A 55600-nucleotide genomic window follows, 5' to 3' on the forward strand; every position below is an offset into this window, starting at 1 on the left:
AGTTGAAAAAATGGCAGAAGGTCGTTCAGACGACTTCCAGAAACACTTCTTAGGCACACACTTTTTTAACCCACCACGATATTTAAAACTTCTAGAGGTAATACCGACGAAAGAAACAGATCCACAAGTATTAAGCTTCATGAAACTATTTGGCGAAGACGTTCTTGGAAAAGGCGTTGTTATCGCAAAAGATACACCAAACTTTATTGGAAACCGCATCGGTACGTACGGTTTACTTGTTACTCTTCAAGAGATGGTAAAACGTGGCTATAGCATTGGGGAAGTTGATTCTGTAACAGGCCCACTTATTGGTCGTCCGAAGAGCGCAACGTTCCGCACATTAGATGTTGTCGGTTTAGATACATTCGTACACGTTGCAAATAACGTATATGAAAATGTGCAAGAAGAAGAGCGTGATGTATTTAAAGTACCAGCTTTCATGCATGACATGCTGGAGAAAAAATGGCTTGGAAGTAAAACGGGTCAAGGCTTCTTCTTAAAACAAGGAAAAGAAATTTTAGAATTAAATCCTGAAACGATGGAATACGAAGCGCGTAAAAAATTAAAAGCTGCATCCGTAGAGTTAAGTAAACAAGAAAAAGGATTAGCGAATAAATTGAAAGCGCTTGTATACGCAAAAGACCGTGCAGGAGAGTTATTATGGAACATCATTACACCAACTCTTTTATACTCTGCAAAACTTCATAAAGAAATTGCTGACGATATCGTTGCAATTGACCAAGCGATGAAGTGGGGCTTTGGATGGGAGCAAGGGCCATTTGAAGTGTGGGATGCAATCGGCGTTGAAAAATCTGTTCAAAAGATGGAAGAAAACGGCGTAGTTGTTCCTACTTGGGTGAAAGAAATGTTAGAGAAAGGTTTCACTACTTTCTATAAACATGATAACGGCGATAGCTACTATTACGATAATGGCGAATATAAGCTAATCGAGCGTAATAAAAAAGCAATTTCTCTTAAGCAATTAAAAGCGAAAAATGGTGTATTAAAGAAAAATAGCGGAGCGAGCTTAATTGATTTAGGCGACGGCATCCTTTGCTTAGAGTTCCATTCGAAGAGCAATGCAATCGGTATGGATATTACGCAAATGATTAACTACGCTGTTGATGAAGTAGAAAAGAATTATAAAGGTCTTGTTATCGGTAACCAATCGAAGAACTTCTGCGTTGGTGCGAACCTAGCAATGATCTTAATGGAAGCACAAGACGACAACTACTTTGAAATTGAGTTAGTTGTGAAAAACTTCCAAGATGCAATGACGAAAATTAAGTACTCTTCTAAGCCAGTTGTAGCAGCACCATATGGTATGACGCTTGGCGGAGGTACAGAAGTTTGCTTACCAGCAGCGAGCATTCAAGCTTCTAGTGAAACGTATATGGGCTTAGTAGAAGTTGGTGTTGGCTTAATCCCTGGCGGAGGCGGTAATAAAGAGCTATACATTAAACACTTAAACAAAATGGCAAACGGTGTAGAGTTTGATCTGCAAAAAGTTGCAAATAAAGTGTTCGAAACAGTCGCAATGGCGAAAGTTTCAACTTCAGGACAAGAAGCAGTTTCTCATAACTTCTTAGGTGATAAAGATGGTATTAGTGTGAATGGTGATCACTTACTATACGATGCGAAACAGAAAGCACTTGCTTTATATGAAGCTGGTTACAAAGCGCCAATCCGCAAAAAGATACCAGTTGTTGGGGAAACAGGATATGCAACTCTTGCACTTGGTGCAGAAGCAATGTATTTATCTGGTTACATTTCAGAGTATGACCTTCACATTGCGAAGAAACTTGCATATGTCATTGCGGGCGGAAAAGTACCGTACGGAACAGAAGTTGATGAGCAATATTTATTAGATGTAGAACGTGAAGCATTTATTAGCTTAGTAAGTGAGATGAAATCACAAGCAAGAATGCAGCACATGCTTGTAAAAGGAAAGCCATTACGTAACTAATAACGAGGGGAGATATCGTTCATGAGAGAAGCTGTCATTGTTGCGGGAGCAAGAACACCAATTGGAAAGGCAAAGAGGGGTTCATTAAAAACAGTTCGTCCTGACGATCTAGGGGCGTTAGTAGTAAAGGAAACGTTAAAGCGTGCGAATTATGAAGGACCAATCGATGATTTAATTTTCGGTTGTGCGATGCCAGAAGCAGAGCAAGGTTTAAATATGGCTCGTAATATCGGCGGATTAGCAGGACTTTCTTACGATGTTCCAGCTATTACGATTAACCGTTACTGTTCTTCAGGTTTACAAAGTATCGCTTACGGAGCAGAGCGTATTATGCTTGGTCACTCTGAAGCTGTATTATCAGGCGGAGCAGAATCAATGAGTTTAGTTCCAATGATGGGACACGTTGTTCGTCCGAATAGTCGCCTTGTAGAAGCGGCTCCAGAATATTATATGGGTATGGGACATACAGCAGAGCAAGTTGCTGTGAAATATGGAATTTCTCGTGAAGAGCAAGATGCATTTGCAGTAAGAAGTCATCAACGTGCTGCGAAAGCATTAGCTGTAGGAAACTTTGCTGATGAAACAGTACCTGTAGATGTGACGTTACGCTCGGTTGGATCAAACAATAAACTGCAAGAAGAAACAATCACTTTCGCACAAGACGAAGGTGTAAGAGCAGAGACGACGCTAGACATTTTAGGGAAATTACGTCCAGCATTTAACGTTCGCGGTTCTGTAACAGCTGGTAACTCTTCACAAATGAGTGACGGTGCAGCATCTGTACTATTAATGGATCGCGAAAAAGCAGTGAGCGATGGCATGAAGCCACTTGCGAAATTCCGTTCATTTGCAGTAGCTGGCGTACCACCAGAAGTAATGGGAATCGGCCCAATCGCTGCAATTCCAAAAGCGCTAAAAATAGCTGGCTTAGAGCTATCTGATATTGGCTTATTTGAACTAAATGAAGCATTCGCTTCTCAATCAATTCAAGTTATTCGTGAACTTGGTTTAGATGAAGAAAAAGTAAACGTAAACGGTGGTGCAATCGCACTTGGACATCCACTTGGCTGTACAGGGGCAAAACTAACACTATCTCTTATTCACGAAATGAAACGCCGCAACGAACAATTCGGTATCGTAACAATGTGTATCGGCGGCGGAATGGGAGCAGCGGGAGTATTTGAATTACTATAAAAAAAGTGGAAGCGGCTCGTTCAGAATGTGAGGGGGATGGAGCTTCAGACGTAGAGGCGTTCTCTGCCTCGCAGGAAGAAGCGAAGCCACCGAACATTCTAGCCGCTGGAACTGGATTATAAAAAAGTGCAGGTGGCTCGTTTAGAACAGGAGGGCGTTGGAAGCCCTGACGAAGAGGCGCTTTTTGCCTCAAAGGAAGGGGGGAAACGACCGACTGTTTTAGCCACTGGAACTGGACTATAAAAAAAGTGGAAGCGGCTCGCTCAGAACGAGACGACGCTAAAGCAAAGAATGGAAGCAACAAAGGTTTATAAAAAAAGGGAGAGCCAGCTTCTTTCAAAAAGAGAGAAGCGGCTCATGAAAATATGAAGGAGGAAATTTTCATGGAAAAAACAGTAGGAAATGCGGTTAAAGGCGGTAGCTTTTTAGTAGATGAGATTACGATTGATCAAGTGTTTACGCCAGAAGATTTTTCATCTGAGCATAAAATGATTGCAAAAACGACAGAGGACTTTATCGTAAATGAAGTTCTTCCAGAGCTTGAATATTTAGAGCAACATGAATTTGATCGTTCAGTTCGTCTTTTAAAAGAAGCTGGGGAACTTGGTTTATTAGGCGCTGACGTACCAGAAGAGTACGGCGGAATTGGTCTTGATAAAGTAAGCTCAGCGTTAATCGCAGAGAAATTCTCTCGCGCTGGTGGCTTTGCAATTACTCACGGTGCTCACGTAGGTATCGGATCTTTACCAATCGTATTATTCGGTAACGAAGAGCAAAAGAAAAAGTATTTACCATTACTTGCAACTGGTGAAAAATTAGCTGCATACGCATTAACAGAGCCAGGTTCAGGATCTGACGCATTAGGTGCAAAAACAACTGCACGTTTAAATGCAGAAGGTACACATTACGTATTAAATGGTGAAAAACAGTGGATTACAAACTCTGCATTCGCTGACGTATTCGTTGTATATGCAAAAATCGATGGAGAGCACTTCTCAGCATTTATCGTAGAGAAAGACTACGCTGGCGTATCTACAAGCCCAGAAGAAAAGAAAATGGGTATTAAATGTTCTTCAACTCGTACGTTAATTTTAGAAGATGCGTTAGTACCGAAAGAAAACTTACTTGGTGAAATCGGTAAAGGTCATATTATCGCATTCAACATTTTAAATATCGGTCGTTATAAATTAGGTGTTGGTACAGTTGGATCTGCGAAACGTGCAGTAGAAATTTCAGCACAATATGCAAACCAACGTCAACAGTTCAAACAACCAATCGCTCGCTTCCCATTAATTCAAGAGAAACTTGCGAATATGGCAGCAAAAACATATGCAGCTGAAAGCTCTGTATATCGTACAGTAGGTTTATTCGAAAGCCGCATGAGCACATTATCTGAAGAAGAAGTAAAAGACGGTAAAGCAGTAGCAGCTTCTATCGCTGAATATGCAATCGAGTGCTCTTTAAACAAAGTATTCGGTTCTGAAGTATTAGACTATACAGTAGATGAAGGTGTTCAAATTCACGGTGGTTACGGATTTATGGCAGAGTACGAGATTGAAAGAATGTACCGTGATTCTCGTATTAACCGTATTTTCGAAGGAACGAACGAAATTAACCGCCTAATCGTACCAGGTACGTTCTTACGTAAAGCGATGAAAGGTGAATTACCACTTCTTCAAAAAGCACAAAAATTACAAGAAGAGTTAATGATGATGATGCCAGAAGAAGTAGGCGATGAGCCATTAGCACTTCAAAAGTATTTAGTAACTAATGCGAAGAAAATCGGCTTAATGGTAGCTGGATTAGCGGCTCAAAAATACGGTAAAGCATTAGATAAAGAGCAAGAAATTCTTGTGAATATCGCTGACATCGTAAGCAATCTATACGCAATGGAATCAGCTGTTCTTCGTACAGAAAAAGCGATCAAAACAACTGGTCTTGAAAAGAATAAACAAAAAGTGTTATACACTGAAGTATTCTGCCAAGAAGCATTTAACGAAATCGAAGCAGATGCGAAAGAAACACTTATCGCAGTTGAAAACGGCGACATGCTGCGCATGATGTTATCATCATTACGTAAATTAACTCGCCACACACCACTTAACATAATTCCGAAGAAACGTGAAATCGCTGCGAAAATTTTAGAAGATGAGCGTTACACAGTTTAATATCTTTAAAGAACAGTAGTCGTTTATACGGCTACTGTTCTTTTTTTTGAAAAAAAGAAATTTTTAGTGACATAAAACTAATACCATTAGTATAATAAAACTAATACCATTAGTATAATAAAACTAATGGTATTAGTTTTCGTGAAAAGGGAGATGGGACTATGAGGATGATACATGAAAAAACGGTATATCAATTGTCATTTTTGCCAAGAGCGTTTCCTGTAAATTGTTACTTTGTGGAGGAAGAAGCTGGTTTAACTTTAATTGATGCGGCTTTGCCATATAGCGCAAAAGGTATTTTACAGGCGGCTGAGAAAATAGGAAAACCAATTACTAAAATTGTATTAACACATGCGCATGATGATCACATCGGTGCATTAGATGCATTAAAGGAAGTACTTCCTCATGTTCCAGTCTATATTTCTAAGCGGGACGCAAAGCTGTTAGAAGGAGATACGACGTTACAAAAGGATGAACCGAATATACCGATAAAAGGCGGTGTACCTAAAAAATTAAAAACGGTACCTGATGTTTTATTGGAAGATGGCGACCGAGTTGGATCGCTTCTTGCGATTATGACACCGGGACATACGCCGGGCTCCATGTCGTTTCTTGATGTAAGAAATAAAGCTCTTATTGTTGGGGATGCATTCCAAACAAGAGGAGGTATGGCTGTTTCAGGACAAATGAAATTTTGGTTTCCGTTTCCGGCGATGGCAACGTGGAGCAAAGAAATATCATTACAAAGTGCAGAGAAGTTAAGAGAATATGAGCCTTCCTTGCTTGCGGCAGGACATGGAAAAATGATAAACGATCCAGGGGCTGTCATAGAGCTTGCTATTAAAGAAGCGAAGCGGAATATAGAAAGTAGGAAAGAGGGTTAATTTATGTCACCGAGAATCGGGCTTACACTACCGAAAATTGTAGAAACAGCAGCAGAAATCGCAGATGCAAATGGAATACAAGAAGTAACGTTAGCTTCATTAGCGCAAACGTTAGGGGTACGTTCGCCCTCACTATATAATCATGTAAAAGGGTTACAAGATGTACGGAAAAATCTTGGCATTTACGGAATCAAAAAGCTGCATAACAGACTGGAAGAAGCTGCCGAGGATAAACGGATGGATGAAGCAATTCATGCTTTAGGAGAAGCGTATGTAGCATTTGTCCGAAAACATCCTGGACTATATGAAGCAACTTTTTTACGAGATGAAGAAGTAAGAAAAGCAGGTGACGGAATTGTAAAGCTTTGTCTTCAGGTTTTACAACAGTATGGCTTAGAAGGAGAGAATGCACTTCATGCGACACGCGGATTCAGAAGTATTTGTCATGGATTTGCTTCGATTGAACAGCAAGGCGGATTTGGTTTGCCGTTAGATCTGGATATAAGTTTACATGTATTATTGGAAACGTTTATTAAAGGATTACGTGAATAAGAAGCGAGGCAAACAAAAACCTTAGAAGTGATTCTAAGGTTTTTTAGTGCATATGATTCGAAAAGAGCGGTAGGCTTTTTCTCATTACATGATATTATTTTGCAGGTTTGAAAAATGTGTATATGGCTACGGAAAGGCAAACGAAAATAAATGCAATAGGATCTTGATATGGATTAGGCTCAGAGCCCTTCTGGATTTCTGTAAGGAAGTCATGTGTTTTCATGTTTATTGCTCCTTTAACTAATAAGTTTTATATGATGAGAGGATTATGGTGGATAGGAAGTGTTTTTTGAAATTTCATATAATAATTATTGCATAGTAATCCTATTCCTAAAACTATAAAATATAAAGTTTTCATGATATGTAAAATTGCATATTATTCTTTTTGAAAAAATTGTTATATTATCTATATATTTGTATTAAAGAATTTTTGTTAAGGTAATGAAAACAAATGGAGGAATAGTATGAGAAAAACAGTATTAGACGCGTATAATGCAGAAAGAGAAGTAGATAACATAACATATAAAAATCTAGTTGTAACGATTGCAAGCATTCTAGGGTTCTCACTCTTAGGGGGATTATTCCTTGCTTTAGCCCTTGGAATTTTTGGAGAAGAGGTATTACGTGCTAATTTAGAGGGATATTATTTACTTCTATTTGATGCAGCTGTTGTTACTATTGTTTTATTTGCTTATAAACCAGTGCTTCATTTTATTAAGAACATATGGGATGTATCTGTTTTAAAAAATGGGAAAACCAACTTGTATTTATTAATAGGTTTTATCATCATTGCATTAACTCAGTATGTAATGTTAGAGTTGTTTAGCTTTGAAAGTGCAGGGCAGCAGCGAGATCAATTAGGGAGCTTAGGACTTCAAAATAGTCTACAAAGTATTATATATGTGTTAAGTGTTGCTATAATTACACCAATTAAAGAAGAAATTTTATATAGAGGTATTTTGTATCGATTTTTTGAAAAGAAATATAGTTTTCTAGTTGGTATCATTATTTCTTCCTTCCTTCATCTTTGGGATTCTTCATGGTGGTTTTCCGGTTACGGCAATGATTATGGGGATTGTATTTGCTATGTTATACAAAAAGACGCAATCTATTATACCTAGTATTATTTTACACATTATATGGAACTTACTTGTGAGTATAAGTATGATTGTATCTCTATAAAAATAAATACATAACCAGTATAAAAGATGAATGGCTTAGCTATTCATCTTTTATTTTTTTATATGTGGGAAAAGTTGATGAATACAATCCAAAAAGAACCAAATACTAATGATGAATGAACAAAGAAAGGCGGGTATGTTATATGCAAAACTTAACAGAGCTTGAAGTAGAAAACTTACGTCATTTAATTGGTGGACACGCAACAATTATTAACAAGTTGGAGCAGTATGCACAGACGTGTACAGATCCACAACTGAAACAAATGCTACAAAAAGATGCGCAAGATGCACGAAATACGAAACAGCAATTAATGACTTTCCTAGGATAGGAGGAAGCGGAAAATGAATGAAAAAGATATGGTAAATGATTATTTAGCAGGATTAAATGCAAGTTTAACAAGCTATGCAAATTATATTGCTCAGTCTGATAATGAACAGTTACATCAAACGTTAATTCAAATTCGTAATCAAGACGAGGCGCGCCAACGTAATATGTATGAGTATGCAAAGCAAAAGAGTTATTACAAACCGGCAGCACCTGCTAATCCAATGATTGTACAGCAATTAAAAAGTCAATTAAGTGCGGAATAACAGGAAAAAGAAGACGAGCGAATTTATTCGCTCGTTTTCTTTTTGTATATGTCAATAAATACATAATAAATATTTTTCCAGTTGTAACAAATATGACGAAAATGGAATATGACAATTCACAAAAAGGACAAAAACTTTGTTCAACATTTCACAAAGTATCCATGGTTTCTATCGTGGGAACCTCTATAATTAAGAATGTAAAGAACAAAAGAAATAGATTATATGATCAATTAGGAGAGATTGCTATGAAAAGACATACAAGAAAAATTGCAATTATCGGTACTGGATTAGTTGGATCAAGTTGTGCGTATTCCATTGTAAATCAAGGGATTTGCGAAGAGCTATTATTAATTGATATAAATCATGAACGTGCAGTTGGGGAAGCAATGGATTTATCACATTGCATTAACTTTACAAATACAAGAACAAAAGTATATGCAGGAAGCTATGAAGACTGCAAAGATATGGACATTGTCATTATTACAGCAGGGCCAGCACCAAAACCAGGGCAAAGTCGCTTAGATACTTTAGGAGCGAGTGCGAAGATTATGGAAAGTGTTGTTGGTGGTGTAATGGCAAGTGGATTTGATGGTATTTTCTTACTTGCATCGAACCCAGTTGATATTATTACATATCAAGTGTGGAAATTATCTGGATTACCTAGAAATCGCGTAATCGGTACTGGTACATCACTAGATTCTTCTCGCTTAAGAACAATTTTATCTGAAATGCTACATGTAGATCCTCGTAGTATTCATGGGTATTCATTAGGAGAACATGGTGATTCTCAAATGGTTGCTTGGTCTCATGTAACTGTTGGTGGAAAGCCAATTCTGCAAATTTTAGAAGAACAAAAAGAGCGATTTGGTGAAATAGATTTAGATGAAATTGTTGAGAAGACTGCAAAAGCTGGCTGGGAAATTTATAAACGTAAAGGAACTACTTATTACGGGATTGGAAATTCTCTAGCATATATTGCGAGTTCAATCTTTAATGATGATCACCGTGTCATTGCTGTATCAGCCATTTTAGATGGTGAGTACGGTGAATATGATATTTGTACAGGAGTACCAGCTATTATTACTAGAGACGGTATAAGAGAAGTTGTAGAACTCAATTTAACAGAGGATGAAGAATCTCGATTCGCAAAATCAAACGATATTTTACGTGATTATATGAAAACAATTGGTTACTAACTTATAGGAGAAGGTGAAACAAATGAAGGAATATATAATGTCTCGTGTATTTAAAGCATCTGCTGGAATCGCACAAGGTATTTTCGTATCCCTCGGAATTGGTTTACTGATCGAAAATATAGGAAGAATTGTTGATATACCATTACTTATTACAATCGGAGTTGTTGCAAAATCACTAATGGCACCGGCAATTGGTGCTGGAATTGCTTTTATGCTCGGTGCAAACGGTCTTGTAATCTTCTCGGCGATGGTAGCCGGAGCGATTGGTGCCGGATCCATTTCGATTACTGAAGCTGGTCTAATTATTAAAACAGGTGAGCCAATCGGTGCATTATTAACAGCAACTTTAGCTGTATATATTGGTAAACGTTTAAGCGGAAAAACTGCGTTAGATATGATGCTCGTTCCATTTGCGGCCATATTAGGTTCTGGTTTAGTAGGCATTTGGTTATCTCATAATATTACTCCTGTTTTAAATGCAGTTGGAGCGTTTATTAAAGATAGCTCAGCTGGTAGCCCATTCATCGCTTCTATCGTCATTGCAGTAGTTTGGGGACTATTACTTATCTCTCCAGCTTCATCAGCTGCGTTAGCAATTGCACTTAGCTTAGAAGGTGTTGCAGGTGGTGCTGCTCTTGCTGGATGCGTTGCTCAGTTTATCGGATTCTCTGTCATCTCAGCAAAAGAAAACAATTTAGGTGGCATATTAGCTCAAGCACTTTGTACTCCGAAAGTACAGTTACCAAATATCACTAAAAATCCAATGATTCTCGTCCCAACTGTCGTCGCCAGTGCTATAGTCGGTCCAGTATCAGCATTAATTTTCCAACTGGAAGCAGGAAAGGAAATTGCAGGTCTTGGATTAAGTTCTCTTATCGCACCAATTAATTTAATTTCCAGCCAAGGATGGGAAGTTCTCCCGGCGATGGTAATTACTTATATCGTCATTCCAGTAGCTGTTTCTTATATACTTTACATTGCTCTTAAAAAAGCAGGTCGTATTCATTCTGGTGATATGACTGTACCGCAATCTTAAATTGAAAATCTCCTTAATAATAGATAAAAGCAGACTGAGCCACAGTCTGCTTTTTTATGTTACATTTTATGATTTTGTTTTACTGGAACTTTTATTGGTTCTTTTGCTAATAAGAGCTGAACTCCGAAGTATAGTATGCTTGCAAGTGTCATTCCAGAAACGGCATCTAAAAAGGCATGCTGCTTCGTAAATAGCGTTGATAAAATAATAAGTGTACCGAAGAAAGTAAGGATGTAATATTCAAAAGCATGTTGTTCTCTACGCTTAAAGGCAGCTAACATAATTACAAATGTAGTAAGAACGTGAATGCTAGGGAAACAGTTTACCGGTTGATCGATACTATAAATATAGCGAACTAGTTCAGAAAATACATCTGTTCCAACGACAGTCGGACGCGGTACAGTTGTTTGCCAAAAATAATAAATAGAAAAACAAGCAAGCTTTCCAAAAATAACACTACTTAAAGTGACATAATATTGCTTTCGGTCAGCGAAGCAGTAATAAATAAGTGCGCCGTATAAGTATGGAAACCAAAGTAAATAAGGAATAATAAATGCTTTTACAAATGGAATCCAATCATCTACTACAGTTGTAACGTCTACTGCGTGAACAGTCGATTTATTTAATACGTCGTAAAGGGGACTTACGAGTACGAGTAGAAGTATATAACTTAACGGAAGAAAATATGAAAGTTTAAATTTCTTCATGTTGATCTCCTATGTTTAGTAATGTAAGTAAATTCAATTGATTATAATATAGAAACGTGAATTGGGCTATCGATTTTACTTACATTTTCTTGAATTAACCTTACGTTTTTGTCACTTGACTAAAAAGAAGGGGAGGGTGCTAAATGAAGCGTTTATCGTATTTCTTATTTTTTATATTGATATGCCTAGTCGGTGCTGGGTGTGCAAAGGATAAAGAAGGAGAGAAATTAGAATATAACGGAAGAGCACTCGTAATTGGAGTTGTTGGAGAAAAACCGAAAGATACGTTTAGGAATATAAAGTTTGAGGAAATGAAGTTAGGGGAACTGGAAAAGAAATCTAAGGAAGTAGATGGTTTTCTAATAATGAAAGATCACTTTCAAGAAGCCTCAACAGAGCAATATAAAAATGTATTTTCATCACTAAAGAAACCAGTGTTTTTTATCGGTTTACAAGATAAATCATATTCGATTTTTATTACAAAAGGGATAGAGTATAACAGTGCCCGAAAAGATGTAAATGCTATGTATACGCAAGGGTTTGCGAATATCGGAAGTGGTGAAGGACAACAATGGGCAGTTGGTTTATCGAATGGTGGAAATACAGAAGAAAGTATTCATAATATGTATATCGTCGTATTTCAAACAATTGCAGATTATTTAAATAGATAATGAAGGAGCCTACAAAAGAGGCTTCTTATTTTTTTAATCAAACGTTTGTTTAAGCTGTATGTTCGGTAGGAAGAAACCGATGTAACTCAAGGGTTAACAAAGAAAAATAGAGAATTAATCAAACGTTTGTTTAAGCTGTATGTTCGGTAGAAAGAAACTCCTGTAGTTCAAAGGTTAAGAAAGAAAATGGAGAATTAATCAAACGCTTGTTTAAGATATATGTTTGGTGCATAATCTAAAAAATTTATATATTTATTTTTTTCTTAACAAATGGCGGAAAAATAAGAAAAATTCGCAGGATTATTAAAAATTATCACGAAATAAGTAAAAGTTTAGCGAATAATGGTTTGAAATAATAAAACGTTTTCTATATGATAAAGGTAAAGGTTAGTAAAAAAGTAGGTGAATTTATGACAGTAACATTTTATTCATATCCAAAGTGTGGCACATGTCAAAAGGCAAAGAAATGGTTTGAGGCAAACGATGTAGCATATGAGATGATTCATATTGTTGAAAATCCACCATCAAAAGAAGATTTACGTAATTTACATGAAAAAAGTGAATTACCATTAAAAAAATTCTTTAATACAAGTGGAATGCGTTACCGTGAACTTGGTCTAAAAGATAAGTTGAAAGATGCAAGCGAAGACGAAATGTATGAGCTTTTAGCATCTGATGGCATGTTGATTAAACGTCCAATTGTAACAGATGGAACGAATGTAACACTTGGTTTTAACGAAGAGCAGTTTGAAAGTGTGTGGAAAAAGTACCAATAAGGTATTTTTACATAATTAATACATTCACTGGAGGTACAGTCATGAGCATTCCAAATAATTTACGTTACTCTGAAGAACACGAATGGGTAAAAACTGAAGGTAATGAAGTTGTTATCGGTATCACTCACTTTGCACAAGGTGAGCTAGGCGATATCGTATTCGTTGAACTTCCTGAAGTAGGTGCAACAATCGAAGCTAACGAGCCATTCGGAAGCGTAGAATCTGTTAAAACAGTTTCTGAGTTATACGCACCTGTAAGCGGTAAAGTTGTAGCAGTAAACGAAGAATTAAGTGACCAACCAGAACTTGTTAACGAATCTCCATACGAGGGTGCATGGATGGTTAAAGTTGAACTTTCTGATGCAAGCCAAGTTGAGAAGTTATTAACTGCAGAAAAATATGCAGAAATGACAAACCAAGACTAATTATAGTCGACTAAAGGACAGCCTTTGTGCTGTCCTTTTTTATTTTTTGTGAAATAATGAAATTCAAGTTATATGTAAATAAATAAGCTATTATGAGAAAAACTGTTTTTTGGTAAGGTTTCATAAGTCTTCACAATCTAAACGAGCCGCTTGCGCTTTTCTTTTGCAAAAATAAACAGGAAACAACATGAAAATAACGAATATACTATATACTAAGTTCAAGGTTGTATAGTATATGGTGATCGGGTGATGACATATGATTTATGTAGAAAAAGTCATTATTGTAGAAGGTACATCAGATAGAAGAAAGATTGAATCTATTATTCGTGAACCGGTGGAAATTGTTTGTACAAATGGTACAATTGGTTTGTCGAAAATGGATGAGCTCGTTGATCAGTTTTTTGATAAGGAAGTGTATGTGCTAGTGGATGCTGATGATGCTGGAGAAAAGTTAAGGAAACAATTTCGAAAAGAATTCCCGCAAGCCGAGCATATCTATATTGATCGCTCGTACCGAGAAGTGGCAACTGCGCCATCTACACACTTAGCAAATGTATTATGGGGAGCCGACATTGACGTTTATACAGAATATTTACGGTAAGGAATGATAGAAGTGATTGATTGGACAGGAGCCGAAGCTACAGCCCTAATAGAGAACGAAGAAAAAACAGTATTATATGTATATACTCCAATGTGTGGAACATGCCAATTAGCAAAAAAGATGTTAACAGTCGTTGAGATGACAATTGAAGGCCTCAAAATTGGGATGTTAGATTTAAATTATGCTCCGCATTTAGCGAAAGAGTATGGGATTGAAAGTGTACCTTGTTTACTTGTTTTTGAAAATGGGACACTGATGAAGAAGATATACGCATTTCATTCGGTTGAATATTTATATACGGAATTAAAGTAGGCGGCAAAATTTTTGCCGCCTCGACATATTTCTTGGGAAATATGTCGAGATGCAGGGTGGATACAGTATTTGTCGAGCGAAAATAACAGGATTGCTCTTTAGTGAGAGGGAATGGTATGTAATAGAAAGTGATATGAAGGATGTGATTTAGGGTGAGATTATATTCTTTGCTTCAATCATTTGTAAATTACGCTAATGCTCAATATCATTTAGAACCGCTTTTAAGACAAGAAGAAAAAACTGTTAATTTTCGTTTTGGAGATGAAAGTTGTTCGTTACAAATTTCAAGAGATTATATAGAGCTGGTACATGAAGAAAGAGGAACGGAACAAATCATTTGCTTAGATGAAAAGGATATAGAACAATTGGTGAATGGAAATGTACGATTGCAAATGCTAATGAATGATGGACGTGTACAATATTCGGGAACGTACCGAACGATGTTATTAGTGGAATCGATGTTTCATATATGTAAACCGATGTCAGTAGGTGCTTAAAATTCTGAAGTTTCATTTTTTGCGAAAATTTCTGTTGACATGGTGAGTGTATATTGATACAATTCAAGTCATAAAATATAGACAATTTCATAAATTTCAAATCAGACGAAAATTGAATCTGATTTCTCTTATCAAGAGAGGTGGAGGGACTGTGCCCTGTGAAGCCCGGCAACCGTCAACTTATGTTGAAATGGTGCCAATTCCTGCAAAGCAAATGCTTTGAGAGATGAGAGAGAGGGATAATGTTGTTATATACGCATAAAAACCTTTCTGCTTCTCTAAAGCAGAAAGGTTTTTTTATTGTTTGAATGTGGAGGACATTCAAATAATAAAAGTAATGATAACAGTGGACTACACGCATTAAAAATAAAAAATTGCGGAGTCGACCTAAAATCTTTATGAAATCTAGCTCCAGCGGCTAGAACAGTCGGTCGTTTCATCCCTTCCTATGAGGCAAAAAGCGCCTCTACGTCAGGGATTCAAACGCCCTCTTGTTCTAAACGAGCCGCTTGCGCTTTTTATTTAAAAAAGGGGTGATACACCATGATTCTATTAGAGAATGTAAAGAAAATATATAAAGCAAAAAGCGGTGATGTCACTGCTGTAGATAATGCCAATTTAAAAATAGATAAAGGTGAAATATTTGGTGTTATCGGATATAGTGGCGCTGGAAAAAGTTCTTTAATTAGATTGTTCAATCAGTTGGAGAAACCAACTTCTGGCCAAATTACAATTGCAAATCGTGTCATTTCAGCAATTACAGGAAGTGAACTTCGTAAGGCAAGGCAAGAAATCGGAATGATTTTTCAGCACTTCAACTTACTTTGGTCACGAACTGTACGTGAAAATATAGAGTTTCCACTTGAAATTGCAGGTGTTGATAAAGCGAAGAGAAGAAAACGTGTTGATGAATTAATTCATCTTGTTGGATTAGAAGGAAGAGGAGACGCGTACCCATCTCAGCTGAGCGGGGGACAAAAGCAACGCGTTGGGATTGCAAGAGCATTAGCTAACAATCCACAAGTGCTTTTATGTGACGAAGCAACGTCAGCTCTTGATCCGGAAACGACAGATCAAATTTTGGATTTACTATTAGACATTAATAAGCGCCTTGGTTTAACAATTGTACTCATTACACATGAGATGCACGTAATTCGAAAGATTTGTAATCGTGTTGCGGTAATGGAGAAAGGAAAGATTGTAGAAACAGGTCCAGTACTTGATGTATTCCGTAATCCGAAGCAAGATATTACGAAACGATTTGTACAGCAGTTAACGGATTCTGAAGATACAAATGAAACGATTGAAAGTTTAATTGAAAAATATCCAGATGGAAAAGTAATTCGTTTGCAGTTTATCGGTGAGGCTGTAGAAAGACCAGTGCTTCAACGATTGATGCAACGCAGTGATATAGAAGTTAGCATTTTGCAAGGAAATATCGCACAAACGAATAACGGTTCTTACGGTAGTTTAGTTGTTCATTTAAATGGTGAGGAAACAGCGATCCAGCAAGCAATAGAAGGAATTCATCAAGATCAAGTAGAGCTGGAGGTGATTGCACATGGATAAGTTACTCACAAATGTTGATTGGAATCAAATGTTAGAAGCAACTGGTGAAACGTTATATATGACGGCAATCGCAGCTCTTGCGACATTTGTTTTAGGACTCATTTTAGGATTGTTACTCTTCATGACAGCAAAAGATAATTTATGGGAAAACAAATCAATTAATACGGTGATTGGAGCATTCGTAAATATATTCCGTTCTATACCATTCATCATTTTAATTATTTTATTAATCCCATTCACAAAGATTCTTCTTGGAACAATTCTTGGAGCAAGTGCAGCTTTGCCGGCTTTAATTATTGGAGCAGCACCATTCTACGCGAGAATGGTTGAAATCGCACTTCGCGAAATTGATAAAGGTGTAATTGAAGCTTCAAAAGCAATGGGAGCAAAAACAAGCACAATTATTTTGAAAGTGTTAATTCCAGAATCGTTACCAGCATTAGTATCTGGTATTACGGTTACGACAATTGCTTTAGTAGGCTATACAGCAATGGCAGGAGTTGTTGGTGCTGGTGGCCTTGGAACACTTGCTTACTTAGAAGGATTCCAAAGAGGGAATAACGATGTAACAATCGTTGCGACAATTTGTGTATTACTAGTTGTATTTTTAATTCAGTGGATTGGTGATAGTTTAACGACTCGAATAGATAAACGATAATGAAAAACGGGAGGATGTTTCAAATGAAAAAATTGTTACTTACGGCACTTATTTCAACTTCAATTTTTGGATTAGCTGCTTGTGGCGGGAAAGATAAAGATGAAAAGAAACTTGTTGTGGGTGCTTCTAACATACCGCACGCTGTTATTTTAGAAAAGGCAAAACCGTTACTTGAGAAAAAAGGAATTGAGTTAGAAATTAAAAAATTCCAAGACTACGTATTACCAAATAAATCGTTAGCGGATAAGGATTTAGATGCAAACTACTTCCAGCACATTCCGTATTTAGAAAAAGAAATTAAAGATAAAAAATATGACTTTGAAGTAGCAGGAAAAATTCATTTAGAACCAATTGGTGTGTACTCTCAAAAGTATAAGAGCTTAAAAGAGCTTCCGGACGGAGCGACAATTATTATGAGTAATTCAGTTGCTGACCATGGACGTGGTTTAGCAATTTTACAAAAAGAAGGTATTTTAAAAATTAAAGACGGAATAGATCCAGTTAAAGCAACTCCAAAAGATATTGCAGATAATCCGAAAAATCTAAAATTCAAAACGGATATCGAGCCTGGTTTATTGCCACAAGTGTATAACAATAAAGAAGGCGACGCTGTTTTAATTAACTCTAACTATGCAATTGATGCAAAGTTAAATCCGGAAAAAGATGCAATTGCAATTGAAGGAAATGATTCACCATACGCAAACATAGTAGCTGTTCGTAAAGGCGATAAAGATAAGAAAGAGATTAAAGCTCTTGTAGAAGTATTGCATTCTAAAGAAATTGAAGACTTCATTAATAAAGAATATAAAGGGGCAGTTGTTCCTGTAAAAGAATAATTGCTGAAAAGGGCTGGTGTATGCCGGCTCTTTTTATAACTACATAACCATTGGGGAGAAGGGGAAATCGTATGAAAAAGGTTCTACTGTCAGTTGTTACAGCGTTGTCTGTATTTACATTAGCTGCTTGCGGGAGCAAAGAGGAGAATAAGCTTGTTGTGGGAGCTTCTAACGTGCCACACGCTGTTATTTTGGAAAAGGCACAGCCGATATTAGAGAAAAAAGGCATTAAGTTAGAGATTAAAAAGTTCCAGGATTATGTACTGCCAAATAAAGCGTTAGCGGATAAAGAAATTGATGCGAACTACTTTCAGCATATTCCTTACTTAGATAAAGAAATTCAAGAAAAGGGATATAAAATTGTAAACGCAGGAAAAATCCATTTAGAGCCAATGGGTATTTATTCTAAGAAATATAAAAGCTTAAAAGACTTACCAGATGGCGGGACAGTGATTATGAGTAATAACGTAGCGGAGCGTGGCCGCATGCTAGCACTGTTACAAAAAGGCGGCGTTATTAAATTAAAAGACGGAGTAGATGTTGTTAAAGCAACAGTAAAAGATGTTGTAGAAAACCCAAAAAACTTAAAATTTAAAACAGATGTTGAACCTGGACTTTCACCGAAATTGTATGAAAATAATGAGGGAGATGCTTTATTTATTAATTCAAACTATGCAATTGATGCAAAATTAAATCCAACAAAGGATGCAATTGCGATTGAAGGATCAGACTCTCCGTATGCAAACATCATTGCAGTTCGTAAAGGTGATGAGAAGAAAAAAGAAATTAAAGAGCTAGTAGAAGTGCTACATTCAAAAGAAATTCAAGATTTTATTAATAAAGAATATAAAGGTGCTGTACTTCCGGTAAGTGAATAAATATAAGGAAAGGGCTGGAAAATTACCAGTCCTTTTTTCTTTATATAAATAAGAAGAAAGGTGTATCATAGAAAGATGTGAAGGAAATACTTATATACATTTGTGAAAAAAACGGTTACTTTTTTTCGTCGTTTGCGATATCATTTTATTTGATATAAAATTAGAATGAGAATAAAATGAGAATATGAACGTTTTAGGAATTTTTAAAATGTATATATAGGATTAATGGAGGTATTGAGATGGCTGGTTCTACATTAACGGTTAAAGACTTACACGTATCAATTGATGGCAAAGAAATTTTAAAGGGTGTAAACCTTGAAGTAAAAGGTGGAGAAATCCACGCAATTATGGGACCTAACGGAACAGGTAAATCAACTTTATCTTCTGCAATTATGGGTCACCCAAAGTATGAAGTAACAGAAGGTAGCATCATCATCGACGGTGAAGATGTATTAGAAATGGAAGTAGACGAGCGCGCACAAGCGGGTCTATTCCTAGCAATGCAATATCCAAGTGAAATTAGCGGAGTAACAAACGCTGACTTCTTACGTTCTGCAATTAACGCACGTCGTGAAGAAGGCGATGAAATTTCTCTTATGAAATTTATCCGTACATTAGATAAAAACATGGAATTCCTAGAAATGGATCCAGAAATGGCACAACGTTACTTAAACGAAGGTTTCTCTGGTGGAGAGAAAAAACGTAACGAAATTCTTCAATTAATGATGATTGAGCCAAAAATCGCAATCTTAGATGAAATCGACTCAGGTCTTGATATCGATGCATTAAAAGTTGTATCTAAAGGTATTAACGAAATGCGCGGCGAAGAGTTCGGTTGCCTAATGATTACGCATTACCAACGTTTATTAAACTACATCACTCCAGACTTCGTTCACGTTATGATGAACGGTCGTATCGTTAAATCTGGTGGCCCTGAGCTTGCACAACGTCTAGAAGCTGAAGGTTACGACTGGATTAAAAAAGAATTAGGTATTGAAGACGAAACAACAGAGCAAGAAGCGTAAGAGAGGAGCATAAACATGACAATCGGTACATTACCTTTCGATCAAGAAACAATCCGTCAACGCGCAAGCGAAGTAAACGAAGCAGCTTGGTTGACTGAGTTCCGCTTACAAGCTCTTGCAAAAGCAACTGAACTTCCAATGCCAACGCCTGATAAAACGAAAATTGACAAATGGGACTTTATCGGAAAAGGCGACGCTGCTAAGCAAGAGCCTGTAAGTTCTTTAACTGAACTTCCAGAAGCAGTGAAAAACTTAATCGATGAAAATAACAGCGTATTAGTGCAACGCACTGGTACAACTGCGTTCGTTTCTTTAGCAGACGAAGCAAAAGAAAAAGGTGTTATTTTCACAGACATCGTAACAGCTGCAACTGAGCATGCTGAACTAGTACAAAAGTACTTAATGAAAGACGGCGTGAAAGTAGACGAGCATCGTCTAACTGCACTTCATGCTGCATTAATCAACGGCGGTGCATTCGTATATGTTCCGAAAAACGTTGTTCTTGAAACTCCACTTCAAGCTGTATTCTTAGTAGACGGCGAAGAAGCTAACGTATATAACCACGTATTATTCGTAGCTGATGCGAACAGTACTGCAACTTATGTAGAAAACTACGTTGCAAATGAAAATGCTAAAGGTATTGCAAATATCGTAGCAGAAGTAATCGTGGAACAAGGCGCACAAGTGAAATTCGGTGCGGTTGATCTATTAGCAAAAGACGTAACAACTTACGTTAACCGCCGCGGCGTTGTAGGACGCGACGGCCGTATTGATTGGGCTCTAGGCCTTATGAATGACGGAAACACAATTTCAGAGAATGTTACCAACTTAATGGGCGACGGTTCATATGCTGATACGAAAACAGTAACAATTGGCCGTGGTAACCAAACACAAAACTTTACAACTAAAGTTGTTCACTTCGGTAAACACTCTGAAGGTTGGATTTTAAAACACGGTGTACAAAAAGATAGTGCAACATCTATCTTTAACGGAATTGGTAAGATTGAACACGGTGCATCTAAATCAAATGCACAACAATCTTCTCGCGTTCTTATGTTAGATGAAAAAGCTCGCGGTGATGCAAACCCAATTCTTTTAATCGACGAAGATGATGTAATGGCAGGTCACGCAGCTTCAGTAGGTCGCGTAGATCCAGTCCAACTATACTACTTGATGAGCCGTGGTATTCCAAAACGCGAAGCAGAACGTTTAGTCATCCATGGATTCTTAGCACCTGTAGTTAATGAGCTTCCAATTGAAGGAGTAAAGGCACAGCTTGTTGAGGTAATTGAAAGGAAAGTTCGCTAATGAATATTCATGAAATACGCAAACAGTTTCCAATTCTTGATCAAAAAGTGAACGGCAAACAACTTGTTTATTTCGATAGTGCAGCAACTTCTCAAAAACCAATTCAAGTCATTGAAACGTTAGAACGTTACTATAAAGAATATAATTCTAACGTGCATCGCGGTGTTCATACGCTCGGTACGAAAGCTACCGACGCGTATGAAGGTGCACGTGAGAAAGTTCGCAAGTTTATTAACGCGAAATCAATGGAAGAGATTATTTTCACACGCGGAACGACAACTGCATTAAATACAGTAGCAGCTAGCTATGGTCTTGAAAATGTAAAAGAGGGCGATGAAATCGTTATTTCTTACATGGAGCACCATAGTAATATCATTCCGTGGCAACAAGTTGCGAAGAAAACTGGTGCAACTTTAAAATATCTTCCGCTTCAACCAGACGGTACAATTTCTTTAGAAGATGTTCGTCAAACAGTTACACCGAATACAAAAATCGTTTCTATTATGCAAGTATCAAACGTACTTGGAACGATTAACCCTGTAAAAGAAATCGGAGCAATCGCACACGAAAATGGCGCAATTATGGTCGTTGATGGTGCACAAAGTACACCTCACATGAAAGTGGATGTACAAGATTTAAACTGTGATTTCTACGCATTATCTGCTCATAAGATGTGCGGACCTACAGGTATCGGCGTATTATATGGTAAAAAAGAATTGCTGAACAATATGGAGCCAATTGAATTTGGCGGTGAAATGATTGATTTCGTAGATTTACAAGAATCTACGTGGAAAGAGCTTCCGTGGAAGTTTGAAGCAGGTACACCGATTATCGGTAATGCAATCGGACTTGGTGCAGCAATTGATTTCCTAGAAGAAATCGGTCTTGATAATATTGAAAAGCATGAGCATGAATTAGCGCAATACGCTTTAGAAAGACTATCAGAAGTAGATGGCGTTACAATTTATGGTCCAAAGCATCGCGCTGGCCTTGTTACATTTAATATTGAAGACGTACATCCTCACGATGTAGCGACTGTATTAGATGTAGAAGGCATTGCAGTTCGCGCAGGACATCACTGTGCACAACCGCTTATGAAGTGGCTAAAAGCTTCTTCAACAGCACGTGCGAGCTTCTATTTATATAATACAAAAGAAGAAATTGATACATTTGTTGAATCGCTAATCAAGACAAAGGAGTATTTCACAAATGTCATTTAATAATTTAGATACGTTATATCGTCAAGTTATTATGGATCATTACAAAAATCCTCGTAACCATGGCGTGTTAGAAGATAGTGTTACCGTTAACTTGAACAATCCAACTTGTGGCGATCGTATTCAACTTACGATGAAAGTAGAAGAAGGTATTGTGCAAGAGGCGAAGTTTGAAGGTGAAGGATGTTCAATCTCAATGTCTTCAGCTTCAATGATGACACAAGCAGTAAAAGGTAAGAAAATTGAAGAAGCACTTCAGCTTTCGAAAATTTTCTCTGACATGATGCTAGGAAAAGAGTACGATGACAGCATCGATTTAGGAGATATTGAAGCATTACAAGGCGTATGCAAGTTCCCTGCACGTATTAAATGTGCAACATTAGCGTGGAAAGCGTTAGAAAAGGGCTTAAACGAAGATAAGTAATGTTAAAGGTTCCTAAAAACGAGGTTATCTAAGGAGGGACACACCAACATGGCGAAGCAACTGCCAGATATCGGCGATTATAAATATGGTTTCAAAGACAAAGACGTTTCGATTTTCCGTGCTGGACGCGGTTTAACAAAAGAGATCGTTGAAGAAATTTCACGTATGAAAGAAGAACCACAGTGGATGTTAGACTTCCGTTTAAAATCACTGGATAAGTTCTACGAAATGCCAATGCCACAATGGGGCGGCGACTTAAACGACTTAGATTTCGATGAAATTACGTACTACGTAAAACCATCTGAGAAATCTGAGAAGTCTTGGGATGAAGTACCTGATGAAATTAAAGCAACATTTGATAAATTAGGTATTCCAGAAGCTGAGCAAAAATATTTAGCTGGTGTATCTGCACAGTACGAATCTGAAGTTGTATACCACAACATGAAAGAAGACCTAGAAGCTCTAGGAATCGTCTTCAAAGATACAGATAGCGCATTAAAAGAGAACGAAGATATTTTCCGTGAGCATTTCGGAAAAGTAATCCCACCAACAGACAACAAATTCTCTGCATTAAACTCTGCAGTTTGGTCGGGTGGATCATTCATCTACGTTCCAAAAGGTGTTAAAGTTGATACACCACTTCAAGCGTATTTCCGTATTAACTCTGAAAATATGGGACAATTCGAGCGTACGCTTATCATCGTAGACGAAGGCGCACACGTACACTACGTAGAAGGTTGTACAGCACCTGTTTACACGACTAACTCACTTCACAGTGCGGTAGTAGAAATCATCATTAAGAAAGATGCATATTGCCGTTATACAACAATCCAAAACTGGGCGAACAACGTATACAACCTAGTTACAAAACGTGCGGTTTGTGAAGAAAACGCAACGATGGAATGGATTGACGGTAACATCGGATCTAAATTAACGATGAAATACCCAGCAGTTATCTTAAAAGGCGAAGGCGCTCGTGGTTTAACATTATCTATCGCGATTGCTGGTAAAGGCCAACACCAAGATGCTGGTGCGAAAATGATTCACTTAGCACCAAACACGTCTTCAACAATCGTTTCTAAATCGATTGCGAAGCATGGTGGTAAAGTAACTTACCGTGGTATCGTACACTTCGGACCAAAAGCGAAAAACTCTCGCTCTAACATCGAGTGTGACACGTTAATCATGGATAACCAATCTACATCTGATACAATTCCTTACAACGAAATCAAAAACGATTACGTTTCACTTGAGCACGAAGCGAAAGTATCGAAAGTATCAGAAGAACAATTATTCTACCTAATGAGCCGCGGTATTTCTGAGCAAGAAGCTACAGAAATGATCGTAATGGGCTTCATCGAGCCATTCACTCGCGAACTTCCAATGGAATACGCAGTTGAAATGAACCGCCTAATCAAGTTTGAGATGGAAGGTTCTATCGGTTAAATAGAAATGCGGAGCCGACTGTTCAGACCCGTTGGCTAAGGTTCTTTCGCACAGAAGATGCTTTTTATCTTCTCGTGCGGAAGGTTCTTAGACATGAGGGTCTAGGAGGCGAAGCTGGACATATTTAAAGTGGAAGCGGCTCGTTCAGAATGTGAGGGGGATGGAGCTTCTGACGTAGAGGCGCTTTTTGCCTCATAGGAAGAAGTGAAGCCACCGAACATTCTAGCCGCTGGAACTGGATAATATATGTATGAAGAAAGCGTCCTGCTGTGCAGGGCGCTTTTTTGTTTTGCGGATTTGTCTTGGCTTGGGAGAGGATACCCGGGTGGGTGTTCAGCTAAATATATCAACGATTTTTCAAATATATCGATCATAAACGGGAATATATCAACGATTATTTCAATATATCAACGTTTCGACAAGGAATATCGATCTGTCGACAAGATAAGACAAAAGAAAATCCTCATATACCCCAAACATTTTATAAGAACAGAGAACGACTAGGTTTAAGACAAATCCACTTGAACAACCACCCACTGAATTCTCTATTAAACTTTTTGACAAATCCACCCCTCCCTCCACTATCTGGAATTATTTCCTGCATTAGCAAAAGTTTCTCATATAAAAAGGACAATCTTTTGCTTTTTCTCACAATGCGAGTACAATGTAAAATAGCAAGAAAAGACGAAAAGTATTTACAGGATTATTGTGTGCGCATAGCGTAAATGGCAGTAAGGAACTGAGAGGAGGTTTTTTCTCTGAATACAAATAAAGAAACAATCATCCACCTTTATCATACAAACGATATACATAGTCATTTTGAAAATTGGCCGCAAATTTCTCGGTTTGTTCTAGGGGAGAAAAAGCGAAGACAGGAAGCGGGAGAGACTGTTTTGACGATTGATATCGGCGATCATGTGGATCGTTTTCATAGTATTTCGGAAGCGACAAATGGGCTTGGGAATACGAAGCTTTTAAATGAGGCGTTATATGATTATGTAACGATCGGAAATAATGAAGGCATTACGTTAGCGAAAGAGCATTTAAATCGGCTCTATGATGATGCTGGATTTGAAGTACTTGTCGCAAATTTATTTGAAAAAGAAGGTGTACGTCCATCATGGGCAAAGCCTTATAAATTACATACAACGACAGATGGGATTACGATTGCTTTTATCGGGTTAACTGTTGCGTATCCAGAGTTTTATCAAATGCTCGATTGGCATATTGAAGATCCGCTTATCCATTTAGAGTCTATTTTAGAAGAAGTGAGAGATGAGGCACATATTACAGTTGTCCTTTCTCACCTTGGAAAAAGTATGGATGAGTATATGGCAGAGCATTATGATATAGATGTTATTTTAGGGGCACATACGCATCATTTATTTGAGCGTGGTGTTCTAATGAATAATACTTTACTTTGTTGCTGTGAAAAGTGGGGACGTTACGTTGGACACGTGCAGCTTACTGTGGATAAAGAGACGAAGAAGCTGTTGAAAAAAGACGGTAGAGCGATTAAGACGGAAAGGTTAGGTGCTTATAGCGAGCCGTTATCCACAATTGAAATACTGCAGGAAGAAAGTAAGCATATAATGGCAGAGCCTGTCGTTCATTTAAAAGAGTCATTACAGGTTGATTGGTTTCATGAGACGCCGTTTTCTCATATGTTAGCAAGTGCGCTGAAAACATGGTGCGGTGCAGAAATTGGCATGGTGAATGCTGGTGTACTTCTTGAAGGGTTAGAAGAGGGTGTCGTAACGCGCGGAGATATTCACAGAATTTGTCCACATCCAATTAATCCGTGTGCTTTGAAAGTTCCAGGAAAGATATTAAGAGAAGTTATTTTGAAAGCACGTAAGCCGAATATGGAGAATCTTGAGGTGAAAGGATTCGGATTTCGTGGGAAAGTGATGGGGAAAATGATTTACGCGGGTGTAGAAGTAATTCCAGATACGATTCCTGGGAATAAAATTTTACTCGAAGATGTATTAATTAACGGGGAATCGCTGGAATTAGATCGTATATATACAGTAGGAACAATTGATATGTTTACATTTGGCTACTTATACCCAGAGCTATCCACACTTTCTGACAAACAATATTATATGCCAGAACTACTTAGAGATGTGTTAACAGATATGTTAATAACTTATAAATCTTCCGTTAAACTATAGGCTAGTTAACTTGTAACACTCATTTTTCTCTTGTCATACAGATAAGAAAGAGAGGAGTGTGAACTATGGTTAATGTGGAGCCAATTATAATTGATAATTATACGTTTATTGCGGTTAGCGTGAAACTTCCAAAGACAAATTTGCTAGCTGTAATGAGCGATAAAGGATATATTATGTGTGGTGCATTAGATGTAGGTCTTTTAAATGAGAAGTTAGGTGATCGAGGAATTATTGCTGGCCGTGCGGTTGGTGTAAGAACGATTGAACAACTTCTTGAAGCGCCGCTAGAATCGGTAACGACTGGAGCTGAAGCATTAGGCATTCCAGCAGGAACGATTGGAAAAGAAGCATTATTAAAAATGAGATAAGCATATATCGTCCCTCCTTCTTGCATAGAAATGATATAAGAAGGAGGTTTTTTTATGAGTATATTTCGCTCGAAAAACTCGCGGTTTCGAAGGGGACCTATTGCCTTTCGGTATATACTGCTTATGTCGTTTATTCTTTTTGTTATATTACTTACGCAAGGGTTGTGGATTGTGAATAATAATATTCAGCCGACCTTAATTAAATATGGGGAAGTAGAGACGCATAAAATGGCGACGGCAATTATGACGAAGGCGGTAAAGGATCGAATTAATGAAGGATTCGATGTAGATTCATTAATGAAAGTACAGAATGATAAAAACGGAAAAGTATCTACAATTAATTTAAATACAAAGCAAGTAAATGAAATCGTAACGTCAACGACCACGTACATAGAAAAATATTTGCAGCAAGTAGAACAAGGGAAGTTGAAGGAGCTAGGTATTTCTGAAAAAAACGGGGCGACTATGGCAGTTCCTTTTGGGCGTGTAACTGATAATGCACTTCTTGGTAATATAGGACCGGATATTCCGATTCATTTCACGCCAATTGGGCATGTGAATACAGATATTAAACAAAAAATTGAGCCGCATGGGATTAATACTACAGCAATTCAAATTGTTATGGAAATGGAAGTAACATTGCAAGTAATTATTCCATTTCATACGAAAGAGATAACGGTGAAACAAAATGTTCCGATTGCGACGCGTATCGTTCAAGGGGAAGTGCCTACGTATTATGGAAGCGGAAGTGTTGCTGTACCTGATAAAAAGAAAACAGATAGTTAGTTGTAAATAAAGTGAAATCCGGCTCAGCCAGGCTTTTAATGGATAAAAAATAACCGTAGCAATGCAGCTACGGTTATCGTTTTGTATTTGCTCGTTCTTTGCGTTCCCAAAGGCTTAAATGCATGTATGGATCGAAGGCCCATTCTGTATAGCCATTGTCTTTATACATGCCAAAATGTAAGTGGGGCGGAAATTTTCCGGCTGTACCAGGAGGTCCATAACCAGTGCTACCAACAAATCCGATTACTTTCCCTGGCTCAACAATTTGTCCAAGCTGTATTTCTTTTGAGAACCCGCCTAAATGAGCGTAATAATGGTAATTGTTATGAAGGTCGCGAATACCAATGCGCCATCCACCAAGGCGGTTCCAACCTTTCGTTTCAATAATGCCATAGCAAGTCGATCTTACTGGCACGCCATATCCGGCGAAAATATCTGTTCCTTCATGAATCCTTCTGCCGCCAAAACTTCTTCCAGCGCCGAAAGTACTACGGTAGCTATGGTCACTACGGATCGGAAGAGGAAAAGCATTTCCCTCTAAATTAATACGTCCATAATGTTTATAAATTTGGGCATATTCGCTAATTAAATCAACTGTTTTTGCACGTCTATAATATTCCCAGAGCATAATTTTAATACGGTCTTCTGACGTTCCTTGTTTCCTTAAAATAGTCGCTGCGGTATGCAGAAGATCACGGTCGCTATTTGCATTTGCAAATCCATCATTGTCACCATCTAAACCTATTCCGCCAAATAGAGAAATTGTATGGGGGAGAGTATCGTTACTATTAATAGGTCCAGCCCATATTTCTGGTTTGAAATAAAGGGAAATGATGGCATCTGGTTTTTTCGGAATATCTTTTCTTACGCTCCGTATATTTCTTTCATATTGATCCATTGCAGCTAAGTAATACCATGGAATGCCTGAAGACTGCTCGGTTTCTTTAAATAGTGCCATGCGCTTTTCGTATATGCTTTGCTGATTATCTTCACCGTAAGCGATGTTTTGGTGGAGAAGAAAACAAATAGAAAGCAAAAGAGAAATTTTTCGAAGCATGAAATAGACTCCTTTCACAACATCACTCTTTTTAGTGTGGGATATACGGAGTATTTCATTATAGGGAACGATTGGAAAAAATCTTAGAATCTTCATTTGAGCAAATCGCTTTCATACGTTAGAATAGATATGTTACATTGAAAGAAGCGAACACGGTAAACTATTTCATATTGTGCGGAGTTGATAACCATGACAAAACAAACAGAATATAAGCGCAAGCCCGAATGGTTGAAAATTAAGTTAAACACGAATGAAAACTATACAGGCTTAAAGAAAATGATGCGTTCTAAGAATCTTCATACCGTTTGTGAAGAGGCAAAATGTCCGAATATTCATGAATGCTGGGCTGTAAGAAAAACAGCAACATTTATGATTTTAGGTGCGGTTTGTACACGTGCTTGTCGTTTTTGTGCGGTTAAAACAGGCTTACCAACTGAGCTTGATTTACAAGAACCAGAACGCGTAGCAGATTCAGTAGTACAAATGGGCTTAAAGCACGTTGTTATAACAGCGGTTGCACGTGATGATTTAAAGGACGGGGGAGCAGCTGTTTTTGCTGAAACAGTACGCGCAGTACGTCGTAAAAACCCATTCACGTCTATCGAAGTATTACCATCTGATATGGGTGGAGTAGAAGAAAACTTAAAAATGTTAATGGATGCAAAACCAGATATTTTAAACCATAACATTGAAACAGTACGTCGATTATCTGACCGAGTTCGCGCTAGAGCAAAATATGAACGTTCATTAGAGTTTTTACGTCGAGCGAAAGAAATGCAGCCTGATATTCCAACTAAATCGAGCATTATGGTGGGCTTAGGTGAAACGAGAGAAGATTTAATTGAAGCAATGGATGACTTACGTGCAAACAATGTGGATATTTTAACTCTTGGGCAATACCTACAACCATCTAAGAAGCATTTACCAGTTCTTAAATATTACCCACCAGCAGAATTTGCAGAGCTTAAAGAAATTGCACTTAGCAAAGGATTTAGCCACTGTGAAGCTGGCCCACTTGTGCGTTCTTCTTACCATGCGGACGAGCAAGTACGTTCTGCAAAAGAAAAAACAGCAGAAGCTAAATAATGAAAAAAAGAGAGCTAATGATTAGCTCTCTTTTTGTTTGTACTCTAAAACGGTATTTGGACATGTTAATAAAATCTTTTTTAATTCTTCTGTGGATAATTCAATTGTAAATTCAGGAACACCAGGTGTAATTAAAATTTTATCGTACGTATAAATAGCGTTATCCACAATAATTGTTACATCGTGTGAATATCCGAAAGGAGCCACACATCCTGGCGTACAACCAGTTTTGTCTCGCAGTTCATCAGGAGAACAGAGAGATAAGCGTTCTCCTAATAGTTCTTTCATCTCTCCCCGGTTGAGCCTTGTGCCCTCTAACGTAAAAAATACGTAATAATCTCCAGACTTTGATTTTAAAAATAAGCTTTTACTTGGGGTGCCTTGTAAGCCAAGTCTCTCGCGTACGATCCGATCGGTCTCATAATCGAGTACTGGTTCGTGTTCGAATTTTTCATAAGAAACATTTGTTTTATGTAGTAAAGCAAGTACGTCTTCGTACATATGAAATGATACCCCTTTCTATTGTTAGAACAGTCTCTTCTCGTGGCGTCAACTGAATGTTTTGGAAAGGGATATTACTTGGACGATGCTTCCCATAAGCGTTTTATGATACATTGTTCGTCGATTGTAATTTCGTAAATATCAGGATTCGTTAAAGTTCTCCATTCATTAAAGCCAATTGTATGATCAAAATGCTTTAAAATGAGCGTAAGTAAATTGCCATGTGTAACAAGTAGTGTTGTCGTATGGTTTAATTGTAAAACGTCTTGAATAAGCGATAGGGCCCGGTCTGTTGCTTGTTTTGTTGACTCTCCGCCTGAAAAGGCAATATCTATATTTGTAAAAGTAGATTCTAGTTTTTGCATCCAATCATCCATTGGAATGTTGCTCAATATGCGTTCAGTTAATCGTTCATCTTCTTGGATAGATAAGTTAGCTTGGAGCGCATAGGGCCGAATGGAATCGATAGCTCGGACAAATGGGCTTGAAATAATATGATCGATTTGTAGATGATTTTCTAAGAGGAATGTAGCAAGGGTGTTTGCTTGGTCTTTTCCATCGGTCGTTAATTCATCATCACGTTTTTGCCCAATTGCTGAACAATGTCGTATTATAATAATTTTCTTCATAATTCATCCCCATCTTTCAAGTTGACGCTATATACTTCGACAAATGTAGAAATAATTCCTTTTTATTGGAAACAGTATATTGATTTAAATATGTGGAAAAGTAATGTGGATAATGAACATTTGAGGTGCAATCATGAATAAAATGATATGTATTGTATTTAGTCTTTGTTTTTTTATACACTTGTCCACAACTTATGCAGAGTCGGATCAAAAACTAAATTATCCAAGCAATCGAAATAAGTCATTTGTGAGTGAGGATGTTTTTTATAAACAGTTAGATAAGAAGATCTATAAAGAATACAAAAATGCAGCATATAGTGTTCGGAAAAAAATCTTATTTAAAGAAGTGCCTGATGAAGAATTTTCTTTCCTACAAAAAACAGCTGTCGGTTGTCGAGGTAGAGTGGTACTTCAAGATTTTTTTGTTCACTCTGATCGCCAAGTATACTTTTTCGCTTCTTTTATTCAAAATGAAGTAGGAGAGTTTCATAAATATATCGTTATAGATGCAGAAACAAAGAGGGAGCTGCAAGAGGGCAAAAGTTATCATCCATATAAAAAATAAACCACCAATTTTGGTGGTTTATTTTTTACTCCGGTACACTCATTAATTTCTCTTTCATTTTGCGAATAAGAACGACAGCGCCAATTGTACACAGAAGTGTAATTCCTTCGGCAACGAAGATGTTGATTGTTTTTGTTTGGTAAAGTGCCGCGAAAAAGTCTACAAATGCGTGGAATAGTATAGCGTATACTAGGAAGATATATTTCTTCTGTTTGACTGCGTATAAAACAAGCATTGTAAAGGCGATTTGAAGCACGAGTGCCATAATTCTTTCTAAGCTACCAAGGAAGTATAAGTAGGCAGGTTGCTGAATTAACATGTCCTGTAAAATGCTAAGCTCGGGTTTTTGTTCAATCAGTCGAGCGAAGCTACCATCGTTAATAGAATTAGCAAAGATTAATGCTTGTAATGCAGAAAAACCGCCAATTAAAATAGATTCAATTCCGCCGTGACCAATTCCATAAGCGAAGCCATCTTTATATTCTAGATATTTTTTTAGTAAGAAGAAGAAGGCAACGAAGCGTCCTAATTCTTCAAAAATACCAGCAGTCAATCCGCCATAAATTGCGAAGACAAACGGATTTTCTAAAAATGGAGCGATTGTTGGATTACCGCGCATAAATAGGTGGAATGGTGTTTCAAGAATTTGGGTGAATCCGATAAAGATAAGAACACCAACGCCGACCACTTTCCAATTCATATTATATTTTTTACGGAAATAAACGAGTACGATAATTGGGACCAGAATCGAGACAATGAGTTGAAAAATGATGCTGGCAATTACAGTATTTGAAACCATACTTTCACCGCTTTCTAATATATGTACATATCTATTATGCATGAAATAGGGGAGAGATGAAACTTTTAGAAAGAAAATGAATTTACTTATTGACTCTAACGTTGCGTCATACTTTATCGTATGTACTAAGGGGGAGATACAAATGACAATGAGAGTAAAAGAAGTAGCTGATTTAGTTGGAATTAGTGTGCGCACACTGCATCATTACGATGAAATTGGGTTGTTAACCCCAGACGAGACGACAGAGTCTGGATATCGTCTGTATTCCAATGAAAATTTAGAGACATTGCAGCAAATTTTGTTTTTTAAAGAGCTTGGCTTCCCTTTGAAGAAAATTAAAGAGATTATCATGAGTCCATCATTTGATCGCGAAGAGGCACTACAGCTTCATAAGAAGATGCTTCTTGAAAAGCGTGCCAGATTAGATAAGGTGATTGCGACGATTGATAAAACAATTCAGCATACAAAAGGAGAGATTGAAATGACGAATAAAGAGAAATTTGAAGGATTCGATTTCAGCCATAACCCATATGAAGAAGAAGCACGTGAAAAATGGGGAGACGCAGCTGTAGATAAAGCGAACGAATATGCAAAAGGTATGTCAAAAGAGAACCAAGAGGAGTTTAATGCTATTTATAGAAATTTAGCAACGCTTAGACACGATGCACCAGATTCTAAAGAGGCGCAGGCAGCTATTAAAGTATGGTACGATTACTTGCAAAACTTCGGTGAATATTCGTTAGATGCTTTTAAAGGACTCGGTCAAATGTACGTCGCTGATGAGCGCTTTACGAAAAATATCGATAAGTTTGGTGAGGGATTAGCGCAGTTTATGTGTGATGCGATGGAGGTTTATGCGGATCGTAATAAAAAATAAAAAGTAAAACAGGTGGAGATTTTCTCCACCTGTTTTACTTTTTAATCATATCATTCAAAGTCTGATCTCCCGTATTGTTCAAATGAGGATTTTTACTCATTTCTCGTTTTAACATATCGAGGCTTTGTGTATATTCTGTATCATTTAATGCGCCAGATTGAAGCCCTTGAATTTGAGAAATCAACTTTTGGTCTGTTGATACATATGCTTTATAATAGCGAGGAACGATGGACAAAGCAGCTCTATATACTTGATCCGCTACGAGTTTTGGATCCGTTGTGTTTGCACGGTATACAACGAACACTTCATCATCAGTAACGAGTGTAGCAGCGTTTGTAACGTCAGGAAGTTTGACTGTCATGCTTGTAATCATTTCAGCGACCTTCTCGCGATTAATGGCCCCTACTTGTTTGTTAGATACTTCATGCTTTTGTTTAGAAGAATAACCGACTCTTGTGAGTCTTGTATTTGTATTTTCCGTATGATACATGTCGTTTTTATTGGAAACAAGAACACGGCTTCCTTCTTCACGTTCCATTTCAGCTTTGTTCGCTGATTGGCAGCCTGCAAATAAGGAAAGAGTGAGAAGGGAAAGTAAAATTTGTTTTTTCACGATGTATCACCTCCTTCTCCATAGCATGTACTAATTTGCAATTTTTTGTATTTGAAATTGTTGGTTGTTATGCTTTGTGATACGATAAAAAGAAGAATGCTTAGAGAGGAAGTTAATGATGGAGCAAAAGCAAGAGATTCATGCTACAGTGAGCATTAATAATGTTCAGTACGAAGTAATTAAAAACTTTCGTGACGGTTTTAGTGAAGAAGCATTTAAAGAGCGCTATGCAGAAATTTTAAATAAATATGATTACATCGTTGGCGACTGGGGATATGAGCAACTTAGATTGCGCGGATTCTTTGATGATAGTAACCAACGTGCGACATATGATACGAAAATTAGTACGTTAACGGAGTATTTATACGAGTACTGTAACTTCGGTTGCGCACATTTTGTATTACGAAAAGTGAAGAAATAAAAAAACCTCTTACAATTGTAAGAGGATTTTTTCATAGCAGTTATACCAATTGTGAGGAGGCTGTTTACTTGAAAAATAAACAGCACCTCGACAAATATAATGATTCTTTTCATACAAATGCAATGAAACGGGATTGCCAGTGAAAGCATCTAATCGTATGCCCGTATAGTCTTTTCGTTTTGCTTCATTTTCCCAAAAGGATAAAAGTACTTTGCTATATCCTTTTCCTTGGGCGAAAGGATGGATGACGAAAGAATGGACGATAAGAAAGCGACCGTGTGTTTCTGACCAATCAATTAGCTCATATTCTGGAGATTGCCACTCATTCAACACAACAGCACCAACGAGCGAATCATGCTCAAATAGGCAGTAGAGTTCACCTTGTTCTAAGTGATAGGCAATATGTTCTCGAGTCGGATATGAATCATCCCATTGATAAATTTTCTTTTGTAAGAGCGCTTTTTTACATTCTGTATACATTGCATCTAATTCGTCTAATAAATTCATCGTACCTTTTCTCACATTTAGCATGAGACTCCCCCTTATAAACAAATTGAAATAGAATCGCCTTCAGAAAGTATTGTATTTGGTTTCATTTGTTGTCCGTTTAATTGAATATCCCCATTTTTAATTTTATCCACAATGCGTGTACGGCTCCAGTCGGAAATATATGTGGATAAGGCTTTATCGATGCGGTGGGAACCGAAAACAATATCTAATACGATCGTGATTTCGGTTATGCCGCTTTCTTGATGTTGCGTAATGGAAATGGTAGTAGTTGTTTCTGGCTGATCCTGCTGCGTCATATCGACTGTTTCAACGTGATCAGTAAATGCTTTATAAATACGAAGTTTTTGATTCCACGTATGGTCTTTCGGACATTTATAAATGGCAAAGCGGTATATGTTTTTTCCGTTGGCGTTATGCCTACGAATATTTGTGTCGGTAAATAGGGTAGTACGTCTGCAATTTTTACAATATTTTTCGATTGTGTTTTGCTCGTTTTCATATAAACTCCAAGAAAGTTGTACTTTCTGCATTTTCCTTCACCTCTTATAGTAGTGGTAAAGGAACGTAATACAGCTATTTGGATGTCTTGTAGTATGAAGGCATGAGAAAAAGACAAGAATAAAAGGAGGTCCCCAAAGAGGAACCTCCGTAAACATCATACTACAGATGCAATACGCTCCTTTGTAATGGGAATGGGCAGACTACTCCCTTGAAAAAGCACGGTGCTTTTTTGAGAGTAATGCTATCCAATTGCTGGTCCATTACAAAGTAGTTGTTGGCATACGTAGATAACGTCCTTTCTATCCAAATAGATTTATTCTTAATTATAACACAAAAGATTGAAAATTCTAAATACTCGTGATGAAAAAACACCAGCTAAAATAGCTGGTGCATACGATAAATTATATAAGTTCAAATAAAAATGAGCGTAGTTCTTCTGCAATTTCTTCAGTCATAGAAAATGCATGCTCTAAGTAGCCTGGTTCGTTTAAATCGTCAGCACCGATGATTGCAAATTTATTGCGTTGCATATCAAGGACAATTGTTTTACCGTAATGACGATCGGAGTATAATAGCGCTAAATCGTGACGCTCATTTTCTCCCATAAAGCTAACGAAACGAGTTTTTGTAGCGACAGTATCGTCGTACAGAAAGAAACGTTCTTCCATACACATGGCTCCTTTATTAAATATCTAAGTTTAAGTGTGGTTTATGATCTAAATGGTGATGCGTTTTAATGAATCGTACTGTTCTTGTTTTGTAACGCATTACGATAGAGTATGTTTCAGCTAAATCTCCGCCAAGGAATTTAACACCGTCTAATAACTCACCAGCAGATACACCAGTTGCTGAGAAGATTGCATCATCCCCAGATACTAAGTCATCTAACATAAGAAGTTGACGAGGATCTTCTAATCCCATTTCACGACAACGAGCTTCTTCTTCTTCGTTCATTGGAACTAAGCGAGCTTGCATTTCACCTTCAAGGCACTTTAATGCTGCTGCAGAAATAACACCTTCTGGAGCTCCGCCAATACCTACGAATAAGTCGATACCCGTTCCAGGTAGTGCTGTTGCGATTGACGCACCAACATCACCGTCACCAAATAATTTTACGCGTGCACCTTTTGCACGAACACGGTCAATAATATCTTGATGACGTTCACGTTCTTGAACGATAACTGTTAGATCGCGAATCTTTTTATTGTTAGCTTCTGCTACAATTTCAATTGTTTTTTCAATTGGATCATCTAAGCTAATTTTACCAGCTGCTTTTGGACCAACCGCGATTTTTTCCATGTACATATCAGGAGCATGAAGAAGGTTCCCTTTGTCTGCGATTGCAATAACTGCCATTGCATTTGCAAGACCTTTTGCAACGATGTTTGTACCTTCTAATGGATCAACGGCGATGTCTACTTCTGGACCGTTACCTGTTCCTAGTTCTTCACCAATATACAACATCGGTGCTTCATCAAGTTCTCCTTCACCAATTACAACTGTACCTGCCATGTTTACTGAATCGAACATATCACGCATTGCTGTAGTTGCTGCATCATCTGCTTCATTTTTCTTTCCGCGGCCCATCCACTGTGCGGATGCTAAGGCAGCTGCTTCTGTTACACGGACAATTTCTAGTGCGAGTTCACGTTCCAAGATTCCATTCCTCCAATTTCAAAAATCATACAAATATAACTATAACAAATAACGGAGAAAAGGTGAATTCGAAAAATTGTCGATTTTTTCAGAAGAAAGCGTTACAATTAAAATGTAAATGCTTTAATTTCCAGGTAGGTGACATTCATGTATTTTGTAGACAGAAAGAAAATAGAACAAATGCTAGTATGTTTAGAACGAGCAACAAGTACATTTCAAGAGAAAAAGATATATGAAACCGAGTTTGAATTTTACGCATTAGAGCGCATAGCCCATCTTATTATTGATTGTGTATTAGATGTAGGAAATGCGATGATTGATGGATTTATTATGCGCGATCCAGGAAGCTATGAAGATATTATTGATATTTTAATGGACGAGCGAGTGATAAGTGAAGAAGATGGACAAGGGATGAAAGAAATTATCCTTCTTCGAAAAATGCTTACGCAAGATTATATTCAAATGAATCATGATGAATTATATAAGACGATTCAAAAACATATTGCAGTGGTAGAAAGGTACCCAGCAAATATTCGCAGTTATTTAGAAAAGGAATTAGGACCTGTATCTGCATTTGTACCAGAATAATTATGCTTATAAGATCCCCAGAGAATGCCTTTTGGGGATCTTATATTGTATGTGAGAAAGAAAAGGGAGAAGGGTGAAGTATGGGGGAAGCACGTACTACGAAAGACGAGATTGTACAATTGTTGAAAGTAAAGGGAGAGCACACGGTAGCGGAACTAGCTGACGTTTTAGAGATTACAGAAATGGCGATTCGAAGACATTTAAGTAATCTTGAGAAAGACGGACTCATTTATTCTAAGATGGTAAGGCAACATGTCGGAAGACCAACTTATTTGTATGGATTAAGCGAAAAGGGAGAAGATACATTCCCGAAAGAGTATAAGCAATTTGCGATTGATATGCTAGAAGATTTAGCTCGAATGGGCGATGAAAAAATACTTCGTTACGTTTTAAAAGAGAGAACGAAGCGAATGGAAGAACAGTTACAAAAGAGAGTGAGTAATCAAAAGAATTTAGCATATAAAGTGCAAGAGATAGCAGCTATGCAAGAGAAAAATGGCTATATGGTTCAAATAAAGAGAGATGGAGAGAAATCCTTCGTAATTGAAAAACAAAACTGTCCGTTAAAGGAAATTGCCGAGAGATTCCCGCAAGTGTGTGAAGATGAAAAAGAAATGTATAAGCGTTTATTTACGAACGCAGAAGTGAAAACGCTAGCAAATATGTGCGAGGGCGATTGTAGTTGTTCTTACCAAATAAAAGAGAAAAAATGAACGTTATGGGGCGCTTTAAGGTAAAGCGTTTTTTTCTTTTGGAAAAGCGGGTAATATAAGAGTGGTATGATAAGGTGAGAACGTTAGCATAGAAGGAGAGACATAATCGATGTATAAAGGTTACTTAATTGACTTAGACGGTACGATGTATCGCGGAGAAGAACAAATTGAAGAAGCAAGCGACTTCGTAAAAGCATTAGGAGAGCGCGGCATTCCATATTTATTCGTTACGAATAACTCAACTCGCAAACCGGAACAGGTAGCAGAAAAGCTTGTTCGTTTCGATATTCCAGCGAAAGCAGAGCAAGTATTCACAACGAGTATGGCGACTGCGAACTTCATTTATGAACGTAAACAAGACGCAACTGTATATATGATTGGTGAAGAAGGCTTACACGATGCACTTGTGGAAAAAGGATTTGAACTTGTGGATGAAAATCCTGATTTCGTTGTTGTGGGTTTAGATCGTGACATCACATATGAAAAATTAGCAAAAGCGTGTCTTGCTGTGCGTAATGGCGCGACGTTTATTTCTACAAATGGGGATATTGCCATCCCAACTGAGCGAGGATTATTACCAGGTAATGGTTCATTAACATCAGTTGTAGCAGTATCAACAGGTGTGGATCCAATCTTTATCGGAAAACCAGAATCAATCATTATGGAACAAGCTTTGAAAGTGCTTGGCATAGAAAAGAATGAAGCATTAATGGTTGGGGATAACTACGATACAGACATTTTAGCAGGAATAAATGCTGGTATGCATACCCTTCTTGTCCACACTGGAGTCACAACTGTGGAGAAGTTAACAGAATACGAAGTACAACCAACGCAAGTTGTGCATAACTTGACGGAGTGGATTGAGAAGATGTAATGAAATGCAGGTAGCCGGAAGAGGTTACCTGCATTTTTTATGCATAATTGCATATGTACTATAGGTATGCGGAATGTAAAATTTAAATGTATTGATATAAGGGAGGAATAAGAATGTACTGGATGTCATGTATTATGCTTGTTTTTACATTATGCGTTTTGTTCTTTGTTCTATGGAAAATATATAAAATAAATGAAATGAAAAAAAGCGCAGGAAAACTTATTGCAATGTATCCTCGGGTGAAAAGACGTTGGATTGCATTACTTGGACCAGCATATTTCATTGGACAATGTATGTATATATATGCTCAGTACGTAAGTGGCGATATTGATACAGTTGAACAGTTTTTTATTCAGCTAGGTATTCATGCTGTAGCAAGTTGTTTTATGACTTTAATAGCTATACATCTTATTAAAAGTGTACAAATATATGAAAAAGGTGTAATAGATGGATTAAACTTTTATTCATATGAAGAATTGAAAGGCTATAAAACATCAACATGGGAAAATCCAAAAGAAAATATATTTTTATATCGCGGGCGAGAAAAAATGAATGACAATGTGAATTTACTTATTAGACAGGAAGATATGAATGAATTAGAAAGCATTCTTCAAAGATATATTCCGAAATTAATGATGAAATAAAAAAACTCCGGTTGTTAAAGCCGGAGTTTTTTTATTAGAATGCACGATTCACAACGTTTTTAACCTCTTCAAGATATTGCTTACGCACACTGTCATCCACAGAAGGGACACTTGTATAGAATGTATGCTCAATTGTTTCAATGCCTGTAAATTCAAAAATACCAACATCCGCTGTTTTCTTCATTGCATCAAACATGCCGCCTGCTGTGTATGCCTCTTTCGTATTGCCCATTGTAGATAATAACAATCCTTTTTTACCGCTTAATAACTTTTCAATGCCGTTTTCACTGTAAGCATAAGCAAATCCATGGCTAAATACACGGTCAACGTATCCTTTTAAAATAGCAGGAAGTCCCGCCCACCACACTGGATAAATGAATGTAATGCTGTCAGCCCAAGAGATATATTCTTGTTCTTCTTTAATATCTTCTGGTGTGTTTCCTTGAGAAAATGAGATGAAATCGGAAGCGCCTAATACTGGATTAAAGTTTAATTCGTATAGATCGCGAACGCGTACTTCGTGACCTTTTCCTTCTAATTCACTTTTTACCGTTTCTAAAATCGCATGGTTGAAGCTTTCTGTATTCGGGTGTGCATAAACGATTACATGTTTCATTTTTCTTCCTCCTATTTGTGGATATGTGAATAGCTATTTGTATTTCTGTAACTATTATGGTTACTACTTTTATAGAAGTCAAGTAATACATATGTATGTATAAAAAGACGCTCGAAAATTGCCTTTTTATACCCCGCTCATACAAAGTACAAAGAAGACGAATAAAATGATAACAATACCAATGCCGAAGTTAAATACGAGAGTACTATCCATATATGTAGCCTCCTTGTTTGAAAGTAAAAAGCACTCTAGTTAAGAGTGCTTTTTTATTTTGAATCTACTTTATAACTTTTAGAAAGTGATTCATGAGTGTCATGATTTACATTATTTTATGTATTTATACTTTGAAATGAGTAAGTCCTTGTTGGATATAGAAAAAAGACACTCGTTCGAGTGTCTTGTAAGATGACAAAATGTGCCAATTGCTTGAGGTTGATAAGACGCTAATTTCCGTGTTAACGCCTTTTCTCTAATCAAGAAGTGTAGCAACAGCGATTCAAATAAATTGTACCATCTGTTTAACCGCGGTGCGTATGCAATTGTGCATATGATGATCATGAGGTAGGTAATGAACTGTGAATAATTTGAAGTGATTTATTTACGATTTCTTCTGCGGCATATATGCCGATTGCATCTGTTTTTAAAATATGGGGTTGTAAGTTATCATGCATTGCCCCTAACTCACCATGAAGTGGTGCGAAGGCATGGTTCGCCTTTTCAAGCATGCATAAATCAAGTAAAGAATCCCCAGCTGTAATAATCGTATCTATTTGCAAAATTTCTTTTATATATTGCACGGCGTCCCATTTATTAATTGGTTTTGGTACAAAGTATAGCTTTCTACCTTGAAGTGAATGATTCCAGCCTTGTTTGTCTAACCAGGAAGTGAAGGATGATAATTCATCATAAGGAATGTTCTCCCGTTTAATAATGCAATAATGGAATAGATCATCAGCTGTTTTTTGCGATATAACCCAATCCTTATGAGCTATTTGTCCAAATTCCTTTAGTATGTCGTTTCTCTCTATACATTCAACCGATAGTCTTTCTTTTACTTTCCTGTTCCAAGTACCATCTTGTTTCCCGTTATGAAGGATATTGCCGCCGTTACTTGTAATGGCGTATTCGGGAATGATTTCGTTTTGGAATAAAGCAATACGCTGAAACTGCTTAATAGTTCTTGTTGTAACTGGGATGAAATGTGAGTGCAGTTGTAATTTTTTTAGTAGTGAAATGGTTTTATGTGATATGAAAGAAATTTCTTTCCCATCTATAGTTTCAATGAGTTGAATTGATTCATCTTCTATAGGGGCACGAAACGATTTCCGGGAATAAATAAGCGTCTGATCAAGATCACTGGCGAAAATCATCTTGTTTCCTTCCTAAGAGGCTTAATGAGCCCGCAACATGAATAAGCCATATTCTCATAGATTTCAATTGGGACATTCTTTTCTTTAGCGAGAAGTAAAATATGCTTTAAATCGGGATTGTTTTGCTTACGTATTAAAATTTTCCACGGTATTCTCCGGAGTAATACACGAGTTGTTTCACCGACTCCTGGTTTAATTAAGTTAATATCGTCAATTTCAAAGTGATTTTGGATAGACTGTATATCTTTTAATCCTTGCCAAGAGGGATCAGTGTAAGTTGAAGTAATATAACGTAATTGATTATCTATATGAGAATGAACAGAAGGGAATAACTCTGTTACCTCATCAACGAAGAAATTTGATAAGTCTTCTTGTTCTAGATCTTTATAATATTTAACACCATGAAAATCATTTGGACCGATATAGGTGTCATTTAGTACAGTGCGACTAATTAGTCCAGAGACTGTTGCATTTAAGCAAGCGCTAGGAATAAGAAAATCTTCACGTGTACCGTAAATTGAAGTACAGTAACCGGGATCAGCAAGCACAGCCATACAATGAGAAATGTGTGTATTATTTCGTTCGTTAAATGTGTGTACTGCATATTCTAATTCTTTTTTTATTGCACCTTTTCCAGTCCACCCATCAATGAATTGAATTGTTTCTTTAGGGTGATGTTCCAAAATATAATGGAGTGCATTTTCATCAATACCGCGTCCGCGAACAATAGAAATACAATAGTGAGGTACATCAAGGTTGTATTGATAGCGTATGTAGCGTTTGATAAGAATGCCAATAGGTGTACCAGCACGAGCTAATGAAACGAGGACAAGGTTAGTTCCTTTAGTTTGTATAATCTGTTCGGCGACAACTCCAACAGCGATGGCTAGTTTGTGTTTATATTGTTGCAGGGAAGAAAAGAATAAATCCATATACGCTTTAGATGGTTTATATTCCATTGGTAACATTTCGGAATAATGTGTGCCAGCTTGAATTGCTTGTTCTCTAGTTTCCGTGGAACTTTCTTTCATTAAATCACTAATATCTTTTAATAGAAAAATAGCATCATTTGGATTGTAACTACTAATATGAGAATTTACTTTTACCATAATTATCAACCTTCCTTTTCTATGCTATTTGAAAATGAGACGATATGAATAAAAGGAATAACTGTTTGTAACTGCTGTAGAAGAGGAAACAGGGCTTCTTCTCCTAAATCACGCTCAATAAAAACAAATACTTCATCGTAATCATGAGGTGAAATATTATAAAAGTAATTTGTAATAGTAGAATTTTCAGGACTTGGATATGAGAAATGATTATGAATGGCGTAGTTTACATCATTTGAAACAGGATGGATAGGGCTTCTTGTTGTAGATTGATATAAAATATTTTCACCCATTTCAGCAGCAATTTTCATTGGGATATACATAAATTCACCCGTTCCGAGACAGAGTGTTCGTTTTCCCATTCTTTCTCTTTTTAAAGTTTTTCCTGCTTCTTGAGCGAAAGAATGAATGTGCTTTTGTTCATATGCTGAAATGCCAAATCGCCCAGTATATTTTATATAATTTGATGTATAGGGTGATTTTGGACAGGTAAGGGTATGCTTTTTGAAATCAGGTTTTGTTTCTTTAATTTGAATATCTGTTTTTGCAATATTTAATGGTTGGCCAGTTGTATGAATACTGCCTTCTAATAAAGAAATAACATGAATCTTAATTTGAAGTTCTTCTTCTAATTGTTTAAATTGTTTTCTATTAGTATGAGAACGCCAGTCTAATAAAGAAGCAATTATATATTCTTCTCGTGGGAATTTATTTTGAATAGATCTAATAATATTTAATGCTGTTTTTCCTGTTGTCATCTCATCATCTACGAGAACAATCGGGTTGTTGTTTTGAAAAAAGCTTTCATCTACATAACAACGGTGCGATGTTGCATGAGAATGTTCTTCCTCAAATGTAATGACAGATTCTAGGTGGGGTATCGATTCCCTAGTTGTATGCACATACTTTGCATTTTGAAAGCATTGAAACATAGAATGACCAAGTGCTGTCGCTGTTTCAGCGAATCCGATGAACACAACTTCTTCTTGCAGAGGATATTGATAACGAAATACTTCCTCTGGGATTTCATCAATTTCTAATGAAATGAGATTTAAAATTTCTTTTTGAAATGGATGAGAAATATTATGTAGTATTTCCAAATATCTTGCAGCGAGAGCAACTCCACTTGATAGAGAGACTGCAGGTTTAATAGGAAGATGCTTTCCAAGGATTGTACTCATAAATAAAAAACTACGTTTCTTATTTATTCTCGCAGCCATTTGAAAAAGATTGTCTAGCGCTAAATTATATGGATTATCACGTACTTCTACATGGACTTGTATATTATTTAAAACGTTATACGTGTTGCTTTGCGTTTGTAATAAGGAGATCGGTGAATTGTTTGTTTTCATGTAGCACCCCGTAAATATTAGATTTTAAAATGGTTTTGCGAGCCCAGCCATAATGAGGTTTTACTTCATTCATTTTGTTAGAAAAACTGCTTTTTAGCACTCCATTATACGTATCTGCATTTTGTAAAATTGATCTCGCATCTAAATAATCTTCCATTGTGACAATGTGCATTGCCTGTACAACTTTAATATGAGATGGGTGAATAACTGTCTTTCCGATTAAGCCATTTGCATGGTCAAGTGATACCTCTTGAATAAGCCCTTCTTCATGATCATTAGAAAAATATTCCCATACACATCCTGAAATAATATATTCATTTGTTGCCCTTGAGAAAACGTTAATAATGTCTGAAATACAATCACGGACAACGGTAATATGATAGATAGGTGTGTATTTATTGCGCCGAATACTAAATAGACTTGAAAAATCAGTAGCACCAATACGTACATTTAAGATGTAATCGTGATAAGAATCTAGTAAATCCTTTATTTGTAATAATGATTCTGCCCGTGTTTCCTTATACATAATTTCGGGGGATTCTAAAATCGGCATGCCATATAGCGATAATGAGTATAACTCGTTTATATATGCAAGCTGATCGATATAAGTCTTTCCGTTAATCGGTGTGAATTTTGGAAAGACAAAACCACATAAACAATGAACAGCACTACCTAATTCAGTAACAATTGTCTTCAGTTGACTTGGCTGTCGAACTCTAATAAAAAGAAGCGGGATGTCTGCTTGATTTAGTATGTTGGCACTGACTAAGTTAGCGATTTGCTGTATTTGAACGACGATGTTTTGCTCTGCAAGTTTTACTTCCTCATCGCTGATAGCGTCCTCTAGACAAAGAATAATTGAGGTAGCATCCACATGTTTCTTTCTAATTATATCTTCCGCAATTGTTTCTTTCGTGCCAGGAGTATATAGTGTGGCGCCTAGTGCGTAAGCTAGTTGTTCTTTCCCTATATTTTTTGAAAAACTAAGAGGTTCTTTATAGAAAAAATTTTGCCGTTCTTCCGAGGAGAGATAAGAAAAGTAATTCAAATTGTCACCACCTTATTTGTAATGATTCTGTTTAATCGTAACATAATAAGAAAAATCTTCCATAAAAATGAAGCGATAAATTTAAAAAATATATTGAGAAAGATGAATTATAAGATGAATATCGAATATTGTTAATAGAAATATAATAGGGGGAAAGAGAAAGTGGATATACATAAGTTAACGATAGAAGAAGCAAAGAAGATAAATACGTGGACGTACGAGGAACCTTATAGTTTATATAGTTTTTCAGGCGAGAAAGAAGTAATAGAAGAGCTATTAGATGGAACGTATTATGGCTGTTGTGACGATCAAGGAGAGTTCATCGGCTATTTTTGTTTTGGAGAAAATGCACAAGTACCAGGTGGAAGAGATGCTAATTTATATGATGGAGAAGATTTGATTGATATCGGACTTGGTATGAAACCGGCGTTAACTGGGAAAGGAATGGGGAAAGAATTTTTCCAAGCTGGAATAGCGTTTGCCACGAAAGAGTTTAATGCAAAAATGTTTCGATTAAGCGTAGCGACATTTAATACAAGAGCGATTACGTTATATAAAAATATCGGATTTAAACAAGGGACTATTTTTTTGAGTCGCGGAAGAGAATTTATGCTTATGGAATACGAAAGGCCGTCAGAATGAAACTGACGGCCTAGAAAACATTATTATTCTGAGTGCTCAGCTCGGTGCGCTAAACGGCTTGAAGCAGCGGCAGCGATTCCGCCAACGATATCATCAAGGAACGTGTGCACCTTTCCAGTTGATTTATCATTTAAGTATTCTAAAATACCAGGTTTTAATTTATCAATATATCCAAAGTTCGTGAAACCGATAGAGCCGTACACGTTCACGATAGAAAGTGCGATAACTTCATCAATTCCGTATAAGCCTTCATCACGTTTTACAATATCTTGTAACGGTTCACTTAGCATTCCCTTTTCAGCAAGGACATCAAGCTCGATACCAGTAATCAGTGCGTTTTGTACTTCACGTTTTGATAGTACACGTTCTACATTGTAACGGCATTCTGACATCTCTAAATTTGGATGATATTTTTTTTGAAGAAAATGAACAAGTTCAGCAATATCGTCAATTGTTACACCACGTTCTTGTAATAGTTGTAATGCTCTTTCTTGTAGTTGATTTGATTCTTTCATGTTTATCACCTTTTTTTCTTTTTAGTATTTGTATACGTTTCGTTGCTTTATCATGTGCATAGGAATGAAAGGCGAGCACAAGCTCATATATATAAAGAAAAACCATAGGTGGCGACTGCGATGATTCAGCATATTTATGAGCATTATCACATGCATGTTAAAGAATTAATCCCCCTTGGCCCCTATAAAAGCTTTTGGATTCGCAACAAAATTTATGTACTTGTTCCAATTGGAGAAATGGAGGAAGAAGTACTTGTAGAGATGAAAAAGCTCAGTGACTATATGAACCAGCAAGGGGATATAACTGTAGCGACTTTCGTTCCAACTATACACGGCTACTATGTAAGTGAGATAGAAGAACAAAATTACTGCTTATTAAAAGGTATGCGAGCGTTAGAACGACATGCTACGTCATTAGGAAGTGAACTTTCTATATTCCATAAAAGAGGTGCATTCTTTCCAGAAGAAATCGAGCAATTAAGCCGCATTGGTGAATGGAAAGCGTTATGGGAAAAGAGACTCGATCAGTTAGAAAAGTTTTGGCAATCACAAGTGATGAACCACCCTACAGACGTATTCGATCAATTGTTTATTGAATCCTTCCCGTATTACTTAGGAGTTGCAGAAAATGCCATTCAATATGTTGTTGATACAGAAATGGATGATACGCCGCAACTAACGGATGCAGCGACAATTTGCCAAGAACGATTCACACCTTTATTATGGCATCAAACGAAGCGTCTCAAACTTCCTTTTGATTGGGTGTATGATCACCCAACTCGAGATATAGCAGAATGGATTCGCTATATGATGATTGAAAAAAAGAAAGACTGGGATCAAACAATCGTTCAATTTGTTACAGATTATGAACGGAATTACTCGCTGTCCTCATTTGGTTGGCGTTTATTATTTGCAAGGCTCCTGTTCCCGCTTCACTATTTTGAAACGGTCGAACGATATTATCAAACTGGAAACGAAGAACAAAAAAGCATATATAGAGATCGCTTAGAAGCCATTTTACACGATGTAAACCGCTCAGAGCAATTTATGAAGCACTTTTATGGCTCACTTCGTTTACCAGTAGATAAGCTCGGGATTAGAAAATTAGATTGGTTATCTTAAAAATATAAAAAAGAGATCGAGTGAGGTCTCTTTTTTATATACCACAATTTTATGTAATACATTATGCCCCTACCTGTTGATCTGTACATATATTTAAAACGAATTGATGCCTTTCGAGCTTTTCATTTACTTTACCCAATAATTCTTGCTGGATTTCTTTAAATAAAAATTGATAGCTTGTATTCCATGTTGGTATAACGGATGAAAGGCCTAATAAATACTCTTTTTTCTTTTCTAGTTCTTGAATTGTTACAAAAGTGTTCCCCATTTTTGGCATCTGTCGTCCCCCTATGTTTTTTTACTGTATATGTGTGAACGATTTACTATATAGTATTAATTATCGCATTTTTTGAGAAGGATTTCCAATTTTGTTTTATGATGTTAACGGATAAATGTGATTTGAATAAAAAAAGGAGACCAAATTTGGTCTCCTTTTAGAAGGCGATTCTGAATGAGCCGCTTCCGCTTTTAGATTAAAATACTTGTTCTACTTCGATAACGCCTGGTACTTCTTCAAGTAACGCGCGCTCGATACCAGCTTTTAGTGTGATTGTAGAACTTGGGCAGCTTCCGCATGCACCCATAAGGCGTAGTTTTACGATACCTTCTTCAATGTCTACTAATTCAACGTCTCCGCCATCGCGAAGTAAGAATGGACGTAATTTATCTAATACTTCTAATACTTGTTCTTGCATATGTGGGTTTTCCATTTTTATCGACTCCTTTCATCAGTTTTATTATAATCAAGATAGAGGGGAAAATCTATTTTTTCTCTTCTTGTTTTATTGTCGAAATATTGTATCGTGTTTTTTCAGTATAGGGGTATGGAATAAGTTTGTAAAATGATGTGCTTATGTAATAAGACATCTGAATATACTGTTGGGACAAGAAGTGGGGGAGAAGAAATGGTTAATGTTCAAGTGTATGGGACGAAAGTAATTTGTGCGAGCTGCGTCGGAATGCCATCTTCAACAGAAACGTTTGAATGGTTACAAGCGGCAATTGGTCGTAAATATGAAGGACAAGAAAATAAATTTAATTTCGAGTATATTGATTTCCAAGAAGAACAAGAAGATGCAGATAAAAAAGCATTCGCTGAGCGCGTAGTGGAAGAAGATTTATTTTATCCGGTCGTTCTTGTAAATGGAGAAATTGTTGGAGAAGGAAATCCTCGTTTGAAGGATGTTTATGAAGAAATCGAGAAATATTTATAAAACAAGAAGTCTTTGCGAATTTGCAAAGGCTTTTTTATTGGAGGGATAGATATGAAAAATGGAGTGAAGCATGCGTTACCAACGGAAGTACAACAGTTAATGGAGCGGTACACAGTAGAATTAAAAGAAATTTTTTTGGATGAAAAAATAGTCGGGGTATATATTTACGGATCCATCGCACTAGGTGCATTTCATAAGGAAACGAGCGATGTTGATTTTGTTACAGTGATAAATGATTCCGTGAATGAAGCTGAAAAACAGCAGCTTGTGGAACTACATAAGAAACTTAGTGACAATACGCTAGGTAAAAGAATGGACGGTATGTATATTCCGCTTGCTGACTTAGGGAAATACAATGATGAAATGAACGAGTACGTGTATTGTGCAGATGGTAAAGCTAATGTTGGTCATTGGGACATTAATGCGGTCACATGGTGGACGTTGAAAAATCAAGGCATTACAGTTACAGGAAAAGAAGCAGAAGATCTTCCGCTGCAAATACAATGGAATGATGTAGTAAATACGATGAAATACAACGTAGAACAGTACTGGAGTGAAAAGGCGAAGAAGCCATATTTATTTTTTATAGAAGAGTGGGTAGAATCAGCTGTCGTTACGATGGGACGCATTTTATATACACTAGATTATAAAACAATCGTTTCAAAAGATAGAGGATTGCAATACTTGTCAGAACGTTCAGCGGAAGAATGGGAGCTCTTATTAAAAGAAGTAGCGAGAATACGGCACAATCCAAAAGAAAAGAGAATGCTCTCAAGGTGGAGAAGGGCAGATATGACGAAGAGGTACTTACTGCATTTAATTGAGACGTGTAGAGAGAAATGGTAGGGAAGAAAATGGACAATACAGTGGGGTGTATTGTCTTTTTTATTTTGTAGTAGATAGAAAAGTATTTACAAGTATTGTGTAGAGGAAAGATAATAGAAAAAAATATGCGCATGGGGGAAGATGATGAGTAAATATAAATTACATATAGATAGAGAACAATTATGGAAAGGATGCGTTTTAAATTCGATTGCCCATGCAATTAATGTAGCGCATTGTCCAGATTTCTCACATGAAAGTTCATGGGATGGATTTAACTATAGTATGCAAGATAGCCAAGGCGGACAAGGGACAATTACGTTTCATCCGAATTACACGATTGTATGTCTTCAAGATGTGAATAGCGAGAGAATTGATGAGTGGATTGATGCGAAAAATTATTTTGAAGGGGCACCTTCGGAAGTAATAGATATTGCGAAAGAAGAAGCACTTCAATACGTATTAGAAGAAGTAGAAGGCGAAACAGTTCCTTTTATTACAACTGCATTTTGGATTGAGGATAGCGGTGCGTATTCAATTGATTCATTTGAAGAGATGGAAGAGCACGGCGGATTCTTATTAGAAATTCCATTACTTGATACAGCATCAGCAATAGAAAGACTAGAAGAAGAGTATGAACTGACAGAGGAACAAATAGAGCTTTTACAACTCGTGTATAAGAAAAAAATCCAAAGTCCAAATGAGGAAATTAAGTTGTCCAAAGAAGAAGTAGCAATGATTGGAACGGAAGATAGTGAAGGATTGGAAGTTAGTAAGGATTCATTTGAAGAAATGAATATTACTTGGGAGTTGTAGGGGGGATAACATGTTTCCGATTGGTGATCAGCCGAAGATTATGAAAGACTTAGCAGGTATAGCTGGTGATTTAGAAGAAGTAGCGATTGAGGGGAAAACAAAAAATATAGAACGACTAGCATCTTTGAAAGTTAAAAAGTTATGGATGTTCACAGTAAATCAAAAGCAGTTTGATCATATTCTTACGTATGTTTGTCCCGATATATTATACGTGTACGAAATGAGGGTCGAGGATTTAAGTAGCCTTCAGAAATTGTCTAATTTACAACAGTTGTATATGTGCTGGAATACAAAAGCGAAGACGTTATGGGACATTGATTATAATAAAAAACTCAAATCCTTACTAATTGATGATTTTTCTAAGTTAGAAGATTTAAGTGCTTTAAGTAAGTGCACACAACTTAATACCTTCTATATGGGTGGTGGAATAAATACAGCGATGAAAGTACAAACTTTAAAACCACTCGCTGAATTACAGCAGTTGCAAAAGCTTACTTTGATGAATTTAAAGGTTAAAGATGATTCATTAGAACCGTTAATGCAATTGAAAAATTTAAAGGAGTTAAGCTTATCTAATCAATTTAAAGTGGAAGAGTATGCAAAACTCTCTGTAGCATTGCCATATACGGTATGTGAGTCTTTTAAACCTTACGTATATATGAACGATGCAATAGATGGGAAAAATATAATGGTGACTGGGAGAAGAAGGCCAGTCCTTAATTCAAAAACGGATACTGTGAAGATGCAAAAGTATGAAGAACGATTTAAAAAGTTACAAGAGGAATATAAAGCACTAGTAGAAAGTACAATGTGAAATTACATTGTACTTTCTACTAGTTTTTTCATATACATATCAACTTCGTGAAAGAATATGGGCTCTTTTTCCTCGGTATTCAGATGCACGGTGCAATGTAAATATTGCTGGAAGTAGCGATTAGCTTGTTCGTACTGTTTTAATTTGTAGAAAGAAAAACAGGTAAGAAGTAGAAACGCTTTTTCTTCTAATATTGGAACGACAGCTAGTACCGGAGTAATGGAATGTATATTTATTTCCACTAAATTTTCATAAGATGCCCACGTTTGAAACCAGTCGAAAATAGTAGAAAGGTAATTCGGAATGTTGATAGTTTCATGTGAAACATTGTGCAATAGCTGGTTCTGTTTGATATGTATAGGCTCTATTCTTGTTTGTAGAATGCAAGCGAATATTGAAATGTTTTCTTTTATTTGTAATTGGTTCGTAATAAGCTGCGGGAGACCGATAGGGTGAACTCCTATATTTATATAAAAATCATCTCCAAACTGGCTTTTTTGTATGTTAATGAGCTTATAAAATCCGTTTTCAGCTTTGAAAAATGTATGTCTTTTTTTCTTAAAGCCGAGTGGTTTTAAAGTGGCGTGTAAATTTGTAATAAAATCTTGCTCCTTTTTAGAGCCAGGCTTATTCTTCGTCATATTCATAAGTAGTTAAGTTTTGTAAGAAACTTTCAAAGTTAGGTGCTAATTCAATAATTTCCTCAAACTCATTATCGATAAATATAACTGGAGGATTTTCAGCTACATTTCGATAGTCTAATGCAATCCATGTATGTCCATCACCAGATAAAAGTACGATATTCTCAGGCATTTCCCATTCTCGAATTAAATAGCGGCTCTCTAAAATACTAGATTCATTTTCATTAAAAGAAATACCATATAAACCAGATACATTAACGTGATCGTCTGCCCAAGAATTTGGCTTTGAAGTAGGGTGAACATCGAGACGAAGAGTTCCCCCATTTTGTTCTTTTAGAAGGGTTATATATGATTCTGGAAGCTTTACGTTCAGTACTTCTTCTGCTTTTTTGATTAGTTCATCGTTAATGGGTGCTAGTTTTAAATAGTCATCGTCTGCCCAAATTGTACTCTTCATATTCGGTCACCTCAAATAATAGTTTTAAGAATCTTATGTCATATATTATAGTTAGTTTAGATAACACGCAATAGAGGGAGGGACGGAGTATGGATGTGTATGAATACCTCGATCACGTAAATTCTAAAGAAGATTTATTAAAATTTCTTGTATACCTCCAAAAGGATTTTAAAGCGAATAAAGATGAATGGGAGAATGTAGAGGTAGAGACTTATTTAGAGGCATTAAATAGTTGGTTAGGTTCTTGTGAATCGGTTTATATAAATCAAGGAGAGAAGTTTCCAGAAAATATTTCATGGAAGTTTATTGCTCAAATGTTACTTGCGGCAGCTCATTATGAATAAAATTAGATTTTTAAAAGATAGAATGGAGAAGATATCATGATTAACCATAATAAAATTAAACAACTTTTAGCACATGTAGATCGTGCTGAGGATAATGAAATTGAGCTAGAGTATGAATCTGAACCTATGACGATAGAGTTGTTTAATAGTGAAGAAATAGAAGAAGGGCAACTTGGTTATAGTTTTGATGAAGAAGGACAAAGCTTAGTCGGGAATGAAGAAGGAGATTGGAAAGAAGGATGGATTGTAATAGGGATAGATTCATATCTTGGAGACCCGATTTTTGTAGATAGTAATGATGAGAATTGTCCAGTTTATACAGCTATGCACGGTGAGGGAGAATGGGAGCTGGAATGTATAGCGGAACGTATAGAAGATATTATTGAGAAAGTGAAGGGGAATGTGGGGGAATAAAATAGTATTTCAATGTGATTAAGAGGGAGGAAATGTAGTATATATTCACTAAAAAAGATATATAAAAATGATTTTGATGCATCCTTTTTAGTGAATATATAAAATAATTAACTTAGTGTATTAAAGATATGATACATAATTATTTTAATATATTTAAAAGTAAAATGAAATAAGAAACGGATAATTGTCGGAATATATTCGATTTCCGTTCACTTTTATGAAATATGTGTACTTTTTGTTAGATTCCTTCATTTTGTCCATATACAATAAATGTATATAGAAATAAGAAAAGGATGATGTACGTGAAGGACACGGTTTTACAAGAAACGATTTCTCCACAAGAATTACATAAAGTTGTTCAAAAGAATACAGCTTATTATGACTTTAAGTGGGGTAAAGTAGAAAACCCTGCGCAAGGGAATACATGGAATTGGGTAGCCTTTTTCTTTCCAACTTTTTGGTTAGCTTATCGTAAAATGTATAAGTTATTTATTATATTTGCGTTATTGGCTATACCTAGTATAGTTATAACCCCTTTTATAGATATTCCAGAGGGGATTTATGTAACATTTAGTTTAGCTCTTCAATTAGGAATGATGATATTTACTGGATGGCAAGGAAACCGTTTATATTATAAGCAGGCTGTTCGTGTTTTTCGTAAGGGAGAAGATGCGTCTGATCATGAGAAGGCGTATTTCTTACAATCTAAGGGTGGCGCTAGTGTAGCTGGTATGATTGGTTTACAAGTTATAGTCGGGATTGTGTTTGGCGGAGCTATGCTCGGACTTTCTCTTTTACCAACTGAGCCGAATATTAAAAACGTTGTTCGTTCAACTGGTGAAGGGGTTACTTTAGAGATTATGACTGATAATCCAACCTGGAAGTTTGTGAAGAAAGAAAAAGATTATGACGTAGTAGAGTTTACTGGTTATGATTATACAGAGAAGAAAAACGTGAAAATTAAATTTGCTGTTTATTTCGATGAAGATTATTTCGAGTGGCAAGAGATATATGAAAATAATAAGAAGTTAAGTGAAGAAGAAGTAGAAGAATATCAAATTTACATTGAAGAAAATAATTGGGGTTTCTAGAGGGAACTCGTTCATTTTGAAAAGAAGAATCTTGTGAAGGTTCTTCTTTTGTTTATTAGGGGGAGAGAAATGATTTCAGTATTAATAGAAGCTCTAATAGGATCGATTAGTTTAAGTACGGGTTTACACACGAAAAAGATTGATGCTAACATACGTTACTTGCAGCAGTATGAATGGTTTCGAATGATATATGAAGACGAGAAGTATCGAAAGTTATTTATTACGAACTACAAAGTTCGCTCATATTTACAAAGTAAGTTAAGAGTTCGATTGCTCGTAAAAAATAAAAATGCACAACGAAGATTTTTAAAATTAGTAGAAGAACAAATAGAAAAAAGGCATACGAATTGAAATTTTGTAAAATACAATAAAAAATGAGAATTTGAGGTAGGCTTGTCAATAACGTGAGACTATGGCACTATAAAGAAATGCTATACAAATTTTATTTATCGAGATGTAAACATCAATTTTGATTTTTACGTATAAATAATGAACGGAGGAAATGAATTTATGGCTACTTTACCAAATTGTCCAAAATGTAATTCAGAATATACGTATGAGGATGGCGTTCTTTTCGTATGTCCAGAATGTGCTCATGAGTGGGGCCAAGACGCAGAAGCTGAAAATAATGATGGTGCAAAAGTTGTAAAAGATGCGAACGGAAACGTTCTTCAAGATGGCGATGCAGTTACTGTTATTAAAGACTTAAAAGTAAAAGGAACTTCTTCAGTTGTGAAGATCGGTACGAAAGTAAAAAGTATCCGTCTAGTTGATGGCGATCACGATATCGATTGCAAAATCGACGGTTTCGGAGCTATGAAGTTAAAATCACAGTTCGTTAAGAAGGCGTAGTACAAATAAAAAGAGGAGGCGAATAGCCTCCTCTTTTTATTATGTCACTTTTTGTCGGTAAATCGATATTTCGTACAAAATCGTTGATATATTCTGAGTTATGATAGATATATTGAAAAAATCGTTAATATAATTTCATTCATCGTGAACTACGCACGATTCACCGTGCACCATATTCAATTTCTTTCAACTGACATCGCTTATTAAAGAACGTTTTATATCCAAGCTGTAAAAAGATAATGACAGCAAAGGCAGTACTTCCAGAAATACCGAGTATGATGGCGATTTGATATTGAATGGCTGTGAATGGTGATACACCGGATAATATTTGACCAGTCATCATGCCTGGTAAGCTTATAATCCCCATTCCGACCATAGAATTAATTGTTGGTAAAATAGCAGAATCAAAAGCGTCTCGAATGAGCGGAGCAGCTGCTTCTTTCGGTGTTGCGCCGAGCATAAGTGCACCTTCAATTTGACCTCTTTGCGATTTCATATTGTTTAAGAACGTATTTGCGCCGAGAGAAACACCAGTCATGGCATTCCCAACTAACATTCCTGTAATAGGGACGATATATTGCGGAGCATACCACGGATTATGTCCGATAATAACAAAGATAAATAGTAGAAGTGGCCCAATTGATCCGGCGACCATGGAAAGGGCGGCTACTCGTTTTAATTCTTTAGACATTGGGATGTTAACTCGTTTATAAATATTAAAAATTGCAAAGGTAGTAATAGAAGTAATGAGAGCAATTGTATAAAATGGATTACTGTTTTCAAATACGTATGTAAGGACATATGCAACAAGTACGAGCTGAATCGTCATACGGAATGTTGCGAGAGCGATTTGTTTTTCGCGAGGTATTCCTTTTAATTTT

General features: G+C 36.7%; 68 protein-coding genes, 1 pseudogene and 1 riboswitch (2 of these 70 running past the window's edge). Of the genes and pseudogenes, 47 read left to right on the plus strand and 22 right to left on the minus strand.

The annotated features are described in order from the left end of the window. The 5 genes from ACUN13_RS20425 to ACUN13_RS20445 all read left to right on the plus strand — a co-directional run. Positions 1-1966: the 3' portion of a 3-hydroxyacyl-CoA dehydrogenase/enoyl-CoA hydratase family protein gene (locus tag ACUN13_RS20425; protein ID WP_257115747.1), read on the plus strand. The gene continues 416 nt to the left of window position 1, outside the view; only the last 1966 of its 2382 coding nucleotides appear in the window; its start codon lies beyond the left edge, outside the window; its stop codon occupies positions 1964-1966. A gap of 21 nt (positions 1967-1987) precedes the next feature. Further along, on the plus strand, positions 1988-3160 hold the full coding sequence (locus ACUN13_RS20430) for an acetyl-CoA C-acetyltransferase (protein WP_257115746.1): 1173 nt from the start codon (positions 1988-1990) through the stop codon (positions 3158-3160). A gap of 383 nt (positions 3161-3543) precedes the next feature. Further along, positions 3544-5328: an acyl-CoA dehydrogenase family protein gene (locus tag ACUN13_RS20435; RefSeq protein ID WP_257115745.1), complete on the plus strand. Its 1785-nt coding sequence runs from the start codon at positions 3544-3546 to the stop codon at positions 5326-5328. Positions 5329-5489: 161 nt separating this feature from the next. Then, a complete protein-coding gene (locus ACUN13_RS20440) occupies positions 5490-6212 on the plus strand; it encodes an MBL fold metallo-hydrolase (protein ID WP_089607702.1) in 723 nt (240 codons plus the stop codon). Positions 6213-6215: 3 nt separating this feature from the next. Further along, a complete protein-coding gene (locus ACUN13_RS20445; protein ID WP_088346141.1) occupies positions 6216-6764 on the plus strand; it encodes a TetR/AcrR family transcriptional regulator in 549 nt (182 codons plus the stop codon). A 94-nt stretch (positions 6765-6858) separates the two neighbouring features. Here ACUN13_RS20445 and ACUN13_RS20450 read toward each other — a convergent pair whose 3' ends face one another. Then, positions 6859-6987, minus strand: a complete 129-nt coding sequence (locus ACUN13_RS20450; RefSeq protein ID WP_000848029.1) for a hypothetical protein — start codon at positions 6985-6987, stop codon at positions 6859-6861. A 241-nt stretch (positions 6988-7228) separates the two neighbouring features. Here ACUN13_RS20450 and ACUN13_RS20455 point away from each other — a divergent pair. From ACUN13_RS20455 to ACUN13_RS20475, 5 genes and pseudogenes are all read left to right on the plus strand, one after another. Next, positions 7229-7946: pseudogene (locus ACUN13_RS20455) on the plus strand (lysostaphin resistance A-like protein). Positions 7947-8088: 142 nt separating this feature from the next. Further along, positions 8089-8274 (plus strand): hypothetical protein, encoded by a 186-nt coding sequence (locus ACUN13_RS20460; protein WP_001180555.1) that lies wholly within the window; start codon positions 8089-8091, stop codon positions 8272-8274. A 13-nt stretch (positions 8275-8287) separates the two neighbouring features. Continuing rightward, entirely contained in the window at positions 8288-8536 is a 249-nt protein-coding gene (locus ACUN13_RS20465) for a spore coat protein (RefSeq protein WP_001002981.1), read from the plus strand. A gap of 245 nt (positions 8537-8781) precedes the next feature. Beyond that, complete coding sequence (locus tag ACUN13_RS20470; protein ID WP_000820649.1) at positions 8782-9732, plus strand: L-lactate dehydrogenase; 951 nt, start codon at positions 8782-8784, stop codon at positions 9730-9732. A gap of 22 nt (positions 9733-9754) precedes the next feature. Continuing rightward, positions 9755-10768: a PTS transporter subunit IIC gene (locus ACUN13_RS20475; protein ID WP_088346145.1), complete on the plus strand. Its 1014-nt coding sequence runs from the start codon at positions 9755-9757 to the stop codon at positions 10766-10768. Between the two features lie 59 nt (positions 10769-10827). On the opposite strand, the gene ACUN13_RS20480 is transcribed toward ACUN13_RS20475, so the two are convergent. After that, entirely contained in the window at positions 10828-11475 is a 648-nt protein-coding gene (locus ACUN13_RS20480; protein ID WP_445423932.1) for a phosphatase PAP2 family protein, read from the minus strand. Positions 11476-11618: 143 nt separating this feature from the next. Between ACUN13_RS20480 and ACUN13_RS20485 the strand changes: the two genes are divergently transcribed. The 18 genes from ACUN13_RS20485 (at position 11619) to yunB (ending at position 27446) form a co-directional block, all read left to right on the plus strand. Continuing rightward, a complete protein-coding gene (locus ACUN13_RS20485) occupies positions 11619-12146 on the plus strand; it encodes a hypothetical protein (RefSeq protein ID WP_257115744.1) in 528 nt (175 codons plus the stop codon). 410 nt (positions 12147-12556) lie between these two features. After that, on the plus strand, positions 12557-12922 hold the full coding sequence (locus ACUN13_RS20490; RefSeq protein WP_000218968.1) for an arsenate reductase family protein: 366 nt from the start codon (positions 12557-12559) through the stop codon (positions 12920-12922). Between the two features lie 41 nt (positions 12923-12963). Next, entirely contained in the window at positions 12964-13347 is a 384-nt protein-coding gene (gcvH, locus tag ACUN13_RS20495; RefSeq protein WP_000026897.1) for a glycine cleavage system protein GcvH, read from the plus strand. A gap of 256 nt (positions 13348-13603) precedes the next feature. Further along, the gene (locus tag ACUN13_RS20500; RefSeq protein WP_000640870.1) at positions 13604-13948 is read left to right on the plus strand and encodes a toprim domain-containing protein; all 345 of its coding nucleotides are present in this window, start codon (positions 13604-13606) and stop codon (positions 13946-13948) included. 3 nt (positions 13949-13951) lie between these two features. Next, positions 13952-14260: a thioredoxin family protein gene (locus tag ACUN13_RS20505; RefSeq protein ID WP_002025020.1), complete on the plus strand. Its 309-nt coding sequence runs from the start codon at positions 13952-13954 to the stop codon at positions 14258-14260. Between the two features lie 152 nt (positions 14261-14412). Further along, on the plus strand, positions 14413-14757 hold the full coding sequence (locus ACUN13_RS20510; RefSeq protein WP_001242136.1) for a hypothetical protein: 345 nt from the start codon (positions 14413-14415) through the stop codon (positions 14755-14757). A 125-nt stretch (positions 14758-14882) separates the two neighbouring features. Beyond that, positions 14883-14990: riboswitch (SAM riboswitch) on the plus strand. 310 nt (positions 14991-15300) lie between these two features. After that, complete coding sequence (locus tag ACUN13_RS20515; protein ID WP_000601754.1) at positions 15301-16326, plus strand: methionine ABC transporter ATP-binding protein; 1026 nt, start codon at positions 15301-15303, stop codon at positions 16324-16326. After that, the gene (locus ACUN13_RS20520; protein ID WP_000359557.1) at positions 16319-16984 is read left to right on the plus strand and encodes a methionine ABC transporter permease; all 666 of its coding nucleotides are present in this window, start codon (positions 16319-16321) and stop codon (positions 16982-16984) included. Before ACUN13_RS20515 ends, ACUN13_RS20520 begins: the two co-directional genes overlap by 8 nt. Positions 16985-17007: 23 nt before the next feature. Further along, complete coding sequence (gene metQ / locus ACUN13_RS20525; RefSeq protein ID WP_025686797.1) at positions 17008-17820, plus strand: methionine ABC transporter substrate-binding lipoprotein MetQ; 813 nt, start codon at positions 17008-17010, stop codon at positions 17818-17820. Positions 17821-17891: 71 nt separating this feature from the next. After that, positions 17892-18698, plus strand: coding sequence for a methionine ABC transporter substrate-binding lipoprotein MetQ (gene metQ, locus ACUN13_RS20530; protein WP_006918828.1), 807 nt, complete (start codon positions 17892-17894; stop codon positions 18696-18698). Between the two features lie 239 nt (positions 18699-18937). Continuing rightward, positions 18938-19723 (plus strand): Fe-S cluster assembly ATPase SufC, encoded by a 786-nt coding sequence (gene sufC / locus ACUN13_RS20535; protein ID WP_000929160.1) that lies wholly within the window; start codon positions 18938-18940, stop codon positions 19721-19723. A gap of 15 nt (positions 19724-19738) precedes the next feature. Then, entirely contained in the window at positions 19739-21031 is a 1293-nt protein-coding gene (gene sufD / locus ACUN13_RS20540; RefSeq protein WP_257115743.1) for a Fe-S cluster assembly protein SufD, read from the plus strand. Continuing rightward, positions 21031-22251: a cysteine desulfurase SufS gene (gene sufS, locus ACUN13_RS20545; protein ID WP_001020767.1), complete on the plus strand. Its 1221-nt coding sequence runs from the start codon at positions 21031-21033 to the stop codon at positions 22249-22251. Before sufD ends, sufS begins: the two co-directional genes overlap by 1 nt. Next, positions 22241-22672, plus strand: coding sequence for a Fe-S cluster assembly sulfur transfer protein SufU (gene sufU, locus ACUN13_RS20550; RefSeq protein WP_000009523.1), 432 nt, complete (start codon positions 22241-22243; stop codon positions 22670-22672). Before sufS ends, sufU begins: the two co-directional genes overlap by 11 nt. 48 nt (positions 22673-22720) lie before the next feature. Continuing rightward, complete coding sequence (gene sufB / locus ACUN13_RS20555) at positions 22721-24118, plus strand: Fe-S cluster assembly protein SufB (RefSeq protein ID WP_001118827.1); 1398 nt, start codon at positions 22721-22723, stop codon at positions 24116-24118. A gap of 782 nt (positions 24119-24900) precedes the next feature. Then, a complete protein-coding gene (locus tag ACUN13_RS20560) occupies positions 24901-26292 on the plus strand; it encodes a bifunctional metallophosphatase/5'-nucleotidase (protein WP_071739820.1) in 1392 nt (463 codons plus the stop codon). A gap of 65 nt (positions 26293-26357) precedes the next feature. Next, positions 26358-26660 (plus strand): YunC family protein, encoded by a 303-nt coding sequence (locus ACUN13_RS20565; protein ID WP_000248466.1) that lies wholly within the window; start codon positions 26358-26360, stop codon positions 26658-26660. Positions 26661-26714: 54 nt separating this feature from the next. Next, positions 26715-27446 carry a sporulation protein YunB gene (yunB, locus tag ACUN13_RS20570; protein WP_000021803.1) on the plus strand — a complete coding sequence of 244 codons (732 nt, stop codon included), beginning with the start codon at positions 26715-26717 and terminating at the stop codon, positions 27444-27446. A gap of 73 nt (positions 27447-27519) precedes the next feature. Here yunB and ACUN13_RS20575 read toward each other — a convergent pair whose 3' ends face one another. Beyond that, complete coding sequence (locus tag ACUN13_RS20575; protein ID WP_445423933.1) at positions 27520-28503, minus strand: M23 family metallopeptidase; 984 nt, start codon at positions 28501-28503, stop codon at positions 27520-27522. 189 nt (positions 28504-28692) lie between these two features. Here ACUN13_RS20575 and lipA point away from each other — a divergent pair, with 189 nt between their 5' ends. Continuing rightward, positions 28693-29589 (plus strand): lipoyl synthase, encoded by an 897-nt coding sequence (gene lipA, locus ACUN13_RS20580; RefSeq protein WP_000166372.1) that lies wholly within the window; start codon positions 28693-28695, stop codon positions 29587-29589. Positions 29590-29610: 21 nt separating this feature from the next. On the opposite strand, the gene ACUN13_RS20585 is transcribed toward lipA, so the two are convergent. Together ACUN13_RS20585 and ACUN13_RS20590 are read right to left on the minus strand one after the other, a co-directional pair. Continuing rightward, positions 29611-30090, minus strand: a complete 480-nt coding sequence (locus ACUN13_RS20585; RefSeq protein ID WP_025686794.1) for a YbaK/EbsC family protein — start codon at positions 30088-30090, stop codon at positions 29611-29613. Positions 30091-30164: 74 nt separating this feature from the next. Then, the gene (locus ACUN13_RS20590; protein WP_000720176.1) at positions 30165-30719 is read right to left on the minus strand and encodes a histidine phosphatase family protein; all 555 of its coding nucleotides are present in this window, start codon (positions 30717-30719) and stop codon (positions 30165-30167) included. Positions 30720-30852: 133 nt separating this feature from the next. Between ACUN13_RS20590 and ACUN13_RS20595 the strand changes: the two genes are divergently transcribed. Further along, complete coding sequence (locus ACUN13_RS20595; RefSeq protein WP_257115742.1) at positions 30853-31284, plus strand: hypothetical protein; 432 nt, start codon at positions 30853-30855, stop codon at positions 31282-31284. A 25-nt stretch (positions 31285-31309) separates the two neighbouring features. Here ACUN13_RS20595 and ACUN13_RS20600 read toward each other — a convergent pair whose 3' ends face one another. Continuing rightward, on the minus strand, positions 31310-32125 hold the full coding sequence (locus ACUN13_RS20600; RefSeq protein WP_002204855.1) for a YhfC family intramembrane metalloprotease: 816 nt from the start codon (positions 32123-32125) through the stop codon (positions 31310-31312). A 100-nt stretch (positions 32126-32225) separates the two neighbouring features. Here ACUN13_RS20600 and ACUN13_RS20605 point away from each other — a divergent pair, with 100 nt between their 5' ends. Next, entirely contained in the window at positions 32226-32960 is a 735-nt protein-coding gene (locus ACUN13_RS20605; RefSeq protein ID WP_000178775.1) for a MerR family transcriptional regulator, read from the plus strand. A 34-nt stretch (positions 32961-32994) separates the two neighbouring features. Here ACUN13_RS20605 and ACUN13_RS20610 read toward each other — a convergent pair whose 3' ends face one another. Continuing rightward, positions 32995-33573 carry a YhcN/YlaJ family sporulation lipoprotein gene (locus ACUN13_RS20610; protein WP_000744132.1) on the minus strand — a complete coding sequence of 193 codons (579 nt, stop codon included), beginning with the start codon at positions 33571-33573 and terminating at the stop codon, positions 32995-32997. A 118-nt stretch (positions 33574-33691) separates the two neighbouring features. Between ACUN13_RS20610 and ACUN13_RS20615 the strand changes: the two genes are divergently transcribed. Beyond that, positions 33692-33994 (plus strand): YutD family protein, encoded by a 303-nt coding sequence (locus ACUN13_RS20615; protein ID WP_000435943.1) that lies wholly within the window; start codon positions 33692-33694, stop codon positions 33992-33994. A 9-nt stretch (positions 33995-34003) separates the two neighbouring features. Here ACUN13_RS20615 and ACUN13_RS20620 read toward each other — a convergent pair whose 3' ends face one another. The 4 genes from ACUN13_RS20620 to glpX form a co-directional block, all read right to left on the minus strand. Further along, positions 34004-34525, minus strand: coding sequence for a GNAT family N-acetyltransferase (locus ACUN13_RS20620; RefSeq protein WP_025686792.1), 522 nt, complete (start codon positions 34523-34525; stop codon positions 34004-34006). An 11-nt stretch (positions 34526-34536) separates the two neighbouring features. After that, the gene (locus ACUN13_RS20625; protein ID WP_086385640.1) at positions 34537-35034 is read right to left on the minus strand and encodes a cytoplasmic protein; all 498 of its coding nucleotides are present in this window, start codon (positions 35032-35034) and stop codon (positions 34537-34539) included. Positions 35035-35406: 372 nt separating this feature from the next. Continuing rightward, complete coding sequence (locus ACUN13_RS20630) at positions 35407-35673, minus strand: DUF3055 domain-containing protein (RefSeq protein WP_000392606.1); 267 nt, start codon at positions 35671-35673, stop codon at positions 35407-35409. 16 nt (positions 35674-35689) lie between these two features. Next, positions 35690-36661, minus strand: coding sequence for a class II fructose-bisphosphatase (gene glpX / locus ACUN13_RS20635; protein ID WP_000439090.1), 972 nt, complete (start codon positions 36659-36661; stop codon positions 35690-35692). A 147-nt stretch (positions 36662-36808) separates the two neighbouring features. Here glpX and ACUN13_RS20640 point away from each other — a divergent pair, with 147 nt between their 5' ends. From ACUN13_RS20640 to ACUN13_RS20655, 4 genes are all read left to right on the plus strand, one after another. Next, a complete protein-coding gene (locus ACUN13_RS20640) occupies positions 36809-37249 on the plus strand; it encodes a DUF86 domain-containing protein (RefSeq protein ID WP_025686790.1) in 441 nt (146 codons plus the stop codon). An 80-nt stretch (positions 37250-37329) separates the two neighbouring features. Beyond that, complete coding sequence (locus tag ACUN13_RS20645; protein WP_000503345.1) at positions 37330-37962, plus strand: helix-turn-helix transcriptional regulator; 633 nt, start codon at positions 37330-37332, stop codon at positions 37960-37962. Positions 37963-38071: 109 nt separating this feature from the next. Then, complete coding sequence (locus tag ACUN13_RS20650) at positions 38072-38836, plus strand: TIGR01457 family HAD-type hydrolase (RefSeq protein WP_000276467.1); 765 nt, start codon at positions 38072-38074, stop codon at positions 38834-38836. 113 nt (positions 38837-38949) lie between these two features. Beyond that, positions 38950-39480, plus strand: coding sequence for a hypothetical protein (locus ACUN13_RS20655; protein WP_000289910.1), 531 nt, complete (start codon positions 38950-38952; stop codon positions 39478-39480). A gap of 34 nt (positions 39481-39514) precedes the next feature. Here ACUN13_RS20655 and ACUN13_RS20660 read toward each other — a convergent pair whose 3' ends face one another. The 5 genes from ACUN13_RS20660 to ACUN13_RS20680 form a co-directional block, all read right to left on the minus strand. After that, the gene (locus ACUN13_RS20660) at positions 39515-40096 is read right to left on the minus strand and encodes an NAD(P)H-dependent oxidoreductase (protein WP_025686789.1); all 582 of its coding nucleotides are present in this window, start codon (positions 40094-40096) and stop codon (positions 39515-39517) included. A 554-nt stretch (positions 40097-40650) separates the two neighbouring features. Next, positions 40651-41466, minus strand: a complete 816-nt coding sequence (locus ACUN13_RS20665) for an HAD family hydrolase (protein WP_025686787.1) — start codon at positions 41464-41466, stop codon at positions 40651-40653. Continuing rightward, entirely contained in the window at positions 41463-42575 is a 1113-nt protein-coding gene (locus tag ACUN13_RS20670; protein WP_033696598.1) for a cysteine protease StiP family protein, read from the minus strand. Before ACUN13_RS20670 ends, ACUN13_RS20665 begins: the two co-directional genes overlap by 4 nt. Before the next feature lie 5 nt (positions 42576-42580). Continuing rightward, complete coding sequence (locus ACUN13_RS20675; RefSeq protein ID WP_445423934.1) at positions 42581-43927, minus strand: phosphoribosyltransferase family protein; 1347 nt, start codon at positions 43925-43927, stop codon at positions 42581-42583. After that, complete coding sequence (locus ACUN13_RS20680) at positions 43872-44975, minus strand: HpcH/HpaI aldolase/citrate lyase family protein (protein WP_025686784.1); 1104 nt, start codon at positions 44973-44975, stop codon at positions 43872-43874. Before ACUN13_RS20680 ends, ACUN13_RS20675 begins: the two co-directional genes overlap by 56 nt. A gap of 162 nt (positions 44976-45137) precedes the next feature. Between ACUN13_RS20680 and ACUN13_RS20685 the strand changes: the two genes are divergently transcribed. Further along, complete coding sequence (locus tag ACUN13_RS20685) at positions 45138-45617, plus strand: GNAT family N-acetyltransferase (RefSeq protein WP_025686783.1); 480 nt, start codon at positions 45138-45140, stop codon at positions 45615-45617. Between the two features lie 23 nt (positions 45618-45640). On the opposite strand, the gene ACUN13_RS20690 is transcribed toward ACUN13_RS20685, so the two are convergent. Next, positions 45641-46132, minus strand: coding sequence for a phosphatidylglycerophosphatase A family protein (locus ACUN13_RS20690; protein ID WP_000665103.1), 492 nt, complete (start codon positions 46130-46132; stop codon positions 45641-45643). Between the two features lie 120 nt (positions 46133-46252). On the opposite strand from ACUN13_RS20690, the gene yutH reads away from it, so the two are divergent. Further along, on the plus strand, positions 46253-47254 hold the full coding sequence (gene yutH / locus ACUN13_RS20695; protein WP_000614215.1) for a spore coat putative kinase YutH: 1002 nt from the start codon (positions 46253-46255) through the stop codon (positions 47252-47254). A 61-nt stretch (positions 47255-47315) separates the two neighbouring features. On the opposite strand, the gene ACUN13_RS20700 is transcribed toward yutH, so the two are convergent. Both ACUN13_RS20700 and ACUN13_RS20705 read right to left on the minus strand, forming a co-directional pair. Beyond that, a complete protein-coding gene (locus ACUN13_RS20700) occupies positions 47316-47531 on the minus strand; it encodes a hypothetical protein (RefSeq protein ID WP_001125507.1) in 216 nt (71 codons plus the stop codon). A gap of 196 nt (positions 47532-47727) precedes the next feature. Then, a complete protein-coding gene (locus ACUN13_RS20705) occupies positions 47728-47964 on the minus strand; it encodes a NifU family protein (protein WP_000431159.1) in 237 nt (78 codons plus the stop codon). A gap of 195 nt (positions 47965-48159) precedes the next feature. Here ACUN13_RS20705 and ACUN13_RS20710 point away from each other — a divergent pair, with 195 nt between their 5' ends. The 4 genes from ACUN13_RS20710 to ACUN13_RS20725 all read left to right on the plus strand — a co-directional run bounded on the left by ACUN13_RS20710 (position 48160) and on the right by ACUN13_RS20725 (position 50920). Further along, positions 48160-48468: a YuzD family protein gene (locus tag ACUN13_RS20710; RefSeq protein WP_000248588.1), complete on the plus strand. Its 309-nt coding sequence runs from the start codon at positions 48160-48162 to the stop codon at positions 48466-48468. A 51-nt stretch (positions 48469-48519) separates the two neighbouring features. After that, entirely contained in the window at positions 48520-49314 is a 795-nt protein-coding gene (locus ACUN13_RS20715) for a nucleotidyltransferase domain-containing protein (protein ID WP_000788486.1), read from the plus strand. Between the two features lie 123 nt (positions 49315-49437). Continuing rightward, positions 49438-50106: a hypothetical protein gene (locus tag ACUN13_RS20720; RefSeq protein ID WP_025686782.1), complete on the plus strand. Its 669-nt coding sequence runs from the start codon at positions 49438-49440 to the stop codon at positions 50104-50106. Positions 50107-50116: 10 nt separating this feature from the next. Continuing rightward, positions 50117-50920 carry a leucine-rich repeat domain-containing protein gene (locus ACUN13_RS20725; RefSeq protein ID WP_000483944.1) on the plus strand — a complete coding sequence of 268 codons (804 nt, stop codon included), beginning with the start codon at positions 50117-50119 and terminating at the stop codon, positions 50918-50920. A gap of 2 nt (positions 50921-50922) precedes the next feature. On the opposite strand, the gene ACUN13_RS20730 is transcribed toward ACUN13_RS20725, so the two are convergent. Continuing rightward, positions 50923-51561 (minus strand): DUF4304 domain-containing protein, encoded by a 639-nt coding sequence (locus ACUN13_RS20730; RefSeq protein WP_025686781.1) that lies wholly within the window; start codon positions 51559-51561, stop codon positions 50923-50925. Beyond that, a complete protein-coding gene (locus ACUN13_RS20735; RefSeq protein WP_002025033.1) occupies positions 51548-52018 on the minus strand; it encodes an SMI1/KNR4 family protein in 471 nt (156 codons plus the stop codon). Before ACUN13_RS20735 ends, ACUN13_RS20730 begins: the two co-directional genes overlap by 14 nt. An 89-nt stretch (positions 52019-52107) precedes the next feature. Between ACUN13_RS20735 and ACUN13_RS20740 the strand changes: the two genes are divergently transcribed. The 5 genes from ACUN13_RS20740 (at position 52108) to phnA (ending at position 54719) form a co-directional block, all read left to right on the plus strand. After that, positions 52108-52362, plus strand: coding sequence for a DUF7660 family protein (locus ACUN13_RS20740; protein WP_025686780.1), 255 nt, complete (start codon positions 52108-52110; stop codon positions 52360-52362). Between the two features lie 36 nt (positions 52363-52398). Continuing rightward, positions 52399-52776 (plus strand): hypothetical protein, encoded by a 378-nt coding sequence (locus ACUN13_RS20745; RefSeq protein ID WP_025686779.1) that lies wholly within the window; start codon positions 52399-52401, stop codon positions 52774-52776. Between the two features lie 293 nt (positions 52777-53069). Continuing rightward, a complete protein-coding gene (locus tag ACUN13_RS20750; RefSeq protein ID WP_142292990.1) occupies positions 53070-53867 on the plus strand; it encodes a DUF2628 domain-containing protein in 798 nt (265 codons plus the stop codon). A gap of 69 nt (positions 53868-53936) precedes the next feature. Further along, on the plus strand, positions 53937-54218 hold the full coding sequence (locus ACUN13_RS20755; RefSeq protein ID WP_000626489.1) for a hypothetical protein: 282 nt from the start codon (positions 53937-53939) through the stop codon (positions 54216-54218). A 159-nt stretch (positions 54219-54377) separates the two neighbouring features. Continuing rightward, a complete protein-coding gene (gene phnA / locus ACUN13_RS20760; RefSeq protein WP_000212735.1) occupies positions 54378-54719 on the plus strand; it encodes an alkylphosphonate utilization operon protein PhnA in 342 nt (113 codons plus the stop codon). A gap of 160 nt (positions 54720-54879) precedes the next feature. On the opposite strand, the gene ACUN13_RS20765 is transcribed toward phnA, so the two are convergent. Beyond that, a protein-coding gene (locus ACUN13_RS20765) for an ABC transporter permease (RefSeq protein ID WP_025690010.1) crosses the window boundary here: on the minus strand, positions 54880-55600 show its 3' portion. 77 nt of this gene lie beyond the right edge of the window; the window shows 721 of its 798 coding nt (coding positions 78-798); its start codon lies beyond the right edge, outside the window — the gene reads right to left on this strand; the stop codon is at positions 54880-54882.

Source organism: Bacillus cereus group sp. Bce041 (assembly GCF_052646455.1).

Coding starts and splice junctions, on each gene's coding strand:
- ACUN13_RS20440 (WP_089607702.1), top strand. CDS start 5,490: ATGAGGATGATACATGAAAAAACGGTATATCAATTGTCATTTTTGCCA.
- ACUN13_RS20520 (WP_000359557.1), top strand. CDS start 16,319: ATGGATAAGTTACTCACAAATGTTGATTGGAATCAAATGTTAGAAGCA.
- ACUN13_RS20430 (WP_257115746.1), top strand. CDS start 1,988: ATGAGAGAAGCTGTCATTGTTGCGGGAGCAAGAACACCAATTGGAAAG.
- ACUN13_RS20435 (WP_257115745.1), top strand. CDS start 3,544: ATGGAAAAAACAGTAGGAAATGCGGTTAAAGGCGGTAGCTTTTTAGTA.
- ACUN13_RS20705 (WP_000431159.1), bottom strand. CDS start 47,964: ATGGAAAACCCACATATGCAAGAACAAGTATTAGAAGTATTAGATAAA.
- ACUN13_RS20475 (WP_088346145.1), top strand. CDS start 9,755: ATGAAGGAATATATAATGTCTCGTGTATTTAAAGCATCTGCTGGAATC.
- metQ (WP_006918828.1), top strand. CDS start 17,892: ATGAAAAAGGTTCTACTGTCAGTTGTTACAGCGTTGTCTGTATTTACA.
- sufB (WP_001118827.1), top strand. CDS start 22,721: ATGGCGAAGCAACTGCCAGATATCGGCGATTATAAATATGGTTTCAAA.
- ACUN13_RS20720 (WP_025686782.1), top strand. CDS start 49,438: ATGAGTAAATATAAATTACATATAGATAGAGAACAATTATGGAAAGGA.
- ACUN13_RS20725 (WP_000483944.1), top strand. CDS start 50,117: ATGTTTCCGATTGGTGATCAGCCGAAGATTATGAAAGACTTAGCAGGT.
- yutH (WP_000614215.1), top strand. CDS start 46,253: ATGATTCAGCATATTTATGAGCATTATCACATGCATGTTAAAGAATTA.
- ACUN13_RS20470 (WP_000820649.1), top strand. CDS start 8,782: ATGAAAAGACATACAAGAAAAATTGCAATTATCGGTACTGGATTAGTT.
- ACUN13_RS20740 (WP_025686780.1), top strand. CDS start 52,108: ATGGATGTGTATGAATACCTCGATCACGTAAATTCTAAAGAAGATTTA.
- ACUN13_RS20630 (WP_000392606.1), bottom strand. CDS start 35,673: ATGGAAGAACGTTTCTTTCTGTACGACGATACTGTCGCTACAAAAACT.
- ACUN13_RS20585 (WP_025686794.1), bottom strand. CDS start 30,090: ATGTACGAAGACGTACTTGCTTTACTACATAAAACAAATGTTTCTTAT.
- ACUN13_RS20665 (WP_025686787.1), bottom strand. CDS start 41,466: ATGATTTTCGCCAGTGATCTTGATCAGACGCTTATTTATTCCCGGAAA.
- ACUN13_RS20660 (WP_025686789.1), bottom strand. CDS start 40,096: ATGAAACATGTAATCGTTTATGCACACCCGAATACAGAAAGCTTCAAC.
- ACUN13_RS20700 (WP_001125507.1), bottom strand. CDS start 47,531: ATGCCAAAAATGGGGAACACTTTTGTAACAATTCAAGAACTAGAAAAG.
- gcvH (WP_000026897.1), top strand. CDS start 12,964: ATGAGCATTCCAAATAATTTACGTTACTCTGAAGAACACGAATGGGTA.
- ACUN13_RS20715 (WP_000788486.1), top strand. CDS start 48,520: ATGAAAAATGGAGTGAAGCATGCGTTACCAACGGAAGTACAACAGTTA.
- ACUN13_RS20620 (WP_025686792.1), bottom strand. CDS start 34,525: ATGCTAAATGTGAGAAAAGGTACGATGAATTTATTAGACGAATTAGAT.
- ACUN13_RS20460 (WP_001180555.1), top strand. CDS start 8,089: ATGCAAAACTTAACAGAGCTTGAAGTAGAAAACTTACGTCATTTAATT.
- ACUN13_RS20500 (WP_000640870.1), top strand. CDS start 13,604: ATGATTTATGTAGAAAAAGTCATTATTGTAGAAGGTACATCAGATAGA.
- ACUN13_RS20490 (WP_000218968.1), top strand. CDS start 12,557: ATGACAGTAACATTTTATTCATATCCAAAGTGTGGCACATGTCAAAAG.
- ACUN13_RS20735 (WP_002025033.1), bottom strand. CDS start 52,018: ATGAAGAGTACAATTTGGGCAGACGATGACTATTTAAAACTAGCACCC.
- ACUN13_RS20590 (WP_000720176.1), bottom strand. CDS start 30,719: ATGAAGAAAATTATTATAATACGACATTGTTCAGCAATTGGGCAAAAA.
- ACUN13_RS20605 (WP_000178775.1), top strand. CDS start 32,226: ATGACAATGAGAGTAAAAGAAGTAGCTGATTTAGTTGGAATTAGTGTG.
- ACUN13_RS20515 (WP_000601754.1), top strand. CDS start 15,301: ATGATTCTATTAGAGAATGTAAAGAAAATATATAAAGCAAAAAGCGGT.
- ACUN13_RS20645 (WP_000503345.1), top strand. CDS start 37,330: ATGGGGGAAGCACGTACTACGAAAGACGAGATTGTACAATTGTTGAAA.
- ACUN13_RS20640 (WP_025686790.1), top strand. CDS start 36,809: ATGTATTTTGTAGACAGAAAGAAAATAGAACAAATGCTAGTATGTTTA.
- ACUN13_RS20675 (WP_445423934.1), bottom strand. CDS start 43,927: ATGAAAACAAACAATTCACCGATCTCCTTATTACAAACGCAAAGCAAC.
- ACUN13_RS20755 (WP_000626489.1), top strand. CDS start 53,937: ATGATTTCAGTATTAATAGAAGCTCTAATAGGATCGATTAGTTTAAGT.
- ACUN13_RS20710 (WP_000248588.1), top strand. CDS start 48,160: ATGGTTAATGTTCAAGTGTATGGGACGAAAGTAATTTGTGCGAGCTGC.
- phnA (WP_000212735.1), top strand. CDS start 54,378: ATGGCTACTTTACCAAATTGTCCAAAATGTAATTCAGAATATACGTAT.
- ACUN13_RS20670 (WP_033696598.1), bottom strand. CDS start 42,575: ATGGTAAAAGTAAATTCTCATATTAGTAGTTACAATCCAAATGATGCT.
- sufC (WP_000929160.1), top strand. CDS start 18,938: ATGGCTGGTTCTACATTAACGGTTAAAGACTTACACGTATCAATTGAT.
- sufU (WP_000009523.1), top strand. CDS start 22,241: ATGTCATTTAATAATTTAGATACGTTATATCGTCAAGTTATTATGGAT.
- ACUN13_RS20655 (WP_000289910.1), top strand. CDS start 38,950: ATGTACTGGATGTCATGTATTATGCTTGTTTTTACATTATGCGTTTTG.
- ACUN13_RS20745 (WP_025686779.1), top strand. CDS start 52,399: ATGATTAACCATAATAAAATTAAACAACTTTTAGCACATGTAGATCGT.
- ACUN13_RS20465 (WP_001002981.1), top strand. CDS start 8,288: ATGAATGAAAAAGATATGGTAAATGATTATTTAGCAGGATTAAATGCA.
- ACUN13_RS20690 (WP_000665103.1), bottom strand. CDS start 46,132: ATGAAAGAATCAAATCAACTACAAGAAAGAGCATTACAACTATTACAA.
- yunB (WP_000021803.1), top strand. CDS start 26,715: ATGAGTATATTTCGCTCGAAAAACTCGCGGTTTCGAAGGGGACCTATT.
- sufD (WP_257115743.1), top strand. CDS start 19,739: ATGACAATCGGTACATTACCTTTCGATCAAGAAACAATCCGTCAACGC.
- ACUN13_RS20615 (WP_000435943.1), top strand. CDS start 33,692: ATGGAGCAAAAGCAAGAGATTCATGCTACAGTGAGCATTAATAATGTT.
- ACUN13_RS20650 (WP_000276467.1), top strand. CDS start 38,072: ATGTATAAAGGTTACTTAATTGACTTAGACGGTACGATGTATCGCGGA.
- ACUN13_RS20450 (WP_000848029.1), bottom strand. CDS start 6,987: ATGAAAACACATGACTTCCTTACAGAAATCCAGAAGGGCTCTGAGCCT.
- lipA (WP_000166372.1), top strand. CDS start 28,693: ATGACAAAACAAACAGAATATAAGCGCAAGCCCGAATGGTTGAAAATT.
- ACUN13_RS20565 (WP_000248466.1), top strand. CDS start 26,358: ATGGTTAATGTGGAGCCAATTATAATTGATAATTATACGTTTATTGCG.
- ACUN13_RS20600 (WP_002204855.1), bottom strand. CDS start 32,125: ATGCATAATAGATATGTACATATATTAGAAAGCGGTGAAAGTATGGTT.
- ACUN13_RS20505 (WP_002025020.1), top strand. CDS start 13,952: ATGATAGAAGTGATTGATTGGACAGGAGCCGAAGCTACAGCCCTAATA.
- metQ (WP_025686797.1), top strand. CDS start 17,008: ATGAAAAAATTGTTACTTACGGCACTTATTTCAACTTCAATTTTTGGA.
- ACUN13_RS20750 (WP_142292990.1), top strand. CDS start 53,070: ATGATGTACGTGAAGGACACGGTTTTACAAGAAACGATTTCTCCACAA.
- sufS (WP_001020767.1), top strand. CDS start 21,031: ATGAATATTCATGAAATACGCAAACAGTTTCCAATTCTTGATCAAAAA.
- ACUN13_RS20445 (WP_088346141.1), top strand. CDS start 6,216: ATGTCACCGAGAATCGGGCTTACACTACCGAAAATTGTAGAAACAGCA.
- ACUN13_RS20730 (WP_025686781.1), bottom strand. CDS start 51,561: ATGACGAAGAATAAGCCTGGCTCTAAAAAGGAGCAAGATTTTATTACA.
- ACUN13_RS20575 (WP_445423933.1), bottom strand. CDS start 28,503: ATGCTTCGAAAAATTTCTCTTTTGCTTTCTATTTGTTTTCTTCTCCAC.
- ACUN13_RS20485 (WP_257115744.1), top strand. CDS start 11,619: ATGAAGCGTTTATCGTATTTCTTATTTTTTATATTGATATGCCTAGTC.
- ACUN13_RS20595 (WP_257115742.1), top strand. CDS start 30,853: ATGAATAAAATGATATGTATTGTATTTAGTCTTTGTTTTTTTATACAC.
- ACUN13_RS20480 (WP_445423932.1), bottom strand. CDS start 11,475: ATGAAGAAATTTAAACTTTCATATTTTCTTCCGTTAAGTTATATACTT.
- ACUN13_RS20625 (WP_086385640.1), bottom strand. CDS start 35,034: ATGCAGAAAGTACAACTTTCTTGGAGTTTATATGAAAACGAGCAAAAC.